The 55,644-nt window shown below is 63.3% G+C and carries 57 protein-coding genes (1 of these 57 only partly in view); 33 read left to right on the forward strand and 24 right to left on the reverse strand.

All coding sequences use genetic code 11. The features are described 5' to 3' along the window. Positions 1-115: 115 nt before the first annotated feature. Positions 116-1,744 (reverse strand): ABC transporter substrate-binding protein, encoded by a 1,629-nt coding sequence (locus NJ69_RS01220; RefSeq protein ID WP_029613620.1) that lies wholly within the window; start codon positions 1,742-1,744, stop codon positions 116-118. A 366-nt stretch (positions 1,745-2,110) separates the two neighbouring features. After that, on the reverse strand, positions 2,111-2,827 hold the full coding sequence (locus tag NJ69_RS01225; protein WP_039575557.1) for an SIMPL domain-containing protein: 717 nt from the start codon (positions 2,825-2,827) through the stop codon (positions 2,111-2,113). A gap of 215 nt (positions 2,828-3,042) precedes the next feature. On the opposite strand from NJ69_RS01225, the gene NJ69_RS01230 reads away from it, so the two are divergent. The 4 genes from NJ69_RS01230 (at position 3,043) to NJ69_RS01245 (ending at position 7,397) form a co-directional block, all read left to right on the forward strand. Then, the gene (locus tag NJ69_RS01230; RefSeq protein ID WP_039575560.1) at positions 3,043-4,302 is read left to right on the forward strand and encodes an ATP-binding protein; all 1,260 of its coding nucleotides are present in this window, start codon (positions 3,043-3,045) and stop codon (positions 4,300-4,302) included. Next, positions 4,299-4,859: a response regulator transcription factor gene (locus NJ69_RS01235; RefSeq protein ID WP_029613619.1), complete on the forward strand. Its 561-nt coding sequence runs from the start codon at positions 4,299-4,301 to the stop codon at positions 4,857-4,859. The genes NJ69_RS01230 and NJ69_RS01235 overlap by 4 nt, the downstream gene beginning before the upstream one ends. A gap of 182 nt (positions 4,860-5,041) precedes the next feature. Beyond that, the gene (locus NJ69_RS01240) at positions 5,042-5,983 is read left to right on the forward strand and encodes an AEC family transporter (RefSeq protein ID WP_039575563.1); all 942 of its coding nucleotides are present in this window, start codon (positions 5,042-5,044) and stop codon (positions 5,981-5,983) included. Between the two features lie 52 nt (positions 5,984-6,035). Beyond that, entirely contained in the window at positions 6,036-7,397 is a 1,362-nt protein-coding gene (locus NJ69_RS01245; protein ID WP_039575564.1) for an amino acid permease, read from the forward strand. An 18-nt stretch (positions 7,398-7,415) separates the two neighbouring features. Here the strand turns inward: NJ69_RS01245 and NJ69_RS01250 are convergent, their stop codons facing one another. The 5 genes from NJ69_RS01250 to gatC all read right to left on the reverse strand — a co-directional run bounded on the left by NJ69_RS01250 (position 7,416) and on the right by gatC (position 12,186). Then, positions 7,416-8,459, reverse strand: a complete 1,044-nt coding sequence (locus NJ69_RS01250) for a calcium/sodium antiporter (protein WP_039575567.1) — start codon at positions 8,457-8,459, stop codon at positions 7,416-7,418. A 60-nt stretch (positions 8,460-8,519) separates the two neighbouring features. After that, positions 8,520-8,897 (reverse strand): septal ring lytic transglycosylase RlpA family protein, encoded by a 378-nt coding sequence (locus NJ69_RS01255; RefSeq protein WP_039575570.1) that lies wholly within the window; start codon positions 8,895-8,897, stop codon positions 8,520-8,522. 77 nt (positions 8,898-8,974) lie between these two features. Next, positions 8,975-10,420, reverse strand: a complete 1,446-nt coding sequence (gene gatB, locus NJ69_RS01260) for an Asp-tRNA(Asn)/Glu-tRNA(Gln) amidotransferase subunit GatB (RefSeq protein WP_039575572.1) — start codon at positions 10,418-10,420, stop codon at positions 8,975-8,977. A gap of 11 nt (positions 10,421-10,431) precedes the next feature. Then, a complete protein-coding gene (gatA, locus tag NJ69_RS01265) occupies positions 10,432-11,883 on the reverse strand; it encodes an Asp-tRNA(Asn)/Glu-tRNA(Gln) amidotransferase subunit GatA (RefSeq protein WP_039575575.1) in 1,452 nt (483 codons plus the stop codon). A gap of 15 nt (positions 11,884-11,898) precedes the next feature. Then, entirely contained in the window at positions 11,899-12,186 is a 288-nt protein-coding gene (gene gatC, locus NJ69_RS01270) for an Asp-tRNA(Asn)/Glu-tRNA(Gln) amidotransferase subunit GatC (RefSeq protein ID WP_029613616.1), read from the reverse strand. A 201-nt stretch (positions 12,187-12,387) separates the two neighbouring features. Between gatC and mreB the strand changes: the two genes are divergently transcribed. From mreB to tldD, 8 genes are all read left to right on the forward strand, one after another. Continuing rightward, positions 12,388-13,425 (forward strand): rod shape-determining protein MreB, encoded by a 1,038-nt coding sequence (gene mreB / locus NJ69_RS01275; RefSeq protein WP_039575577.1) that lies wholly within the window; start codon positions 12,388-12,390, stop codon positions 13,423-13,425. Between the two features lie 223 nt (positions 13,426-13,648). Continuing rightward, a complete protein-coding gene (mreC, locus tag NJ69_RS01280) occupies positions 13,649-14,650 on the forward strand; it encodes a rod shape-determining protein MreC (protein ID WP_369811436.1) in 1,002 nt (333 codons plus the stop codon). Continuing rightward, a complete protein-coding gene (mreD, locus tag NJ69_RS01285) occupies positions 14,650-15,138 on the forward strand; it encodes a rod shape-determining protein MreD (RefSeq protein WP_039575581.1) in 489 nt (162 codons plus the stop codon). The genes mreC and mreD overlap by 1 nt, the downstream gene beginning before the upstream one ends. 29 nt (positions 15,139-15,167) lie before the next feature. Then, positions 15,168-15,758 carry a Maf family protein gene (locus NJ69_RS01290; RefSeq protein WP_039575584.1) on the forward strand — a complete coding sequence of 197 codons (591 nt, stop codon included), beginning with the start codon at positions 15,168-15,170 and terminating at the stop codon, positions 15,756-15,758. A 59-nt stretch (positions 15,759-15,817) separates the two neighbouring features. Then, on the forward strand, positions 15,818-17,275 hold the full coding sequence (gene rng / locus NJ69_RS01295) for a ribonuclease G (RefSeq protein WP_039575586.1): 1,458 nt from the start codon (positions 15,818-15,820) through the stop codon (positions 17,273-17,275). 79 nt (positions 17,276-17,354) lie between these two features. After that, positions 17,355-21,164, forward strand: coding sequence for a YhdP family protein (locus NJ69_RS01300; RefSeq protein WP_039575588.1), 3,810 nt, complete (start codon positions 17,355-17,357; stop codon positions 21,162-21,164). A 14-nt stretch (positions 21,165-21,178) separates the two neighbouring features. After that, complete coding sequence (locus NJ69_RS01305) at positions 21,179-22,030, forward strand: carbon-nitrogen hydrolase family protein (protein ID WP_039575591.1); 852 nt, start codon at positions 21,179-21,181, stop codon at positions 22,028-22,030. A 2-nt stretch (positions 22,031-22,032) separates the two neighbouring features. After that, a complete protein-coding gene (gene tldD / locus NJ69_RS01310) occupies positions 22,033-23,472 on the forward strand; it encodes a metalloprotease TldD (protein ID WP_029613611.1) in 1,440 nt (479 codons plus the stop codon). A gap of 113 nt (positions 23,473-23,585) precedes the next feature. On the opposite strand, the gene yjgA is transcribed toward tldD, so the two are convergent. After that, positions 23,586-24,107 carry a ribosome biogenesis factor YjgA gene (gene yjgA / locus NJ69_RS01315; protein ID WP_037027981.1) on the reverse strand — a complete coding sequence of 174 codons (522 nt, stop codon included), beginning with the start codon at positions 24,105-24,107 and terminating at the stop codon, positions 23,586-23,588. A gap of 109 nt (positions 24,108-24,216) precedes the next feature. Here yjgA and pmbA point away from each other — a divergent pair, with 109 nt between their 5' ends. The 6 genes from pmbA to NJ69_RS01345 all read left to right on the forward strand — a co-directional run bounded on the left by pmbA (position 24,217) and on the right by NJ69_RS01345 (position 29,468). Beyond that, positions 24,217-25,563, forward strand: coding sequence for a metalloprotease PmbA (pmbA, locus tag NJ69_RS01320; RefSeq protein ID WP_039575595.1), 1,347 nt, complete (start codon positions 24,217-24,219; stop codon positions 25,561-25,563). 127 nt (positions 25,564-25,690) lie between these two features. After that, positions 25,691-26,092, forward strand: a complete 402-nt coding sequence (locus NJ69_RS01325; RefSeq protein WP_080754701.1) for a FagA protein — start codon at positions 25,691-25,693, stop codon at positions 26,090-26,092. Beyond that, positions 26,085-27,461: a class II fumarate hydratase gene (locus tag NJ69_RS01330; protein ID WP_039575600.1), complete on the forward strand. Its 1,377-nt coding sequence runs from the start codon at positions 26,085-26,087 to the stop codon at positions 27,459-27,461. The genes NJ69_RS01325 and NJ69_RS01330 overlap by 8 nt, the downstream gene beginning before the upstream one ends. Positions 27,462-27,488: 27 nt before the next feature. Beyond that, positions 27,489-27,950, forward strand: a complete 462-nt coding sequence (locus NJ69_RS01335; protein ID WP_029613607.1) for a hypothetical protein — start codon at positions 27,489-27,491, stop codon at positions 27,948-27,950. A gap of 1 nt (position 27,951) precedes the next feature. Continuing rightward, complete coding sequence (locus NJ69_RS01340; protein ID WP_039575603.1) at positions 27,952-28,563, forward strand: superoxide dismutase; 612 nt, start codon at positions 27,952-27,954, stop codon at positions 28,561-28,563. 11 nt (positions 28,564-28,574) lie between these two features. Continuing rightward, the gene (locus NJ69_RS01345; RefSeq protein ID WP_039575606.1) at positions 28,575-29,468 is read left to right on the forward strand and encodes a ZIP family metal transporter; all 894 of its coding nucleotides are present in this window, start codon (positions 28,575-28,577) and stop codon (positions 29,466-29,468) included. A 24-nt stretch (positions 29,469-29,492) separates the two neighbouring features. Here the strand turns inward: NJ69_RS01345 and NJ69_RS01350 are convergent, their stop codons facing one another. The 10 genes from NJ69_RS01350 to NJ69_RS01395 form a co-directional block, all read right to left on the reverse strand. Continuing rightward, the gene (locus NJ69_RS01350; protein WP_029613605.1) at positions 29,493-29,765 is read right to left on the reverse strand and encodes an HPr family phosphocarrier protein; all 273 of its coding nucleotides are present in this window, start codon (positions 29,763-29,765) and stop codon (positions 29,493-29,495) included. Positions 29,766-29,783: 18 nt separating this feature from the next. Further along, positions 29,784-30,638, reverse strand: coding sequence for an RNase adapter RapZ (gene rapZ, locus NJ69_RS01355; protein ID WP_029613604.1), 855 nt, complete (start codon positions 30,636-30,638; stop codon positions 29,784-29,786). 2 nt (positions 30,639-30,640) lie between these two features. Further along, positions 30,641-31,105 (reverse strand): PTS IIA-like nitrogen regulatory protein PtsN, encoded by a 465-nt coding sequence (ptsN, locus tag NJ69_RS01360; protein ID WP_039575609.1) that lies wholly within the window; start codon positions 31,103-31,105, stop codon positions 30,641-30,643. Positions 31,106-31,117: 12 nt separating this feature from the next. Beyond that, on the reverse strand, positions 31,118-31,426 hold the full coding sequence (hpf, locus tag NJ69_RS01365; RefSeq protein ID WP_029613602.1) for a ribosome hibernation-promoting factor, HPF/YfiA family: 309 nt from the start codon (positions 31,424-31,426) through the stop codon (positions 31,118-31,120). Between the two features lie 79 nt (positions 31,427-31,505). Then, a complete protein-coding gene (locus tag NJ69_RS01370) occupies positions 31,506-32,999 on the reverse strand; it encodes an RNA polymerase factor sigma-54 (RefSeq protein WP_039575611.1) in 1,494 nt (497 codons plus the stop codon). Between the two features lie 174 nt (positions 33,000-33,173). Further along, complete coding sequence (lptB, locus tag NJ69_RS01375) at positions 33,174-33,899, reverse strand: LPS export ABC transporter ATP-binding protein (protein WP_029613601.1); 726 nt, start codon at positions 33,897-33,899, stop codon at positions 33,174-33,176. 3 nt (positions 33,900-33,902) lie between these two features. Then, on the reverse strand, positions 33,903-34,427 hold the full coding sequence (gene lptA, locus NJ69_RS01380; RefSeq protein ID WP_029613600.1) for a lipopolysaccharide transport periplasmic protein LptA: 525 nt from the start codon (positions 34,425-34,427) through the stop codon (positions 33,903-33,905). Next, positions 34,414-34,986, reverse strand: a complete 573-nt coding sequence (gene lptC, locus NJ69_RS01385) for an LPS export ABC transporter periplasmic protein LptC (protein WP_029613599.1) — start codon at positions 34,984-34,986, stop codon at positions 34,414-34,416. Before lptC ends, lptA begins: the two co-directional genes overlap by 14 nt. 8 nt (positions 34,987-34,994) lie before the next feature. Continuing rightward, entirely contained in the window at positions 34,995-35,519 is a 525-nt protein-coding gene (locus NJ69_RS01390) for a KdsC family phosphatase (RefSeq protein WP_039575613.1), read from the reverse strand. A 1-nt stretch (position 35,520) separates the two neighbouring features. Then, positions 35,521-36,495, reverse strand: a complete 975-nt coding sequence (locus NJ69_RS01395; RefSeq protein WP_039575615.1) for a KpsF/GutQ family sugar-phosphate isomerase — start codon at positions 36,493-36,495, stop codon at positions 35,521-35,523. Positions 36,496-36,740: 245 nt separating this feature from the next. Between NJ69_RS01395 and NJ69_RS01400 the strand changes: the two genes are divergently transcribed. The 13 genes from NJ69_RS01400 to NJ69_RS01460 all read left to right on the forward strand — a co-directional run bounded on the left by NJ69_RS01400 (position 36,741) and on the right by NJ69_RS01460 (position 46,860). After that, positions 36,741-37,550: an ATP-binding cassette domain-containing protein gene (locus tag NJ69_RS01400; RefSeq protein WP_029613597.1), complete on the forward strand. Its 810-nt coding sequence runs from the start codon at positions 36,741-36,743 to the stop codon at positions 37,548-37,550. Further along, positions 37,550-38,347 (forward strand): lipid asymmetry maintenance ABC transporter permease subunit MlaE, encoded by a 798-nt coding sequence (mlaE, locus tag NJ69_RS01405; protein ID WP_039575617.1) that lies wholly within the window; start codon positions 37,550-37,552, stop codon positions 38,345-38,347. Before NJ69_RS01400 ends, mlaE begins: the two co-directional genes overlap by 1 nt. Then, positions 38,347-38,832, forward strand: a complete 486-nt coding sequence (gene mlaD / locus NJ69_RS01410) for an outer membrane lipid asymmetry maintenance protein MlaD (RefSeq protein ID WP_039575620.1) — start codon at positions 38,347-38,349, stop codon at positions 38,830-38,832. The genes mlaE and mlaD overlap by 1 nt, the downstream gene beginning before the upstream one ends. 9 nt (positions 38,833-38,841) lie before the next feature. Then, positions 38,842-39,495 (forward strand): MlaC/ttg2D family ABC transporter substrate-binding protein, encoded by a 654-nt coding sequence (locus tag NJ69_RS01415; protein ID WP_039575623.1) that lies wholly within the window; start codon positions 38,842-38,844, stop codon positions 39,493-39,495. After that, positions 39,492-39,794: an STAS domain-containing protein gene (locus NJ69_RS01420; RefSeq protein WP_039575626.1), complete on the forward strand. Its 303-nt coding sequence runs from the start codon at positions 39,492-39,494 to the stop codon at positions 39,792-39,794. The genes NJ69_RS01415 and NJ69_RS01420 overlap by 4 nt, the downstream gene beginning before the upstream one ends. 119 nt (positions 39,795-39,913) lie before the next feature. Continuing rightward, positions 39,914-40,153 carry a BolA family protein gene (locus NJ69_RS01425; RefSeq protein ID WP_029613593.1) on the forward strand — a complete coding sequence of 80 codons (240 nt, stop codon included), beginning with the start codon at positions 39,914-39,916 and terminating at the stop codon, positions 40,151-40,153. Positions 40,154-40,178: 25 nt separating this feature from the next. Further along, positions 40,179-41,444 (forward strand): UDP-N-acetylglucosamine 1-carboxyvinyltransferase, encoded by a 1,266-nt coding sequence (murA, locus tag NJ69_RS01430; RefSeq protein WP_039575629.1) that lies wholly within the window; start codon positions 40,179-40,181, stop codon positions 41,442-41,444. Between the two features lie 102 nt (positions 41,445-41,546). Continuing rightward, on the forward strand, positions 41,547-42,182 hold the full coding sequence (hisG, locus tag NJ69_RS01435) for an ATP phosphoribosyltransferase (RefSeq protein ID WP_029613592.1): 636 nt from the start codon (positions 41,547-41,549) through the stop codon (positions 42,180-42,182). Between the two features lie 127 nt (positions 42,183-42,309). Then, on the forward strand, positions 42,310-43,632 hold the full coding sequence (gene hisD, locus NJ69_RS01440; protein WP_039575631.1) for a histidinol dehydrogenase: 1,323 nt from the start codon (positions 42,310-42,312) through the stop codon (positions 43,630-43,632). Between the two features lie 2 nt (positions 43,633-43,634). Continuing rightward, positions 43,635-44,684 carry a histidinol-phosphate transaminase gene (hisC, locus tag NJ69_RS01445; protein ID WP_029613590.1) on the forward strand — a complete coding sequence of 350 codons (1,050 nt, stop codon included), beginning with the start codon at positions 43,635-43,637 and terminating at the stop codon, positions 44,682-44,684. Further along, positions 44,681-45,961 carry a CynX/NimT family MFS transporter gene (locus tag NJ69_RS01450; protein ID WP_039575633.1) on the forward strand — a complete coding sequence of 427 codons (1,281 nt, stop codon included), beginning with the start codon at positions 44,681-44,683 and terminating at the stop codon, positions 45,959-45,961. The genes hisC and NJ69_RS01450 overlap by 4 nt, the downstream gene beginning before the upstream one ends. A 99-nt stretch (positions 45,962-46,060) precedes the next feature. Further along, positions 46,061-46,528, forward strand: coding sequence for a nuclear transport factor 2 family protein (locus NJ69_RS01455; protein WP_039575635.1), 468 nt, complete (start codon positions 46,061-46,063; stop codon positions 46,526-46,528). An 11-nt stretch (positions 46,529-46,539) separates the two neighbouring features. Then, a complete protein-coding gene (locus tag NJ69_RS01460; protein ID WP_039575638.1) occupies positions 46,540-46,860 on the forward strand; it encodes a GIY-YIG nuclease family protein in 321 nt (106 codons plus the stop codon). Here NJ69_RS01460 and yejK read toward each other — a convergent pair. Next, the gene (gene yejK / locus NJ69_RS01465) at positions 46,841-47,848 is read right to left on the reverse strand and encodes a nucleoid-associated protein YejK (RefSeq protein WP_039575640.1); all 1,008 of its coding nucleotides are present in this window, start codon (positions 47,846-47,848) and stop codon (positions 46,841-46,843) included. The two genes, NJ69_RS01460 and yejK, sit on opposite strands and share 20 nt — an antisense overlap. A gap of 390 nt (positions 47,849-48,238) precedes the next feature. Here yejK and NJ69_RS01470 point away from each other — a divergent pair, with 390 nt between their 5' ends. Further along, positions 48,239-48,520 carry an HU family DNA-binding protein gene (locus NJ69_RS01470; RefSeq protein ID WP_029613585.1) on the forward strand — a complete coding sequence of 94 codons (282 nt, stop codon included), beginning with the start codon at positions 48,239-48,241 and terminating at the stop codon, positions 48,518-48,520. A 50-nt stretch (positions 48,521-48,570) separates the two neighbouring features. Here the strand turns inward: NJ69_RS01470 and rlmF are convergent, their stop codons facing one another. The 5 genes from rlmF to NJ69_RS01495 form a co-directional block, all read right to left on the reverse strand. Then, entirely contained in the window at positions 48,571-49,524 is a 954-nt protein-coding gene (gene rlmF, locus NJ69_RS01475; protein ID WP_039575642.1) for a 23S rRNA (adenine(1618)-N(6))-methyltransferase RlmF, read from the reverse strand. 129 nt (positions 49,525-49,653) lie between these two features. Continuing rightward, complete coding sequence (locus tag NJ69_RS01480) at positions 49,654-52,500, reverse strand: valine--tRNA ligase (protein ID WP_039575645.1); 2,847 nt, start codon at positions 52,498-52,500, stop codon at positions 49,654-49,656. 145 nt (positions 52,501-52,645) lie between these two features. Continuing rightward, entirely contained in the window at positions 52,646-53,008 is a 363-nt protein-coding gene (locus tag NJ69_RS01485; RefSeq protein ID WP_039575648.1) for a hypothetical protein, read from the reverse strand. A gap of 5 nt (positions 53,009-53,013) precedes the next feature. Beyond that, positions 53,014-53,442, reverse strand: coding sequence for a DNA polymerase III subunit chi (locus NJ69_RS01490; protein WP_029613582.1), 429 nt, complete (start codon positions 53,440-53,442; stop codon positions 53,014-53,016). Positions 53,443-53,496: 54 nt separating this feature from the next. Continuing rightward, positions 53,497-54,990, reverse strand: coding sequence for a leucyl aminopeptidase (locus tag NJ69_RS01495; protein ID WP_039575650.1), 1,494 nt, complete (start codon positions 54,988-54,990; stop codon positions 53,497-53,499). A gap of 334 nt (positions 54,991-55,324) precedes the next feature. Between NJ69_RS01495 and lptF the strand changes: the two genes are divergently transcribed. Next, on the forward strand, positions 55,325-55,644 hold the start of the coding sequence (gene lptF / locus NJ69_RS01500; RefSeq protein ID WP_029613581.1) for an LPS export ABC transporter permease LptF. It continues 796 nt past the right edge of the window; 320 of the gene's 1,116 nt are visible here — the first part of the coding sequence; it begins with the start codon at positions 55,325-55,327; the stop codon falls past the right edge of the window.

The following is a 55,644-nucleotide window of genomic DNA, read 5'->3' on the forward strand; positions in this document are numbered from 1 at the left end:
AATCACGGGTGTGGTATCGCTGACGGTGCGGTGTGGCTTCAGGCAGATGGCCGGGCGTGGCCGTCGCACTGCCTGGAATACGCCAGCCCTCTGCGCACAGAGGGCTGGCGCTGCCTCACTTCTCCACGCTCACCCCATAGAAGGCGTTCAGGGCGAATGGACTGATCTTGAAGTCCTGCACCTTGATGCTCATGGGTTGATAGACGGTGGAGTGGGCGATGGGCGTGTAGGGCACCTGTTCCTTGAGGATGTGCTGCGCCTGCTTGTACAGCTCGGTGCGCTTGGCCTGGTCGGAGGTGGCCTTGGCTTGCTTGATGAGGTCGTCGTAGGGCTTGTAGCACCACTTGGAGAAGTTGTTGCCTTCCAGGGCGTCGCAGCCGAACAGGGTGCCGAGCCAGTTGTCCGGGTCACCGTTGTCGCCGCTCCAGCCGATCAGCATGGCGCCGTTTTCGCCGCCCTTGGAGCGCTTGATGTACTCGCCCCACTCGTAGGTGACGATCTTGGCCTTGATGCCGATCTTGGCCCAGTCCGATTGCAGCATCTCGGCCATCAGCTTGGCATTGGGGTTGTAGGGGCGTTGCACCGGCATGGCCCAGAGCGTGATTTCGGTGCCTTCCTTGACGCCGGCTTCCTTGAGCAGTTGCCGAGCCTTTTCCGGGTCGTAGGGGGCGTCCTTGATGGTGGTGTCGTAGGACCATTGCGTCGGCGGCATGGCATTGACCGCCAGCTGCCCGGCGCCCTGATACACCGACTCGATGATCTGCGCCTTGTTCACCGCCATGTCCAGGGCCTGGCGAACCTTGAGCTGGGCCATGGGATTGGGCTCGTTGCTGCCCTTGATCTTGTCCATCACGTTGTAGGCGATGTAACCGAGGTTGAAGCCGGCCTGCTCAGGCATCTTCAGGTTCTTGTCGGCCTTGAGCGGCTGGATGTCGGCTGGGCGCGGGAACAGGGTGACCTGGCACTCGTTCTTCTTGAGCTTCTGCATGCGCACCGAGGCGTCGGTGGTGATGGCGAAGATCAGGTTGTCGACCTTCACGTCCTCGGGCTTCCAGTAGTCCTTGTTGCCCTTGTAGCGGATCTGCGCGTCTTTCTGGTACTTGCTGAACACGAACGGCCCGGTGCCGATCGGCTTTTGGTTGATGTCGGGCGCTTTGCCTTGCTTGAGCAACTGCTCGGCGTACTCGGCGGACTGGATCGAGGCGAAGCTCATGGCCAGGTTCTGGATGAAGGCGGCGTCCACTGTGTTCAGGGTGAAGCGCACGGTATGGTCGTCGAGCTTCTCCAGCTTGGCGATGTTCTTGTCCATGCCCATGTCGGTGAAGTACGGGAACTCGGTGGGGTACGCCTTGCGGAACGGCATGTCCTTGTCGAGCATGCGGTTGAAGGTGAACAGCACGTCGTCGGCGTTGAATTCACGGCTGGGCTTGAAGTAGTCGGTGGTGTGGAACTTGACCCCTTCGCGCAGGTGGAAGGTGTAGGTCTTGCCGTCTTCGGAAACGTCCCAAGTGGTAGCCAGGCCTGGAATGACGGCGGTGCCGCCACGCTCGAACTGGGTCAGGCGGTTGAACAGCGGTTCGGCCGAGGCGTCGAAGTCGGTTCCGGTGGTGTACTGGCCGGGGTCGAAACCGGCGGGACTGCCCTCGGAGCAGAACACCAGGTTGGATGCGGCGAGCGCGGTGGGCGCTGCACCAGCCAGCAGGCCTGCGCCTACCAGAAACGGAATGACTGCGTGTTTGAGCATGGTGGCCTCATTGTTGTCATTTTTTGAGTTGAGGCGGCCTCGTGAGCCGACCTGCGGATACTTATGCAGGGGCTATACCCATTGCAACACTCAACAGGATGGCCGGTCCCGGAAAGGTGGCACGGGCGTACATGGATGTCGCATTGTTGTAACTTTTGCCGTGGTTGAACGTTTGCGCAACAAAAAAACCGGCATTTTGCGACATGTTTCGGCGGGAATGGGGATGTAGGATGCGCGCTCTACGTGCGTAGGGGCATTCGGATGGGTAGTGATGGGGCGGGGTAAGAGCAGGTTGATGTTGGCTGTGGGCGTCAAACGATCGGGGCCGCAATGCGGCCCCGAGGTTGCGTTGAGTGCACGCCCAGGTCAGGGCATTTGCACTTCGATCAGGCCATCGGCATTCATGCTGACTTCGCTGGTGCCCGCCTCGACGTCAGGCGAAGGGGCGGCCTCGTCGGCGGCCATGGCCTTCATTGCCATCGGCGCGCTGCGCAGGTAGGGGCGCGGGTAGCCACTGCTGTTGAGGTTGAGGTTGACCACCTTGTAGCCGCTGCCGCCGAGCGCTTCGGTGGCCAACTGGGCGCGGGCCTTGAAGGCGTTGACCGCCTCCTTGAGCAGTTCGTCTTCGCTGGCCTTACGCGTGGCCGGGGCGATGGAGAAGTCCATGCCACCCATTTTCAGGGTTTGCAGCAGATCGCCGGTGAGCTTGGACAGGGCCGGGAAGTCCGCGCTTTCCAGGCGCAACTCGGCGCGTTCGCGCCAGCCGGTGATCTTCTGACCTTTGTTGTCGTAGATCGGGTAGCTGTTGCGGCTGCCCTGGCTGATCTTCACCTCTTTGACGTCGCGCGCCTGCTGCACGGCCTTGTTCATGGTTTCGGTGATCTGCTTGGCGAGCTTGCCCGGATCGTTGTCCTGCGCTTCGCTGTAGAGGGTGACGACCATTAGGTCGCGGGCCACTTCCTTGCTGACTTCGGCGCGCAGCGAGACCTGGTTGTAACGCGGCTCGTCGGCGGCGAAGGCCGGCAGGCTGGCGAACAGGCCACAGGACAGGGCGAACGCGGCGCTGCAACGGGAAATCTGCATGTATCACTCCTTGGATGGAAGGCGCGGGGAACAGTCGCGTCCCGCATGGCCGTTCAGACTGAAAAAGCGGGCAGTGGGTTCAACGATGCCATCACGACTTTGTGACAGAGTATGGCACGCGCGAAACCTGTGGCGGTTTGCCGCATGGCTGCAGGCCAGTGCCTGGCTTCGGTATACTCCAGCCGATTGTCCTGGAGCACTCATCAGGAGAGCTCATGCTCGCCCCCGCACATCCGATGTCCGCCACGCGTCAGAACCTCTGGCGCCTGACCATCATCCGTATTCTGGTTCTGGCTGCCCAGGCAGGTTCCGTGGGCGTCGCCTACTGGACCGAGCTGCTGCCGCTGCCGTGGTTTTCACTGGCCGCCACCCTGGCCTTGTCGTCCCTGCTGTGTGCCTTCACCGCCCTGCGCCTGCGCCTGACCTTACCGGTGACCGAGCTCGAGTATGCCCTGCAATTGGCCTGCGACCTGCTCATCCACAGTGCCCTGCTGTACTACTCCGGTGGCTCGACCAACCCCTTCGTGTCCTATTACCTGGTGCCGTTGGCGATCGCGGCGGTGACCCTGCCGTGGATCTATTCGCTGCTGCTGTCGGGCATCGCGCTGGTCGCCTACAGCCTGCTGCTGGTGCAGTTCTATCCACTGGAAACGCTGCCGCTGGCGCGCGACACCATGCAGGTCTACGGCATGTGGCTGAGCATTGCCCTGGCGGCTGCGGTGATCACCTTCTTTGCCGCGCGCATGGCCGAGGAGTTGCGTCGACAGGAGCAATTGCGTGCCGAGCGCCGCGAAGACAGCCTGCGCGACGAGCAGTTGCTGGCCGTGGCCACCCAGGCGGCCGGCGCTGCCCATGAATTGGGTACGCCGCTGGCGACCATGAGCGTGCTGATCAACGAGATGCGCCAGGACCACAGCGATGCGCAGTTGCAGGAAGACCTCGCGGTGCTCCAGGACCAGGTCAAGCTGTGCAAGCAGACCCTGCAGCAATTGGTGCGCGCCGCCGAAGCCAATCGGCGCATGAACGTGCCCGAGCAGGAGGTGACGGCCTGGCTCGACGAGGCGCTCAACCGCTGGCACCTGATGCGTCCTGAGGCCAGCTACCGCTTCCAGCGCCTGCGCGACGGTCAGGTGCCTTCGCTGACGCCGCCTCCGGACTTGACCCAGGCGCTGCTCAACCTGTTGAACAACGCCGCCGATGCCTGCCCGGACGATCTGGAAGTGCGCCTGGACTGGGACGCCCAGGACATCCTGATCAGCATTCGCGACCATGGCCCCGGCGTGCCGGTGGCCATTGCCGAGGCGATTGGCAAACCCTTCTTTACCACCAAGGGCAAAGGCTTCGGCCTGGGCCTGTTCCTGAGCAAGGCCAGCGTGACCCGCGCGGGGGGCTCGGTGAAACTCTACAGTCATGAAGAGGGCGGCACCCTGACCGAGCTGCGCCTGCCCCATGGCACGCGAGGAGATGAACGATGAGCGACGAGAACCAGATCGAAAGCGAAGAGCTGCCGCACCTGCTGCTGGTGGATGACGACGCCACTTTCACCCGCGTCATGGCGCGCGCCATGAGCCGCCGCGGCTTTCGCGTGAGCACCGCGTCCAGTGCCGAGGCCGGGTTGGAACTGGCCCTGCAGGACCTGCCCGACTACGCCACGCTGGACCTGAAAATGGACGGCGATTCGGGCCTGGTGCTGCTGCCCAAGTTGCTGGAGCTGGACCCGGAAATGCGCGTGCTGATCCTGACCGGTTATTCCAGCATCGCCACGGCGGTAGAGGCGATCAAGCGCGGTGCCTGCAATTACCTGTGCAAGCCGGCCGACGCCGACGACGTGTTGGCGGCGCTGCTGTCCGAGCATGCCGACCTGGACACCTTGGTGCCGGAAAACCCGATGTCGGTTGATCGCCTGCAGTGGGAGCACATCCAGCGCGTGCTGGCCGAGCACGAGGGCAACATCTCGGCGACGGCGCGGGCGCTGGGCATGCACCGACGCACCTTGCAGCGCAAGTTGCAGAAGCGCCCTGTGCGCCGCTGAGGCTGCCTTCTGGCCCGATGGGTGCAGCCCGCCAGGACTGCGCCAACCGGGCCCATTCTGCGCAGGTCAGATCTGCCAATCTGACAGAAGTTTCTTTCCTACAGCCCCGCGATCCCCGCAAATACCGGCCGTTGGCGTATCATCAGCGCCCTAAACGGCAAACCCCTTCCAGGATCGTGGCAATGCTCGCCCTTCTCATTCAGACGCTGAACATCACGGCACCGGTCTTCGCCATGCTGTTCCTGGGCGTGCTGCTCAGACGCATCCACCTGATCGACGACAACTTCATCAAAGTCGCCTCATCGCTGGTGTTCAATGCCTGCATGCCGGCGCTGTTGTTCCTGGGCATCTATCACGCCGACCTGTCTTCGGCGGTCAAGCCCGGCGTCATCCTCTACTTCATCGTCGCCACCTTGCTCGGCTTCGGCCTGTCCTGGGGACTGGCGATCTGGCGCAGCCCGCCTGCGGATCGTGGCATCTATACCCAGGGCGCCTTTCGCGGTAACAACGGGGTGATCGGCCTGGCGCTGGCCGCCAGCCTGTATGGCGACTACGGTATCTCCCTCGGCGCGGTGCTGGCCGGGCTGGTGATCCTGATGTACAACTCGCTGTCGACCGTGGTGCTGGCGGTGTACAGCCCGAGCCTCAAGTCCGATCCGTGGAGCCTGTGCAAGAGCATCTTCAGCAACCCGTTGATCCTCAGCGTGCTGCTGGCCACGCCCATGGCCTACGCTCAGGTGCCGCTGCCGAACTGGCTGCTCACCTCCGGCGACTACCTGGCGCAGATGACCCTGCCACTGGCGCTGATCTGCATCGGCGGCACCTTGTCGCTGGCGGCGCTGCGCGACAGCGGCAAGCTGGCGGTGGATGCCAGCCTGGTGAAGATGGTCTGGCTGCCGCTGTTCGGTACGCTCGGTGCCTGGCTCTGCGGATTCCGCGGGGCTGAGTTGGGCATCCTGTTCCTCTACATTGGCAGCCCGACCGCTGCGGCCAGCTACGTCATGGCCCGTGCGGCCGGCGGCAACCATGAACTGGCCGCCTCGATCATCGTCATCACCACGTTGATGGCGGCGATCACCACCAATATCGGCATCTTCATCCTGCAGTGGGGCGGATGGATCTAGCCGTCGGCACCCTAGCCTCAATCACAAGAACTTCGCCATCAAAGGACACTTCATGCAAGACCAGAGCACGCCCGAGGGGTTGCAACGCGGGCTGAAGAACCGCCATATCCAGCTGATCGCGTTGGGCGGTGCCATCGGTACCGGCCTGTTCCTGGGTATCGCCCAGACCATCCAGTTGGCTGGCCCTTCGGTGCTGCTGGGTTATGCGATCGCCGGGCTGATGGCCTTCCTGATCATGCGCCAGCTCGGCGAAATGGTGGTCGAGGAGCCGGTGGCCGGTAGCTTCAGCCACTTCGCCCATCGCTACTGGAGCGAGTTCGCAGGTTTCGTCTCCGGATGGAACTACTGGGTGGTCTACGTGCTGGTCGGCATGGCCGAACTGACGGCGGTGGGCATCTACGTGCAGTACTGGTGGCCCACGTTTCCGACCTGGGCCACGGCGGCGATCTTCTTCGTGGTGATCAACGCCATCAACCTGACCCAGGTGAAGGTCTATGGCGAGATGGAGTTCTGGTTCGCGCTGGTCAAGGTCGTGGCCATCGTCAGCATGATCGGCTTCGGTGCCTGGTTGCTGAGTACCGGGCATGGCGGCCCGGATGCCAGCGTGGCCAACCTGTGGCAGTACGGCGGATTTTTCCCCAACGGCATCACCGGATTGGTGATGGCGCTGGCGGTGATCATGTTTTCCTTCGGCGGCCTGGAGCTGGTCGGCATCACCGCTGCCGAAGCGGACGACCCGCGGCGCAGCATTCCCAAGGCGACCAATCAGGTGGTCTACCGCATCCTGATCTTCTACATCGGTGCCCTGGCCGTGCTGCTGGCGCTGTACCCGTGGCAGAAGGTGGTGCAGGGCGGTAGCCCGTTCGTGATGATCTTCCACGCGCTGGACAGCGATGTGGTGGCGACCGTGCTCAACGTCGTGGTGCTCACCGCGGCGCTGTCGGTGTACAACAGCTGCGTCTACGCCAACAGCCGCATGCTGTTCGGCCTGGCCAGCCAAGGCGACGCGCCGCGTCAACTGCTCACCGTCAATCGACGCGGCGTGCCGCTGGTGGCGCTGGGCGTTTCGGCGCTGGCCACTGGCCTGTGCGTGGTCATCAACTACGTGATGCCGGGCGAAGCGTTCGGCTTGCTGATGGCCCTGGCGGTGTCGGCGCTGGTGATCAACTGGGCAAGCATCAGCATCACCCACCTGAAGTTCCGCAAGGCCAAGCAGGCGGCGGGCATCGTGCCGTTCTATCGCAGCCTGGGACACCCGTTGACCAACTACCTGTGCCTGGCCTTCATCGTGTTGATCCTGGTGGTGATGTACCTGACGCCGCCGGTGCGCATTTCGGTGCTGCTGATTCCCTTGTGGATCGCCGCGCTTTGGGTAGCGTTTCGCTTGAAGAAGCGCCGTCAGACCGGCGCCTGATCCTGCCGAGCGGGCTGCTCAGTGCTGTCGGCGCCAGGCGCGAACGGTGGTGTAGAGCAGCACGGCACCGAGCACCGGCAGCACATACAGCAGCATCAGTCGTTCCAGACGTTCGGCCAGCGGCAGGCCAGTGGTGAAGGCCACCACGTGCAGGCCGTAGGCCAGGTACAGCGCCAGGAACACCAGGCCCTCGGCGCGGGTGATGCGATAACCGGAATAGAACACCGGCAGGCTCAGCGCCGCGACGCCGAGCATGACTGGCAAGTCGAAGTCCAGGGCATTGGGCGAGATCGACAGCGGCTCGGGCGTGATCAGCGCCGTCAGGCCCAACACGCCCAGCAGGTTGAACAGATTGCTGCCGATCACGGTGCCCACCGCGATCTCGCGCTCCCCGCGCAAGGCGGCGATCAACGCCGCCGCCAGTTCCGGCAATGAGGTGCAGACCGCGACCACGGTCAAGCCGATGACGCGCTCCGACAGTCCCAGGTCGGTGGCGACCTCGACTGCCGCCTGCAACAACAGATGCCCGCCCAGGCTCAGCAATACCAGCCCACCGATCACCTGCAACAGCGCCAAGCTCCAGAAGCGTGCGGCGCTGCGATGGGCTGTGTCCGGGGCCGGATAGGTGCGCGCGTAGTGGCGTGACTGATGCCACAGCATGCCCAGGTAGCCGAGCAATCCCAACAGCAGCAACAGGCCTTCGAAACGGCCCAGCTCTGCGTTGGCGGCCAGCAGGTAGACCAGCGCACTGGCGGCGATCATCAGCGGAATGTCCAGGCGCACCAGTTGCCGCGAAACGCGCAGCGGGATGATCAGTGCGGCCAGACCGAGGATCACCAGGACATTGAAGATGTTGCTGCCGATCACGCTGCCGATTGCCACGTCAGGCGCGCCCTGGTAGGCGGCTTGCAGGCTGACGGTCAGTTGTGGCGCGGTGCTGCCGAAGGCGACCAGGCTCAGGCCGATGATCAGTGGCCTGACGTGCAGGCGCACCGCCAGGCGCAAGGCGGCGCGTACCAGCAGCTCGGCGCCGAGCACCAGCAGCACGAGGCCCAGGCCCAATTGCAGGAGGCTGAAGGTGGGAAGGGTGGCTAGGTCGAAAATGGTACAGCTCCCGTCAGGTCAGTCGCTCAATCCTTGTACCCGCACGCGCGCCGTTCCGCTACGCAGCATGCCGATTTTTTCAGCGGCAGCCCGGGATAGGTCGATGAGCCGGCCGCGGGTGTGCGGGCCGCGATCATTGATACGCACCACAACGCTGCGTTGGTTGGACAGATTGGTCACCAGCACCCGGCTGCCGAACGCCAGGGAGCGATGGGCGGCGGTCAGGCCATGCTGGTTGAAGGGTTCGCCGCTGGCGGTGCGGTTGCCGTGGTGGCGTGCACCGTAGTACGAGGCCGTGCCGGTTTCGTCATAGCCGCGCGGATCGATGGCGTGGTTGGCGCAGCCGCCGAGGACGGCGAGCACAGCGAGGGGCAGAAAACGGATGAACGAACGCATGGGTAGATCGGGTGCTCCGGTACTGGCAGGTCAGGCGCAGAACCTGCAGGAGCGGCGCGAAGCCGCTCCTGCGAAGGTCACCCTTCGAGCTTGGCCTTGAGCAGTTGGTTCACCTGCCCCGGGTTGGCCTTGCCCTTGGAGGCCTTCATGGCCTGGCCGACGAAGAAGCCGAACATCTTGCCGCGCTTGGCCTCATCGGCGGCGCGGTACTGCTCGACCTGTTCGGCGTTGGCGGCCAGCACGTCTTCGAGCATCTTGTCGATGGCACCGGTGTCGGTGACCTGTTTCAGGCCTTTGCTTTCGATGATGCCGTCGGCATCGCCTTCACCTGCAGCCATGGCCTCGAACACGGTCTTGGCGATCTTGCCGCTGATGGTGTTGTCGCGAATGCGCAGCAGCATGCCGCCGAGCTGTTCGGCGCTGACCGGCGACTGGTCGATCTCGACCCCCAGCTTGTTCAGCAGGCTGCCCAGCTCGACCATCACCCAGTTGGCCGCCAGCTTGGCGTCACCGCCGATCTTGGCCACCTGCTCGAAGTAGTCGGCCTGTTCGCGGCTGCTGGCCAGCACGTTGGCGTCGTACGGCGACAGGCCGTACTGGTTCTGGAAGCGCTCGACCTTTTGCGTCGGCAGCTCCGGCAGCGAGGCGCGAACGGTGTCGAGGAAGCTCGGCTCGATGACCACTGGCAGCAGGTCCGGATCGGGGAAGTAACGGTAGTCGTTGGCTTCCTCCTTGCTGCGCATGGAGCGCGTCTCGTCCTTGTTCGGGTCGTACAGGCGGGTTTCCTGGACTACCTTGCCGCCGTCCTCGATCAGGTCGATCTGGCGCTGGATCTCGCTGTTGATCGCCCGTTCGATGAAGCGGAAGGAGTTGACGTTCTTGATCTCGCAGCGAGTGCCGAACTCGGCCTGGCCTTTCGGGCGAATCGACACGTTGCAGTCGCAGCGCAGCGAACCTTCGGCCATGTTGCCGTCGCAGATGCCCAGGTAGCGCACCAGCGCATGGATGGCCTTGACGTAGGCCACCGCCTCCTTGGCGCTGCGCATGTCCGGCTCGGAGACGATCTCCAGCAGCGGCGTGCCGGCGCGGTTGAGGTCGATGCCGGTGGCGCCGTTGAAGTCTTCGTGCAGGCTCTTGCCCGCATCCTCTTCAAGGTGAGCGCGGGTGACGCCAATGCGCTTGAGCGTGCCGTCTTCCAGGGCGATGTCCAGATGGCCCTTGCCGACGATCGGCAGCTCCATCTGGCTGATCTGGTAGCCCTTGGGCAGGTCGGGGTAGAAGTAGTTCTTGCGCGCGAACACGTTGCGCGGTCCGATCTGGGCATCGATGGCCAGGCCGAACATGCACGCCATGCGCACTGCCTCCTGGTTCAGCACCGGCAGCACACCCGGCATGCCGAGGTCGACCAGGCTGGCCTGGGTGTTCGGCTCGGAGCCGAAGGTGGTGGCGCTGCCGGAGAAAATCTTCGACTGGGTGGCGAGCTGGGTATGAATCTCCAGCCCGATCACAACTTCCCATTGCATGTGTGAATTCCTCAGAAGCCGTTGGGGGCGCGGGTGTGCCAGTCGGTGACTTGCTGGTAGCGGTGCGCGACGTTGAGCAGGCGGCCTTCCTGGAAATACGGGGCCAGCAGTTGCACGCCTACCGGCAGGCCATCGACGAAGCCGGCCGGCATCGACAGGCCCGGCAGGCCCGCCAGGTTGGCGGTGATGGTGTAGACGTCCTCGAGGTAAGCGGCGACCGGATCGCTGCTCTTGGCCCCGAGTTTCCAGGCCAGGTTCGGCGTGGTCGGGCCGAGGATCACGTCGACCTGCTCGAAGGCCGTCATGAAGTCGTTCTTGATCAGGCGGCGGATTTGCTGGGCCTTGACGTAGTAGGCATCGTAATAGCCAGCCGACAGGGCGTAGGTGCCGACCATGATCCGGCGCTGCACTTCAGGGCCGAAACCCTCGCCGCGCGAGCGCTTGTACAGGTCGGTGAGGTCTTTGGGGTTTTCGCAGCGATGGCCGAAGCGTACGCCGTCGAAGCGCGACAGGTTGGAGGAGGCTTCGGCCGGGGCGATCACGTAGTAGGCCGGGATGGCATGCTGCATGTTCGGCAGGCTGATTTCCTTGACCACCGCGCCGAGCTTTTCCAGCGCCTTGACGCTGTTGTGCACCAATTCGCCGATGCGCGGGTCGAGACCGGCACCGAAGTACTCCTTCGGCAGGCCGATGCGCAGGCCCTCGAGCGGGGCGTTCAGGTTGGCGCTGTAGTCGGGTACCGGCTCGTCGACGCTGGTGGAGTCGTTCGGGTCGAAGCCGGCCATGGCTTGCAGCAACAGCGCGCAGTCTTCGGCGGTGCGGGCCATCGGGCCGCCCTGGTCGAGGCTCGAGGCGTAGGCGATCATGCCCCAGCGCGAAACCCGGCCATAGGTAGGCTTGAGACCGGTGAGACTGGTCAGGGCCGCCGGTTGGCGGATCGAACCGCCGGTGTCGGTGCCGGTGGCAGCGGGCAGCAGGCGTGCGGCCACCGCGGCGGCCGAACCACCGGAAGAACCGCCAGGCACGTGTTCGAGATTCCACGGGTTTTTCACCGCGCCGTAGTGGCTGGACTCGTTGGCCGAGCCCATGGCGAATTCGTCCATGTTGGTCTTGCCGAGGCTGACCATGCCGGCCTGGGCCAGGCGTGCGACCACGGTGGCGTCATAGGGCGCGGTGAAGCTGTCGAGCATCTTCGAGCCACAGCTGGTGCGCACGCCCTGGGTGCAGAACAGGTCCTTGTGGGCGATGGGCGCGCCCAGCAGCGCACCGGTCTCGCCCTGGGCGCGCCGTTGGTCGGCGGCGCGGGCCTGTTGCAGGGCTTGTTCTTCGGTGATGCTGATGAAGCTGTTGAGCTGGGGGTCGAGCTGCTGGATGCGCGCCAGCAGCGTGCGGGTCAGCTCTTCGGAGGAAAACGACTTGTCGGCGAGGGCGCGGGCGATCTCGGCCAGAGTGAGTTGATGCATGGCAGGTTCTATCCCTTACTCGATGACTTTCGGAACCAGGTACAGACCGTTCTCGGTCGAGGGTGCCACCGCTTGGTAGCGATCACGCTGGTTGCTTTCGGTCACCTGGTCGGGACGCAGGCGCTGGGTGGCTTCGAGCGGGTGAGCCAGCGGCTCGATGCCGGTGGTGTCGACGGCTTGCATCTGGTCGACCAGCCCGAGAATACTGTTCAGGGCATCGGTAATGCGTGGCAGTTCGCCTTCATTGAGACCCAGGCGGGCCAGATGGGCGATCTTTTCCACGTCACAGCGTTCAAGCGCCATGGGGATCTCCAGGAAAAACAGAAACAGAATGCTTCCGTATTGAGGAACATGCCGGGATTCTGGCGGTCATACGGCCGCGATCATCGGCTGGCGTGCTCGGAAAACTGCCAATTTACCATATTGGCTCCTTGCCCAAAATCCCTGCCATTGTTAGAGTTTGCCGCACTTTTTTACCCACGCTTTCCCCAGGGTCACTTTCCCATGTTCAAGAAACTGCGTGGCATGTTTTCCAGCGATCTGTCCATCGACCTGGGTACTGCCAACACCCTTATTTACGTGCGTGAGCGCGGTATTGTCCTGAATGAGCCCTCGGTCGTTGCCATCCGTACCCACGGCAACCAGAAAAGCGTCGTGGCCGTCGGCACCGAAGCCAAGCGCATGCTCGGCCGTACACCTGGCAACATTGCCGCCATTCGTCCGATGAAGGACGGCGTGATCGCCGACTTCAGCGTCTGCGAGAAGATGCTGCAGTACTTCATCAACAAGGTTCACGAAAACAGCTTCCTGCAGCCCAGCCCTCGTGTGCTGATCTGCGTCCCGTGCAAATCGACCCAGGTCGAACGCCGCGCCATCCGTGAATCGGCGCTGGGCGCCGGTGCCCGCGAAGTGTTCCTGATCGAAGAACCCATGGCCGCCGCCATCGGTGCCGGCTTGCCGGTCGAGGAAGCGCGCGGTTCGATGGTCGTGGATATCGGCGGTGGTACCACCGAGATCGCGTTGATCTCGCTCAACGGTGTGGTCTACGCCGAGTCCGTTCGCGTCGGCGGCGACCGCTTCGACGAAGCCATCGTCACCTACGTACGTCGCAACTACGGCAGCCTGATCGGCGAATCCACCGCCGAGCGCATCAAGCAGGAAATCGGCACCGCCTACCCAGGTGGCGAAATTCGCGAAGTCGATGTGCGCGGCCGTAACCTGGCCGAAGGCGTGCCGCGTGCCTTCACCCTGAATTCCAACGAAGTGCTCGAAGCGCTGCAGGAGTCCCTGGCGACCATCGTCCAGGCGGTCAAGAGCGCCTTGGAACAGTCGCCGCCGGAACTGGCCTCGGACATCGCCGAGCGCGGTCTGGTGCTGACCGGTGGTGGTGCCCTGCTGCGCGACCTCGACAAGCTGCTGGCCCAGGAAACCGGTCTGCCGGTGATCGTCGCCGAAGACCCGCTGACCTGCGTCGCGCGCGGCGGTGGTCGTGCGCTGGAGATGATGGACAAGCACGCCATGGACCTGCTCTCCAGCGAGTGAGTCGCGTGCCGTTCGCTGTTCGCTGAAATCCCCCGGTTTACAGGTGGCACACACAGTGCTACCTGTATGCGCTGGGCTGGCGTCCGTTGGGCGTCGTTTCCGTCAACCCGCAGGCAGGTGGTTGCATTGACCCTGTGCAATGACCGCCTGAATCGTCGTCCACGAGGAACGGCCCATTAAACCGCTTTTCTCCAAGGGCCCTTCGCTGGGCGTTCGTCTGCTCGTGCTGGTGGTGATGTCGGTCGCGCTGATGGTGGTCGACTCGCGCTTCGACGTGCTCAAACCGGTGCGCAGCCAGATGGGGCTGGTGCTGATGGAGTCCTATTGGGTCACCGATTTGCCGCAGCGTCTGTGGCAAGGCGTGGCCGGGCAGTTCGGCAGCCGCACCGAACTGATCGCCGAGAACGAGAAACTCAAGACCGAAGCGCTGCTGTTGCAGGGGCGTTTGCAGAAATTGGCCGCGCTGACCGAGCAGAACGTGCGCCTGCGCGAACTGCTCAATTCTTCCGCGCTGGTCAACGAGAAGGTCGAGGTGGCGGAGTTGATCGGCGTCGACCCCAATCCGTTTACCCATCGCATCCTGATCAACAAGGGCGAGCGCGACGGCGTGTTCCTCGGTCAGCCGGTGCTCGATGCGCGCGGCCTGATGGGCCAGGTGGTCGAGCTGATGCCTTACACCTCGCGGGTGCTGCTGCTCACCGATACCACCCACAGCATCCCTGTCCAGGTCAATCGCAATGGCCTGCGCGCCATCGCCAGCGGCACGGGCAATCCGGAGCGTCTGGAACTGCGCCACGTGGCTGACACCGCCGACATCAAGGAAGGCGATCTGCTGGTGAGCTCCGGCATGGGGCAACGTTTCCCGGCCGGTTATCCGGTGGCCACGGTCAACGAAGTGATCCACGACTCCGGGCAGCCCTTCGCCATCGTTCGTGCCATCCCCACCGCCGCGCTCAACCGCAGTCGCTATATGCTGCTGGTGTTCAGCGACCGACGCACGCCTGAGCAACGCGCCACCGATGCGGCCATCGCGCAGGAGGAGGCCGATCGCCAGGGTGCCAAGGACGCTCATCCGGGCGCGGCGACGGGCCAAGCGCCGGCCTCGACCGGCGACGCGCAGGGCCATGCTCCAGCCGCGTCTGGTTCCTCGGCGCCGGCGCACGGCTCGTCCACCTCTCATCCGGCCGCCACGCCAGCAGCGCCGGCCCAGCCGCGGAGTGAATGATGGTCAGTACCCGTAGCAGAAATGGCTGGGCGATCTGGTTGACCTTCGTCATCGGCTTGTTGCTCAGCGTGACGCCGATGCCGCAATTCATGGAAGTATTCCGTCCCATGTGGCTCGCTTTGCTGCTGGCGTTCTGGACACTGGCGGTGCCGAGCAAGGTCGGCATGACCACCGCGTTCGTCCTGGGGCTGGCCGAAGACGTGCTGTACGGCACCCTGTTGGGGCAGAACGCGCTGATTCTCACATTGATCACGTTCCTGGTGCTGTCCTTGCAGCAGCGCCTGCGCATGTTCCCCATGTGGCAGCAAAGCCTGGTGATCCTGGTGGTGTTCGGCATCGCCCAGTTGATCCAGCTGTGGCTCAGCGCCCTGACCGGTAACCGCCTGCCGACCCTGGCGCTGGTCTGGTCGGCGGTGATCAGTGCCTTGCTCTGGCCCTGGATCAGCTTCGCCCTGCGTGGCCTGCGCCGACGCCTGCACATCCACTGACGCGTCGCCACTGACAGGGAGATGTCCACATGACCCAACTGTACCTGGCCTCCGGCTCGCCGCGTCGGCGCGAGCTGCTGGCCCAGATCGGCGTGCCGTTCACGCGGGTCCACGCACCCATCGATGAAACGCCGTTGCCCGCCGAAGCGCCACAGGCCTATGTCGAGCGTCTGGCACGGGCCAAGGCCGCAGCCGGTTTCGCCACGCTGACGGCGCCCGGCGTGGTGCTCGGTGCCGACACCGCCGTGGTGCTCGACGGCGTGATCCTCGGCAAGCCGGACGATCGCGAGCATGCGCTGGCCATGCTCGGCGATCTGTCCGGACGTGAGCACCAGGTGCTCACGTCCGTGGCGCTCACCGATGGCCAACGCTCGCTGAGCCTGTGCGTGGCCACCCAAGTGCGTTTTCGCGCCATCTCCTTCGACGAAGCCTGGCGCTACTGGGCCAGCGGCGAGCCTGTGGACAAGGCCGGTGGTTATGCCATCCAAGGCCTTGGCGCGGTATTCGTCAGCGCCATCGCCGGCAGCTACTCGGCTGTGGTCGGCCTGCCCCTGAGCGAAACCGCCGAGCTGCTCGAGCAGTTCGCCATCCCTTGCTGGCAGCACGAGGAAATCGCTTAACGCTGGCCAGACGTGCGCCCGCCATCCATGATTACCGAAGACCTTTGACGAGAGCTGCCATGAGCGAAGAGATCCTGATCAACATCACCCCGATGGAATCACGCGTGGCAGTGGTGGAAAACGGCGTATTGCAGGAAGTGCATGTCGAGCGCACCCAGCGCCGCGGTATCGTCGGCAATATCTACAAGGGCAAGGTGGTGCGGGTGTTGCCGGGTATGCAGGCGGCTTTCGTCGACATCGGTCTGGAGCGCGCAGCCTTCATCCATGCTTCGGAAATCTCCCAACGCGAAGGCTCGGCGGTCGAGACCATCACCGCCTTGGTGCACGAGGGCCAGGCCCTGGTGGTGCAGGTGACCAAGGATCCGATCGGCACCAAGGGCGCGCGCCTGACCACCCAGTTGTCGATTCCCTCGCGTTACCTGGTGTACATGCCGCGCAGCAGCCATGTCGGCATCTCGCTGAAGATCGAAGACGAAGCCGAGCGTGACCGCCTCAAACAGGTGGTCAGCGACTCCATGACCCAGGAAAACCTCAAGGACGCCGGCGGTTTCATCCTGCGCACCGCCGCGGAAGGCGCGCGGGCCGAGGATATCCTGCAGGACATCCGTTATCTGCGCCGCCTCTGGGAGCAGATCGCCAGCCAGATCCAGACCTGCGGCGCGCCCACCGTCATCTACGAAGACCTGGGCCTGGCACTGCGCACCTTGCGAGACCTGGTCCACCCGAAGATCGAGAAGATCCGTATCGATTCTCGGGAAACCTTCCAGAAAACCACACAGTTCGTCGGCGAGCTGATGCCCGAGATCGCCGACCGCCTCGAGCACTATCCGGGCGAGCGGCCGATTTTCGACCTCTACGGTGTCGAAGACGAGATCCAGCGCGCGCTGGAGCGCAAGGTGCCGCTGAAGTCCGGTGGTTATCTGGTGGTCGACCCGGCCGAGGCCATGACCACCATCGACGTCAACACAGGCGCCTTCGTCGGCCATCGCAACCTCGAAGAGACGATCTTCAAGACCAATCTGGAAGCGGCCACGGCCATTGCCCGACAACTGCGCCTGCGCAATATCGGCGGCATCATCATCATCGACTTCATCGACATGGAAGATGAGGAACACCGCCGCCAGGTGCTGCGCACGCTGGAGAAGCAACTCGAGCGCGATCACGCCAAGACCAACATCATCGGCATCACCGAGCTGGGCCTGGTGCAGATGACCCGCAAGCGCACCCGCGAGAGCCTCGAGCAGGTGCTCTGCGAGCCCTGCCAGGCGTGCCAGGGGCGCGGCAAGCTGAAAACCCCGGAAACCATTTGCTACGAGATCTTTCGCGAGATTCTGCGCGAGGCCCGCGCCTACCAGGCCGAGGGCTATCGGGTGCTGGCCAATCAGAAGGTGGTCGATCGGCTGCTGGATGAGGAGTCGGGTAACGTCGCCGAACTGGAAGCGTTCATCGGGCGAACCATTCGCTTCCAGGTCGAGTCCATGTATTCCCAGGAACAATATGATGTGGTGCTGCTCTGACTCGCGCTGAATACCTCCGTGCTGTGGCGAAATCTGCGGGTGCGGCCATAGTTGATGGACGACTCGGAGGGCCTTGGCCATGGGACGTTTGAACCGCGTCTTGGGCGCGATGACCCGGTGGGGCCTTGGCCTCTGCGCACTGCTGGTCGTGTTACTCGCGCTGTATGTGAGTCTCGGCCGACAATTGGCGCCGCTGGTGGCCGAATACCGTAACGAGCTGCAGGACAAGGCCGAGCAGGCGCTGGGCATGCCCGTGCATATCGGCGTCCTGGAGGGACGCTGGAGCGGCCTGGCACCGGTGCTGCGGGTCAGCGATCTGCAATTGGGTGAGGGGGCGTCGGCGCTGCGCCTGGACGAGGTCAAGCTGGTACCCGACTTGTGGGCCAGCCTCAAGGCCCACGAAGTGCGTCTGGCGCACATTCAGCTTGGCGGCCTGCAAGTGATCCTGCGCGAGAATCCACAGGGCGAGTGGCGCTTGGAAGGGCTGCCGAAAAAGGATGACGAGCCATTCGATGCCGCCCAGGTGCTGCAGCGCCTGCGTCAATTGGGACGGGTCGATGTGTTCGACAGTCAGGTTACCCTCCAGCCGTTTGGACGCGACCCTCTCACCCTGACCTATGTCAGCCTCGGTCTGCAGGCCAGTCCCGCGCGGCAGTCCCTGGAACTGCAGGCAACCCTACCGGACGGCCAGCCTCTGGCGCTCAACCTGCGCAGTCGCGCCAAACCCGAGGCCTGGCGCGAAGGCGACTACCAAGCCTATCTGAGCCTGCCGCAGAGCGACTGGGCGCGCTGGCTGCCGCCCAGTGTGCTGGGCCAATGGCGGGCCAAGACCCTGCGTGCAGGGGGCGAGTTCTGGGTCGACTGGCGCGAAGGGCGCTTGCAGCGCGGCGTCGTTCGGCTCAACGCACCGACAGTGCGAGGTGCCTACGCGGACCGCAAGATGATCACCCTGGACAATCTGGCCCTGTCGGCCTGGGTTCGCCAAGGGCGTGAAGGGTACGAGGCGGTGGTCGATTCCCTGGCGGCGAACATCGGCGACACTCGCTGGGAAAGCCACCTGCAGGCGCAGCAAGCACCCGCTACGGATGACTCAGGCGACACTTGGCACGTTCAGGCCGACCGCCTCGACCTGACGCCGATCACCCCGTTGATCGACGCACTGGCGCCACTGCCCGACAAACTGATGACCGTAGTCGATGCGCTGAAGGTTACCGGTGCCCTGCGCAACGTGCGACTCGACATCCGCCCCCAGGCCGAAGGCGACCAACGCCTGGCGTTCGCCGCCAACCTCGACAACGTCGGCTTCGACGCCTACCACGGCGCTCCGGCGGCCGGCAATGTCAGCGGCAGCATCAGCGGCGACCTAGGCCAGGGCGAGCTGCGCCTGGACAGCGATGCCTTCATGCTTCACCTCTACCCGATCTTCGCCAAGCCCTGGCACTACCAGAAAGCCAATGCTCGCCTGACCTGGGCGCTGGACGACGATGGGTTCACCCTGATCGCGCCCTACATCAAAGTGCTCGGCGATGAAGGCAAGATCGCCGCCGACTTCCTCATTCGCTTCCGTTTCCACGAGCAACAGGCCGACTACATGGACCTGCGCGTCGGTCTGACCGACGGCGACGGGCGCTACACGGCCAAGTACCTGCCGCAGGTGCTCAGCCCGGCGCTGGACCAGTGGTTGCGCAGCGCCATCGTCAAGGGCGCGGTCGATGAGGGTTATTTCCAGTACCAGGGTTCGTTGAACCACGATGCGCCGGACCATTCGCGCAGCATCAGCCTGTTCTTCGACGTCCACGACGCCACCCTCGATTTCCAGCCCGGCTGGCCGCAGGTGCGGCAGGTGGACGGCAAGGTGCGCATTCAGGACAGCGGCGTGCATATCCAGGCCAACCAGGGCCTGTTGCTCGATACCAAAGTCAGCGACGTGCGCGTCGATATTCCTCACGTCGAGGGAGACCAGCACAGCCACCTGTATCTGGACGGCAAGTTCGACGGCAGCCTGGGCGACGGTCTGAAGATCCTCAAGCAGGCGCCCATCGGCACTGGCGAGATCTTCGCCGGCTGGGAGGGCGAGGGGCCGCTGCGGGGCAAGGTCAAGCTGGACATTCCCTTGGAGCACGGCATGCAGCCCAAGGTGAACGTCGATTTCGCCACCCATGATGCGCGACTGAAAGTGGAGCCGCCTGCGCTTGAGTTGAGCCGCCTCAAGGGCGACTTCAACTTCGATCTGGACAAGGGTTTGAGCGGTAAAGACATCAGCCTGCAGGCCTTCGGTAAACCGGTTTCGGCGCAGATTTTCGCCGAAGGGCAGGGCGGCCAGATCCAGACCCGTATCCAGGCCAGCGGTCAGGTGGCACTCAAGGCGTTGACCGAGTGGCTGCAGTTCAAGCAGCCAGTGCCGGCTTCGGGCGATCTGCCCTACCAACTGCAACTCAGTCTTGGCAGTCGTGACAACCGTCTGGACATCAACTCGTCGCTCAAGGGGCTGATCATCGACTTGCCGCCGCCGTTCGGCAAGGCCATGACCACCGTGCGTGAGAGCAGCTTTGGCATGACTCTGCAAGGCGCCGAGCGACGCTTCGATGCGCGGTATGCCGACCTGGCGCAGTTGGCCTATGCCGCCACCTTGGACAAGCCCGATCAGGGCCGCGGCGAGTTGGTGCTCGGCGGTGGCTCGGCCAACGTACCCGGTGCTCAAGGCCTGCGAGTGCGGGGCCGGCTGGAGACGCTGGACCTGGAGCCCTGGCAGCAGCAGATGGGCAAATATGCAGGGCAGGACCCTGGCGGCAGCGCGCGCCAGACCTTGCAGAGCGTCGACTTGAGCATCGGCCGGCTGAGCGCTTTCGGCACCGAACTCAATCAGGCCGTGGTGCGCCTGGCGCGGGTGGCCAGCGCCTGGGACCTGCGGCTGGACAGCCGCGAAGTGATGGGCAACGCCCGCTTGCCTGACGCCAAGGCAGCGCCGATGGTGGTCACACTGCAGACCCTGCGTCTGCCCCCGGCCGATCCGCAGCAGGAAGCGGCCGACGATGCGCCGGACCCGCTGGCCTCCTTCGATCCACGCAAGGCGCCCATGCTCGACCTGAGCATCGACAAGCTCTACCGCGGCGACGATCTGTTCGGCAGCGCGGCGGTCAAGCTACGCCCAACGGCACGCGGCGTTTCGGTGAATGACATCAACCTCGATCTGAAGGGCCTGCGTGTCGATGGCAGCGCTGGCTGGGAGGGCACGCCCGACAGCAGCGCCAGCTGGTACAAAGGCCGCGTGCAGGGCGCGAATCTCGGTGATGTGCTCAAGGCCTGGGGCTTTGCGCCGACCGTCACCAGCCGCAGCTTTCGCATGGACGTCGACGGTCGCTGGCCAGGCTCGCCAGCCTGGGTCAGTCTCAAGCGCTTCTCGGGAAGCCTCGATGCTGCACTGCGCACCGGGCAGTTCGTCGAGGTCGAGGGCGGTGCCCAAGCCCTTCGCGTATTCGGCCTGTTGAATTTCAACTCGATCGGTCGCCGTCTGCGCCTGGACTTCACCGACCTGTTCGGTCAGGGCCTGGCCTATGATCGGGTCAAGGGCTTGCTGGTGGCCAGCGAAGGCGTCTATGTGACCCGCAAGCCGATCGCGGTGACCGGGCCTTCGAGCAATTTCGAACTCGACGGTACGCTCGATCTGGTCCGTGACCGCATCGACGCCAATCTGCAGGTGACCCTGCCGGTTACCAACAACCTGCCACTGGCTGCGTTGATCGTCGGTGCTCCGGCGGTGGGTGGGGCATTGTTCCTGGTCGATCGTCTGATCGGCGACCGCGTTGCGCGCTTCGCCAGCGTGCATTATCGGGTTCAAGGTCCGGTCAAAGAGCCTAAGATCACATTTGTGAAACCCTTCGACAAATAGCTTCGGGAGCGGTCATGAAGTCAGCGGTGATCCAGATGGTCAGTCAGGATGATGTCCTGGCCAACCTGCAGCGGGCGCACTCGCTGCTGGAGCAGGCTGCCGCCGACGGCGCTCGCTTGGCTGTGTTGCCGGAAAACTTCGCGGCCATGGGTCGGCACGATGCCGCCGCCATCGGCCGTGCCGAGGCCCTGGGCCAGGGGCCGATACTGCCCTGGTTGAAACGTGCCGCCCGCGACCTCAAGTTATGGGTAGTGGCGGGCACGTTGCCGCTGCCACCGGTCGGTTCGCCCGAGGCCAAGGCCCACGCCTGTTCGTTGCTGGTCGACGAGCAGGGTGAAATCGTTGCCCGCTACGACAAGCTGCATCTGTTCGATGTGGATGTGGCTGACAATCGCGGACGCTACCGGGAGTCAGACGACTATGCGCCGGGTGCGCGCGTGGTGGTGGCCGATACCCCGGTCGGCAAACTGGGCCTGTCGGTGTGTTACGACCTGCGCTTTCCCGAGCTCTACAGCGCCCTGCGCGAGGCAGGAGCGGAGCTGATCAGCGCACCTGCGGCGTTCACCGCCGTGACCGGTGCGGCGCACTGGGAAGTGCTGATCCGTGCGAGGGCCATCGAAACCCAGTGCTACGTGCTGGCAGCCGCCCAGGGCGGGACTCATCCCGGAGGGCGCCAGACCCATGGTCAAGCGGCGATCGTCGACCCCTGGGGGCGGATCGTGGCCGAACAGGCGCGCGGCGAAGGTGTGCTGCTCGCTGCGCGCGATATCGACGAACAAGCGTCCATTCGGGCGCGCATGCCGGTGACTTCGCACCGGCGCTTTTTCACGCAGGACGCCTTGCGGCCTGCGTTCACCGTGGAGTGACTATGAGCCAGATGTTATCGACCGTCAGCGATCAGCTCCTGGCACCGGGCGGACTGACCCTCGACAGCCTGCAAGCTGTGTTGGGTGAGTTGGCCGGGCCCGGCATCGACGCGGCCGACCTGTATTTCCAGGGACAGATCTCGGAAACCTGGGCGCTGGAAGACGGCATCGTCAAGGAAGGCAGTTTCAACCTCGACCAAGGCGTGGGTGTGCGTGCGCTGTCCGGCGAGAAGACAGGCTTCGCCTATAGCAATGCGATCAACCTTGAAGCGCTGACCTCGGCCGCCCGTGCCGCCCGGTCGATCTCGCGCGCCGGCCAGAACGGCAAGGTTCAGGCGTTCCGCAGCCAGGACGTGGCCGCGTTGTATGCGCCGGACAACCCACTTGACGTGCTGAGCCGCGCCGACAAAGTCGAGTTGCTCAAGCGCGTCGATGCCGCCACCCGTGCCCTCGATCCGCGTATCCAGCAGGTCAGCGTCAGCATGGCGGGCGTCTGGGAGCGTATTTTGGTGGCGGCGGCCGATGGCAGTCTGGCGGCGGATGTGCGGCCCTTGGTGCGCTTCAACGTCAGCGTCATCGTCGAGCACAACGGTCGCCGCGAGCGCGGTGGTCACGGCGGGGGCGGGCGCACCGACTACCGCTACTTCACCGAGGCGCGCGTGATGGACTATGCGCGCGAGGCGTTGCGTCAGGCGCTGGTCAATCTCGATGCCCGACCGGCGCCGGCTGGCTCACTGCCGGTGGTGCTCGGTCCAGGCTGGTCAGGTGTGCTGCTGCACGAGGCGGTTGGGCACGGTCTTGAGGGCGACTTCAACCGCAAGGGCAGTTCGGCCTACAGCGGTCGCATCGGCGAAGCCGTGGCGTCGAAGTTGTGCACCATCGTCGACGATGGCACGCTCAAGGATCGTCGCGGCTCGCTGAGCGTCGACGACGAAGGCACGCCCACCGAGTGCACCACGCTGATCGAGAACGGCATCCTCAAAGGCTACATGCAGGACAAGCTCAACGCTCGCCTCATGGGCATGGCGGTGACCGGCAACGGCCGACGCGAATCCTATGCGCACCTGCCCATGCCGCGCATGACCAATACCTACATGCGCGCTGGCCAGAGCGATCCGCAGGAGATCATCGCCTCGGTCAAGAAGGGCATCTACTGCGCCAACCTGGGTGGCGGACAGGTGGACATCACCAGTGGCAAGTTCGTGTTTTCCACCAGCGAGGCCTACCTGATCGAAGACGGCAAGATCACCGCACCGGTCAAGGGCGCGACGCTGATCGGCAATGGTCCGGAGGCGATGAGCCGGGTGTCGATGGTCGGCAACGACCTGGCACTGGACAGTGGCGTGGGCACCTGCGGCAAGGACGGGCAGTCGGTGCCGGTGGGCGTAGGCCAGCCGACCCTCAAGCTCGATGCGATTACCGTAGGTGGGACCGGGGCTTGACGTATTCTGGGCGCGGTGCAGGCGCGGCGCCGTGTCGCGACCTGGGCGATGCGCTGCCGGCCGGCAGCGGTTTCGTCCGCGTTCGCCGGGCCAGCCCGCTCCTGCGCGTGCGCTCAGCGCAGGCCGCGTTGCAGTTCGTCGAGGTCGCGAATGTACTTGAATACCTTGCGCGCTGCGGCGGGCGGCTTGTTCCGTGCTTTTTCGTGCTGAGCATGGCGAATCAGCGAGCGCAGGTGCTGGCGATCGGTTTCGGGGAATTCGCTGACGAAACGCTCAAGGTCTTCGTCGTTGCCGTCGATCAGCCGGTCGCGCCAGCGTTCCAGGCCATGGAAGCGTTCGTTGTACTGGCGTGTGGAGCTGTCGATCTGTTCCAGCAGCGCCTGGATGGCGTCCACATCCTGCACGCGCATCAGCTTGCCGACGAACGACATGTGGCGTTTGCGAGCGCCGTGGGCAGTGTGCCGGGAGGCTTCCTCCAGGGCCTTGCGCAGCTCGTCGGTGAGCGGCAGGCGCGCGAGGGTGTCGGGCTTGAGCGTGGTGAGGCGCTCGCCGAGTTCGACCAGTGCATGCAGCTCGCGCTTGATCTGGGTCTTGCTTTTTTCGCCGTCGAAGGCGTCGTCGTATGAATCAACCATGGTGGCAGTCCGCAGGAAATCGCCGCCATGATAACCAGTCGGGGGCCGCTTTGTCCGGCCCGGTCGCACAACGACCCTCGCCGAACGCAGAATTTGAGTGGAGAACACCATGAGTGCAGTCCAGAGCATAGGCCCCAAGGACCTGCCGGCGTTGCAGGAGCAGGTCGAAGCGATCGTCGCCGAAGCACGACGCCAGGGCGCCAGCGCCTGCGAGGTGGCGGTTTCGCTGGAGCAGGGTCTGTCGACCAGTGTGCGCCAGCGCGAAGTGGAAACGGTCGAATTCAACCGCGACCAGGGCTTCGGCATTACCCTCTATGTCGGTCAGCGCAAGGGCTCGGCGAGCACCTCGGCCAGCGGCGCCGAGGCCATCCGCGAGACCGTGGCCGCTGCCCTGGCGATCGCCAAGCACACGTCCGAAGACGAGTGCTCGGGCCTTGCCGATGCGGCCTTGATGGCACGTGAGCTACCTGATCTGGACCTCTACCACGATTGGAATATCGAGCCGGAACGGGCCATCGAGCTGGCCCTGGAGTGCGAGGCGGCGGCCTTCGATGCCGACCCGCGTATCCTCAACGCCGATGGCACCACCCTCAATACCCACCAGGGTGTGCGCGTGTACGGCAATAGCCATGGCTTCGTGGGTGGCTACGCCTCGACCCGGCACAGCCTGAGTTGCGTGATGATCGCCGAGGGCGATGGGCAGATGCAGCGTGATTACTGGTACGACGTCAGCCGCCAAGGCCCACTGCTCGACGATCCACGAAACATTGGTCGGCGTGCGGCACAGCGGGCCGCCAGCCGACTGGGCGCGCGTCCGGTGCCTACCTGCGAAGTGCCCGTGCTGTTCGCCGCAGAGCTGGCCGGTGGACTGTTCGGCAGCTTTCTTTCGGCTATCTCCGGCGGCAGTTTGTATCGGAAGTCGTCCTTCCTCGAGGGCACGCTCGGTCAGCAATTGTTCCCCACCTGGCTGACGCTGGACGAGCGCCCGCATATTCCACGGGCGCTGGGCAGCGCCGCGTTCGATGGCGACGGGCTGGCGACCTATGCCAAACCGTTCGTCGATAAAGGTGAGCTGGTGTCGTACATCCTCGGCACCTACTCCGGTCGCAAGCTGAAACTGCCGAGCACCGCCAATGCCGGGGGCGTGCACAACCTGTTCGTGACCCATGGTTCGGAAGACCAGGCTGCGTTGATCCGACGCATGGGCCGTGGTCTGCTGGTGACCGAACTGATGGGGCACGGGCTGAACATGGTCACCGGTGACTATTCCCGCGGCGCGGCGGGTTACTGGGTGGAGAACGGCGAAATTCAGTTCCCTGTGCAGGAGGTGACCATCGCCGGAAACATGAAGGACATGTTCCGGCAAATTGTTGCCATCGGTGGCGATCTTGAGACCAGAAGCAACATTCACACGGGTTCCGTGCTGATCGAGCGTATGACCGTCGCGGGCAGTTGACTGTCTGAAGTGAAGCGATGATGTACAAAACCCGGACGAAGCGCCGGGTTTTTTATGTCCGCTTTCGAGCTTGAAGTGATTCTATTTATCAATTAATAATGAATATCATTACACGGCAACTCCGGCGATGATGTTCATGAAAACCGTTCTCCACGAACTGCCCTACCTGGAAAACTGGCGCTGGCTGAGCCGGCGTATTCGTTGCGCGCTCGATCCCGACGAGCCGCGTTTGGTCGAACACTACCTCGCCGAGGGACGCTACCTGGTGTGCTGCACCGAGACCTCGGCCTGGACCGTGGCCCTGACTTCCCTGCGCCTTCTGCTCGATACCGCTTGCGACCGCATGCTGCCGTGGCACTGGCGCTGCCACTGCCTGGACCAGGCGTGGCGTCCGTTGCTCGACCTGCGCAATCTCGATCGCCGCGACGGCAACCAGCGTTGGCAGCCCTATGCCCTGCAGTTGGCCAATTGTGTGCTGCTGCCTTCGATTTCTCCCGATGAACTGATGCAAGGATTCGATGATGAGTGATACCCGTATCGAGCGTGACAGCATGGGCGAGTTGCAGGTCCCGACCCAGGCCCTGTATGGCGCGCAGACCCAGCGTGCGGTCGATAACTTTCCGGTCAGCGGCCAGCGCATGCCGCTGCAGTTCATCCGTGCCTTGCTGCTGGCCAAGGCGGCGGCTGCGAAGGCCAACATCGAACTGGGCCAATTGAGCGCGCAGCAGGGCGAGGCGATCGTCCGTGCGGTGGAGCAACTGTTGGGTGAAGACTTCATCCAGCACTTCCCGGTCGACGTTTTCCAGACCGGGTCCGGCACCAGTTCCAACATGAATGCCAACGAGGTGATCGCTACGCTCGCCAGTCGCGTGCTGGGCGATCAGGTCAATGCAAACGACCATGTCAACTGCGGGCAGAGCAGCAATGACATCATCCCCACCACGATCCATGTCAGTGCGGCCTTGGCCCTGCATGAGCAACTGCTGCCGGCGTTGACGCATCTGGTGCAAGTGCTCGAGAAAAAATCGCTGGAGGTGCATCGCTTCGTCAAGACTGGCCGCACTCACCTGATGGACGCCATGCCGGTGCGCATGAGTCAGGTGCTCGACGGCTGGGCCGCGCAGATCAAGGGCGCACAGGCGCACCTGCACGCCAGCCTGCCCGCGCTGCAAGCGTTGGCTCAGGGCGGCACCGCCGTCGGCACCGGAATCAACGCCCATCCACAGTTCGCAGCCGGTTTTGCCCGTGAATTGAGCGCGTTGTCCGGCATCCCGTTCACGCCAGGCGAAAACCTCTTCGCGCTGATCGGCTCTCAGGACACGGCCGTTGCGCTGTCCGGGCAGCTCAAGACCACCGCCGTGGCGCTGATGAAGATCGCCAACGATCTGCGCTGGATGAACTCTGGCCCTCTGGCCGGGCTTGGCGAGATCGAACTGGAAGGCCTGCAACCGGGCTCCTCGATCATGCCCGGTAAGGTCAATCCGGTGATTCCCGAGGCCACCGCCATGGTCGCCGCGCAGGTGATAGGCAATGACGCCACCATCGCCATCGCGGGTCAGTCGGGCAACTTCGAGCTCAACGTGATGCTGCCGGTGATCGCCCGCAACTTGCTCGAGAGCATCGAACTGATGGCCAACGTCAGTCGATTGCTGGCGGACAAAGCCATCGCCAGCTTCAAGGTCAACGAGCCCAAGCTCAAGGAGGCCCTGTCGCGCAACCCGATCCTGGTCACCGCCTTGAACCCGATCATCGGCTATCTGAAGGCGGCCGACATCGCCAAGACTGCCTACAAGCAGGGACGACCGATCGTCGATGTGGCTCTGGAGCACACCGATCTGTCACGCGATCAACTGGAGGCCTTGCTGGATCCGGAGAAGCTCACTGCGGGCGGTATCTGACTCGCGTTCTTCATCAGGAGACACGTCATGCAACACTGGAAACGCACCACGGACATCGCCAATCGGCTGTTCGCACAGGGCGAGCTGATAGACGCCCGAGAGCACTACCTGCAAGCGCTGGCCCTGGCGCAGGTGCTGTTCGAGCGCTGGCATGACGTCGATCAGGCGGTGGCGGCATTCGTCATCGCTCATCACAACCTGGCCGACCTGCACGTACGTCTGAATCAACCCCATGAAAGCGCCGACTACCTGTGTGCGGCGCATCAGCGCTTGCTCCAGGCCAGTCAGGAGCAGCGCCTGCCCGCAGCGTTGCGAGAGGCCGCGCTGCGGCACAGTGGGCGCACTTACACCGAGCTGCTGAATTTCATCGGCGAATACGGCCAATACCCCCGCACCGAGCGCCTGCTCCACCGCCAAGCTGCCGAAGCGAGCGAGCTGACGGCTCGACCAGACACCTTCTCCCGTCCATCTGCCTACGGAATCCACTGATATGCCCCACACCTTGCCTGCCTTGCCCTACGCCTACGATGCCCTGGAGCCGCACATCGACGCCCAGACCATGGAGATCCACCACAGCAAGCACCATCAGACCTACATCAACAATCTCAATGCCGCCCTTGAAGGCACAGAGTGGGCCGAATGGCCGGTGGAGCGTCTGGTTGGGGCGGTCAAGCAACTGCCCGAAAAGCTGCAAGGGGCGGTGATCAACCAGGGCGGGGGGCATGCCAACCACAGCCTGTTCTGGACCGTGATGTCGCCGCAGGGCGGCGGTCAGCCATCAGGGCAGGTGGCGCAGGCTATCGAGCGCGAACTGGGTGGTTTCGATACCTTCAAGGAGGCGTTCACCAAGGCCGCGTTGACGCGCTTCGGCAGCGGCTGGGCCTGGCTCAGCGTCACGCCGGACAAGCGTCTGGTGGTGGAAAGCAGCGGCAATCAGGACAGCCCGCTGATGCACGGCAATACGCCGATCCTGGGGCTGGATGTGTGGGAGCATGCCTATTACCTGAAGTACCAGAACCGCCGACCGGAGTACATTGGCGCCTTCTATAACGTCATCGACTGGGCGGACGTGGAACGTCGTTATCTCGAAGCCCTCAAGTGAGTCGATCCGCGATGCGCACTGACGTGATGTCTGTCGGGAGTGTGCGCCTGTTCCGCATGGCGCTTGGGACCTTGCTGCTCTTGGCCGGCACTGCGCTGCTGGTGGCACGAGGCATCGCCTGGTTGGAACTGGAGCCACGGATGTTGCGTGCGCTACAGGGCGGTGCCTTGTGCGCCTTGGGCACGGCATTGGGCGCGGTGCCGGTCCTGGTGATCCGCAAGATGCCGGTGGCCATCGCTGATACGTTGCTGGGTTTCGGTGCCGGGGTGATGCTGGCTGCAACCGCGTTTTCGCTGATCATGCCTGGCCTGGAAGCCGCGCGGGCCATCGGTTTCGATCCCTGGGGCGCCGGGGCGCTGGTCAGTGCCGGCTTGCTTGCCGGGGCCCTGTGCCTGTTCCTGATCGACCTGCGTATCGCTCGGGTTTCGCCCGAGTCCCTGGCAGGGCAGGGGCCTGAGCCAGTGATCGCGGCGCGGGTCTGGTTGTTCGTGGCCGCCATCGTCGCCCACAACATTCCTGAAGGCATGGCGATAGGTGTCTCCGCTGGAGGAGGCATGCCCGATGCCGACAGCCTGGCGATGGGCATCGCTTTGCAGGATGTGCCGGAGGGACTGGTCATTGCGCTGGTCTTGGCGGGGGCTGGCATGCACCGGCTCAAGGCATTCTTGATCGGTGCGGCGTCAGGGCTGGTGGAGCCGGTGGCGGCGCTGATCTGCGCCTGGCTGGTCAATGTCGCACAGTTGCTGCTGCCGCTTGGGCTGGCCTGTGCGGCAGGGGCGATGTTACTGGTAGTGACTCAGGAAATCATTCCGGAGTCGCGCAGCAATGGTCATCACCGATTGGCCAGCCTGGGCCTGTGTATCGGCTTCTGCCTGATGATGGTGATGGATACGGCGATGTCCTGAGCCTGGTTTGCGCCAGGCTTGGGTTCATTCGCCCTCGTCGAAATAGTTGTTGATCAGCGCCACCAAGGCTTGCAGGGCTTCTTCGTCCTGCTCTCCCTCGGTGTGCAGGTGCACCGGGGTGCCCTTGCCGGCTGCCAGCATCATCACTGCCATGATGCTTTTTCCGTCCACCAACTTGTCTGGGGCGCGCCCGACACGTACCTGACAGGGAAACTTCCCGGCCACGCCGACGAACTTGGCTGCCGCGCGGGCATGCAGGCCCAGCTTGTTGATGATGGTGATTTCGCGGGCCGGCATTGTCGGGTGGATCCTGTATTAGAGGTCGCGATGGCGAACCTGGACGTTTTTCAGGGTGCGCTGTAGCAATTGCCCCAGCCGCTCGGTGATATACACCGAACGATGATGTCCGCCGGTGCAGCCGATGGCGATGGTCACGTAGGCGCGGTTGCTGGCCGCAAAACGCGGTAGCCATTTGAGCAGGTAGCTGGAGATGTCTTGGTACATCTCCTCGACATCTGGCTGGGCCGCCAGGTAATCGATGACCGGCTGCTCGAGCCCAGAATGCTCACGCAATTCGGGCTTCCAGTACGGATTGGGCAGGCAGCGTACGTCGAACACCAGGTCCGCGTCCACTGGCATGCCACGTTTGAAACCGAAGGATTCGACGAGGAATGCAGTGCCGGGTTCGGGCTGGTTGAGTAGGCGCAGCTTGATCGAATCACGCAGTTGATAAAGGTTCAGACTGGTAGTGTCGATCTTGAGGTCGGCGAGGTCGGCGATCGGCCCGAGCAGTTCGGTCTCGACGCGAATCGCTTCGGCGAGTGAACGATTGGCGTTGGTCAGGGGGTGGCGCCGGCGGGTCTCCGAGAAGCGCTTGAGCAGCGTATCTTCGTCGGCATCGAGGTAGACCACGTCGCACTGGATATGTCGCGCGCGGGCATCCTCGAGTAACTCGGGGAAACGGGACAGATGGCTGGGCAGGTTTCGCGCGTCGATTGAGACGGCGACTTTGGGCTGCGACAGCTCGGTGTTGATCAGTGCGCTTTCGGCCAGTTGTGGCAGCAACCCGGCGGGCAGGTTGTCGATGCAGTAGTAACCGTTGTCTTCCAACACATCGAGCGCGGTGCTCTTGCCGGAGCCGGATCGGCCGCTGACGATGATCAGGCGCATGTTCAGAGCTCGTTCTGGACGTTCAAGACGACCTGATAAAGCGCTTCGTTGCTGTCGGCGGCACGCAGACGGTCACGAACATCTTTGCGGTCGAGCATGCTGGCGATCTGGCGCAGCAATTCGAGATGCGCGTCAGTGGCGGCTTCTGGTACCAGTAGCACGAAGAGCAGGTCGACCGGCGCTCCGTCGATCGCGTCATAGTCGATGGGCGCATCCAAATGCAGCAATGCGCTTACGGGAGCGCTGCAACCTTTCAGGCGGCAGTGGGGAATGGCAATGCCGTTGCCGAACCCAGTGGAACCCAGCTTCTCGCGGGCAAGAAGCTTCTCGAAGACGTCCTGCATCTTCAGCTCGGGTACTTGCTGGGCAATCAGGTTGGCGACCTTTTCCAGGGCGCTCTTCTTACTGCCGCCCGGCACGTTCACCAAGGAACGGCCGGGGGTCAGGATGGATTCAAGTCGGGTCATGGATGAGGGGTATCAGCGTGCGGCTGCACCTTGCAGCAGGCTTTGCTGTTTTTCCTTGTGTTTTTTCAATTGGCGGTCGAGCTTGTCGGCCAGGGCGTCGATGGCTGCATACATGTCTTCGTGTTCTGCGTTGGCAACCACTTCACCGCCCGGGATCTGCAGGGTGGCTTCGACCTTCTGCTGCAGCTTCTCGACTTTCAGGATGACCTGCACGTTGGTGATCTTGTCGAAGTGACCCTCCACCCGGGCAAGTTTATCGAGTACATAGTCGCGCAGGGGCTCGGTGACTTCTACATGGTGTCCACTGATGTTGACTTGCATACAGCTTCTCCTTTTGTTGCCGTGCATGTAAGAGGCAGGTGTTGCACCTGCCACTGAAACGCCGTGGCACATCCGGGCTTTACATCAGTCGCTTGCGTTCGCTGGAAGGTGCAATGCCGAGCGACTCGCGGTACTTGGCGACCGTGCGACGGGCTACCTGGATGCCTTGTGCCTCCAGTAAACCAGCGATCTTGCTGTCACTCAATGGCTTTTTCTGATTTTCCGCAGCAACCAGTTTCTTGATGATCGCGCGGATTGCCGTGGACGAGCATTCGCCGCCTTCGGCAGTGCTGACGTGGCTGGAGAAAAAGTATTTCAACTCATAGATGCCGCGCGGCGTATGCATGTACTTCTGCGTAGTGACCCGCGAAATGGTCGACTCATGCATACCGACCGCTTCGGCGATATCGTGCAGTACCAGCGGCTTCATGGCCTCGTCGCCATAGTCGAGGAAACCGCGCTGGTGCTCGACGATCTGCGTGGCCACCTTCATCAGCGTCTCGTTGCGACTCTGCAGGCTCTTGATGAACCACCGAGCCTCTTGTAACTGGTTGCGCATGAAGGTGTTGTCGGCACTGGTATCCGCGCGGCGCACGAAGCCGGCGTACTGCGGGTTCACCCGCAACCGCGGCACCGCTTCCTGATTCAGCTCGACCAGCCAGCGATCGCTGTCCTTGCGTACGATGACGTCGGGAACGACATACTCCGGCTCGCTGGACTCGATCTGCGAGCCTGGACGTGGATTGAGGCTCTGTACCAGCTCGATGACCTGGCGCAACTCGTCTTCCTTGAGCTTCATGCGGCGCATCAGTTGGCTGTAGTCGCGGCTGCCGAGCAGGTCGATGTAGTCGCTGACCAAGCGCTGCGCTTCGGCCATCCACGGCGTGCCGGCGGGCAGTTGGCGCAGTTGCAGCAGCAAGCATTCGCCGAGTGTGCGGGCACCGATGCCGGCAGGTTCGAACTGCTGGATGCGGTGCAGAACCGCTTCGACTTCATCCAGCTCGATGTCGAGCTCAGGATCGAAACCGGCGCAGATCTCCTCGAGGCTGTCTTCGAGATAGCCCTGGGCGTTGATGCTGTCGATCAGGGTGACGGCGATCAGTCGGTCGGTATCCGACATCGGGGCCAGGTTGAGTTGCCACAGCAGGTGGCTTTGCAAGCTCTCGCCTACGGACGTGCGGGTCGTGAAGTCCCATTCGTCGTCATCGTTGCTCGGCAGGCTGCTGGCGCTGGTCTGGTAGATATCTTCCCAGGCCGTGTCTACTGGCAGTTCGTTGGGGATGCGTTCACTCCACTCGCCTTCGTCGGTGGACTCGGCATTGCCACTGCTTTCCTGAAAGCTGCTGTCCTGGGCTTCGGCGACCGGTTTGCTCTCGCCGTTTTCGGCCATCGGGTCGCTGTTGTCGAAGTCGTCGCCTTCTTCCTGGCGTTCGAGCATCGGATTGGATTCCAGCGCTTCCTGGATTTCCTGCTGGAGGTCCAGGGTGGAAAGCTGGAGCAGACGAATGGCCTGTTGCAACTGAGGGGTCATCGTCAGTTGCTGGCCCATTTTTAGGACGAGCGATGGTTTCATGGCTGGGGCTTAATACCTTGTTCGCCGGCGCGCATGCGCCATCCACTACAGGGCGCCGGAGCGCCAAATCTTAAGCAAGTTATATGCCTGAAATTGTAGCGTTTGCCTAGAGCGCTGTAACACTTAAGCCCGTTTCAACAGGTTTTAACAGCGCTCCAGGCCGTTGCCTGGCTGTCAGAGGCGGAACTCATGACCCAGGTAAACTTCCTTGACCAACTGGTTGGCCAGGATGGTCTCGGCGTCGCCCTCAGCGATCAGTTGACCGTCGTTGACGATGTAGGCGGTCTCGCAGATGTCGAGCGTTTCACGCACGTTGTGATCGGTGATCAGGACGCCAATGCCTTTGGCCTTGAGGTGGTGGATGATCTGCTTGATGTCACCCACTGAAATCGGGTCGACGCCGGCAAAGGGTTCGTCCAGCAGGATGAACTTCGGCGAAGTGGCCAGGGCGCGGGCAATCTCGACCCGGCGTCGTTCGCCGCCGGACAGGCTCATGCCCAGGTTGTCGCGAATGTGGCTGATGTGGAATTCCTGCAGCAGGCTTTCCAGCTCCTTGCGACGACCGTCGCGGTCGATGTCCTTGCGGGTCTCGAGGATGGCCATGATGTTGTCGGCCACCGACAGCTTGCGGAAGATCGAGGCTTCCTGCGGCAGGTAGCCGATGCCTGCCTGCGCACGACCATGCATGGGCTGGTGGCTGACATCAAGGCTGTCGATGAGCACGCGGCCCTGGTCGGCCTGCACCAGGCCCACGATCATGTAGAAGCAGGTGGTCTTGCCGGCGCCGTTGGGGCCGAGCAGGCCGACGATCTGGCCACTGTCGATGGACAGGCTGACATCGCGTACGACCTGGCGGCCCTTGTAGCTCTTGGCCAGGTGCTGAGCTTTGAGGGTTGCCATCTGTTATTCGGCCTTTTTCTTCGGTTGGATGACCATGTCGATGCGCTGACGAGGTTGGGTCACCTTGCCACCACGACCGGCGGTTGCCACCTGGGTCTTGGTGTTGTAGACGATTTTCTCGCCTTCGGTGGTGTTGCCTTCGTTCTCGACCTTGGCGCGGTCGGTGAGGATGACCATGTCCTTCTGCGCCTGGTACTGGATGGTCACTGCCCAGCCTTTCATCTTGTCGGGCTTGGCGGCCGATTGCTGTTGCTCGAAGTAGGCCAGGTTACCCACCGAAGTCACCACGTCGATATCGCCGGAGGGCGCACGGGTCATGGTCACGGTGTTGCCTTTGATCACCATCGAGCCCTGGGTGATGATGACATCGCCGGTGTAGGTGGCCACGCCCTGCTTGTCGTCCAGGTGCGCGTTGTCAGCCTGGATGCGGATCGGCTGATCACGGTCGTTCGGCAGGGCCAAGGCGCTCGCGCTTCCCAGTGCTGCGCTCAGGCTGAGCAAAAGGGGGAGGGTTTTAACGAGCCTCATACTGTCCTCTTACGTTGGACAGCAGGTCCATCCTGCCGTCTTCCAAGTACGCTTTCATTCCTACGCCCGTGGTCGTGCCACCGGCGCCGTCGATTCTAACGGCTTGATCGGTCTGCGCATATTGCTTCTGCGGGAACACCGTCATGCGGCTGCTGGTAATCAGGGTGTCACGCTGCTTCTCGTCGGTGCGGGCAATACGTACGTTGTCGATCAGTTCAACTTCGCTGCCGTCCGGATTGACCTCGGCGCGCACGCTCTGGACATGCCAGGGGTAAGCGGTGCCGCGGAAAATATGCATGTCTGGCGTGGTCACCAGCGTGATTTCGCTGGCTTTGAGGTGTTCGACCTTGTCGGCGGTCATTTCGTACTGCAGCTTGCCATCAGGCAAGAACTGGACGCTGTGTGCATTGATCGCATAGTAGTCGATGGCGCTCTCGTCGACCTGGGCCGCAGGCTCGTCGAGGAAGCTCTCCGGACTGATGTTCCAGTAGCCGACTGCGACCAGGACGGCGGCGATGGCCGTCAACAGCAGGGCATTGCGAATTTTCTTGCTGAACATGGCGTGGCCTACAGGTAATGTGCGTTGGCAGCGTCCAGGGTGCCCTGGGCCTGCATGATCAGTTCACAGAACTCGCGGGCGGCGCCTTCGCCGCCGCGGGCCTGGGTGACGCCGTGGGCATGATCGCGCACGAAGGCTGCGGCGTTGGCCACGGCGATCCCCAGGCCAACCCGGCGAATCACCGGCAGGTCGGGAAGGTCGTCGCCCAGGTACGCCACTTGGTCGTGGCGCAGGCCCAGTTCGGCGAGCAGGCCATCGAGCACCACCAGTTTGTCCTCGCGCCCCTGGAACAGGTGCGGTATGCCGAGATTGCGGGCGCGACGCTCGACCACCGGAGTTTTGCGTCCACTGATGATAGCGGTGGTGACGCCAGAAGCCATGAGCATCTTGATGCCGTGGCCATCCAGGGTGTTGAAGGTCTTGAACTCGCTACCGTCTTCCAGGAAATACAGGCGGCCGTCGGTCAGCACGCCATCGACATCGAAAACGGCCAGTTTGACGGCTTTGGCCCGTTGCATCAGGTCTTGGTTCATTTCACATCACTCCGGCACGCAGCAGGTCGTGCATGTTCAGCGCGCCGGTCGGGCGATCCTGCTCGTCGACCACCACCAGCGCGCTGATCTTGTGGTCTTCCATGATCTTGAGGGCCTCGGCGGCGAGCATTTCGGCGCGGGCGGTCTTGCCATGGACAGTCATCACTTCGTCGATCAGCGTGCGATGCACGTCGATGTTGCGATCCAGGCTGCGGCGCAGGTCACCGTCGGTGAAGACGCCGGCCAGCCGGCCGTCGGGCTCCATGACCACCGTCATGCCCAGGCCCTTGCGCGACATTTCCAGCAGCGCGTCCTTGAGCAGGGTGCCCCGTTGTACCTGCGGCAATTCGTCACCGGCATGCATGACGTGCTCGACCTTGAGCAGCAAGCGACGTCCCAGTGCCCCCCCCGGATGGGAGAAGGCGAAATCCTCGGCGGTGAAGCCGCGGGCCTCGAGCAAGGCAATGGCCAGCGCGTCGCCCAGCACCAGGGCCGCGGTGGTTGACGACGTCGGAGCCAGGTTCAACGGGCAGGCTTCCTGGGCGACGCTGGCGTCCAGATTCACTTCGGCGGCCTGGGCCAGCGGCGAGTCTATCTTGCCAGTCAGGCTGATCAGGCAGATGCCCAGACGCTTGATCAACGGCAGCAAGGTCACGATTTCGGCAGTACTGCCGGAATTGGACAGGGCCAAGATGATGTCGTCGCGGGTGATCATGCCCATGTCGCCGTGGCTGGCCTCGGCCGGGTGCACGAAGAACGAGGGTGTCCCGGTACTGGCCAGCGTGGCGGCGATCTTGTTGCCGATATGGCCGGACTTGCCCATGCCGACCACCACGACGCGCCCCTTGCTGCCCAGAATCAGCTCGCAAGCCTTGACGAAATTGTCGTCGATACGCGCTCGCAGGCCTTGTACGGCCTCGAGTTCCAGGCTCAGGGTACGCTGGGCGGAATGGATCAGCTCGCTGGATTGGCTCATGTCGAAAAAGCAATGCCTGATGAAAAGGCGCCGATTATAGCGACAATGTGAGAAACCCTCACCTTCGAGTTGTCGTAGAGACACGCGCCGGTTGCTGTATGGCGCCTGAACGACCCTGGGAAAGTACCTTGGGGAGCCTTGTACGCAGTGCTATAGTTCGCCGCTGTTTGGCCCGCCGGGACGCACGTGTCTTCCTCATGAGGAGCGGCGTCCATGTTGACGAGGCCACCTAGCAAGGAGTCTAGATGAGTTCGGATAGCGCCTACGCGGTCGAGTTGAAGGGTGTGACCTTCAAACGCGGTTCGCGCAGCATTTTCAACAACGTCGACATCCGTATCCCCCATGGCAAGGTCACCGGCATCATGGGGCCTTCCGGGTGCGGCAAGACCACGCTGCTGCGCCTGATGGGCGCGCAGTTGCGTCCTTCCAGCGGCGAGGTCTGGGTCGCCGGTCAGAACCTGCCTGCGCTGTCGCGCAGCGATCTGTTCGATGCCCGCAAGCAGATGGGCGTATTGTTCCAGAGCGGTGCGTTGTTCACCGATCTGGACGTCTTCGAGAACGTGGCATTCCCCCTGCGGGTACACACCGAACTGCCCGACGAGATGATCCGCGACATCGTGCTGATGAAGCTGCAGGCCGTGGGCCTGCGCGGCGCCATCGACCTGATGCCCGACGAGCTTTCCGGCGGCATGAAGCGCCGTGTCGCGCTGGCCCGTGCCATTGCGCTCGATCCGCAGATACTGATGTACGACGAACCTTTCGTCGGTCAGGACCCCATCGCCATGGGCGTCCTGGTACGACTGATCCGCCTGCTCAACGATGCCTTGGGTATCACCAGTATCGTGGTGTCCCACGACTTGGCCGAGACGGCGAGCATCGCCGACTATCTCTATGTCGTGGGTGACGGTCAGGTGCTGGGGCAGGGCACGCCCGACGAACTGATGGGCTCGGACAACCCGCGCATTCGTCAATTCATGAAGGGCGATCCGGACGGGCCGGTACCCTTTCATTTTCCCGCGCCAGACTACCGCGCCGATCTGCTGGGAGCGCGTTGATGCGCAGAAAATCCTTACTCGAACGCATTCGCCTGTTCGGTCGCGCGGCTATCGACGTGCTGGCCGTGCTTGGGCGTTCCTGCCTGTTCCTCTTCCATGCTCTGGCCGGGCGTGGCGGTATCGGCGGCGGCTTTCAACTGCTCACCCGGCAGTTGTACTCGGTCGGTGTGCTGTCGTTGGCGATCATCGTCGTTTCCGGCATGTTCATCGGCATGGTGCTGGCTCTGCAGGGCTACAGCATTCTCACCAAGTACGGCTCGGAACAGGCCGTGGGCCAGATGGTCGCGCTTACGCTGCTGCGTGAACTGGGTCCGGTCGTCACCGCGTTGCTGTTCGCCGGCCGTGCAGGCTCCGCGCTCACTGCCGAAATCGGCAACATGAAGTCGACCGAGCAGCTCTCCAGCCTGGAGATGATCGGCGTCGATCCGCTCAAGTACATCGTGGCGCCGCGTCTGTGGGCCGGCTTCATCTCGTTGCCGCTGCTGGCCCTGATTTTCAGTGTGGTCGGTATCTGGGGTGGCTCCTGGGTGGCCGTCGACTGGCTGGGCGTCTACGAAGGCTCGTTCTGGGCCAACATGCAGAACAGCGTGTCGTTCAGCGACGACGTGATCAACGGGCTGATCAAGAGCCTGGTGTTCGCCTTCGTCGTCACCTGGATTGCCGTATTCCAAGGGTATGACTGCGAACCCACCTCAGAAGGGATCAGCCGTGCCACCACCAGGACCGTGGTCTATGCCTCGCTGGCCGTCCTGGGTCTGGACTTTATTCTGACCGCCTTGATGTTTGGAGATTTCTGATGCAAAACCGCACCCTGGAAATCGGTGTCGGCCTGTTCCTCCTGGCCGGGATCCTGGCGCTGTTGCTGCTGGCCCTGCGCGTCAGCGGGCTGTCGGCCAGCCCGAGCACCGACACCTATAAAGTTTATGCCTACTTCGACAATATCGCCGGTTTGACTGTCAGAGCGAAGGTGACCATGGCCGGTGTGACCATTGGCAAGGTCACCGCCATCGATCTGGATCGCGACTCCTTCACCGGTCGGGTCACGCTGCAGTTGGACAAGTCGGTCAATAACCTGCCGACCGATTCCACGGCGTCGATCCTGACCGCTGGGTTGCTCGGCGAGAAATACATCGGTATCAGCGTGGGCGGCGAGGAAGCTGTGCTCAAAGAGGGCAGCACGATTCACGACACCCAGTCGGCCCTGGTGCTTGAAGATCTGATTGGCAAGTTCCTGCTCAACTCCGTTGGCAAGGAACCCAAAGAAGCCCAACCAGCTAATTGAGGAATTTCCATGATTTCGATCCTGCGACGTGGTCTGCTGGTGTTGCTGGCGACTCTCCCTTTGATGGCCCTGGCGGCTCCCGGGCAGTCCCCGCGCGATGTGGTGCAAAGCACCACGAATGAGCTGCTGTCCGACCTAAAGGCCAACAAGGCACAGTACCGATCCAACCCCACGGCGTTTTATGAGGCGCTCAACCGCATCCTTGGCCCTGTGGTCGATGCCGACGGCATCTCCAGAAGCATCATGACGGTCAAGTACTCGCGCAGGGCATCGCCTGAGCAAATGCAGCGCTTCCAGGATAACTTCCGTCGCAGCCTGTTCCAGTTCTACGGCAATGCGCTGCTCGATTACGACAATCAGGGCATTACCGTCGATCCGGGCAGTGCCGTTAAAGATAATCGCGCAACGGTCGGCATGAAGGTTTCCGGCAACAACGGGGCTATCTATCCGGTGTCCTACACCTTGGAAAACCTGGGTGGCGAGTGGAAGGTGCGTAACGTCATCGTCAACGGTATCAATATCGGCAAACTGTTCCGTGACCAGTTCGCCGATGCCATGAATCGCAACCGCAACGACTTGGACAAGACCATCGACGGCTGGGCTGGCGAAGTGGCCAAGGCCAAGGAAACTGCCGACAACTCGCCCGAGAAGGCGGTCAAATGAGCGAGTCCGGGGTAAGCATGGCCGAGCCGGGCGTGCTGAGCCTGGCCGGCGTGCTGGACTATCGCAGCGGGCCCGTCTTGCGCAAACAGGGCAAGGCGCTGATCGCCGCCAGCCGTGAGCCGCGGCTGGTGCTCGATTGCGCGGCGGTGAGCAAATCCAGTAGCGTGGGGCTGTCTTTGCTGTTGGCGTTCATCCGTGATGGGCAAGGCCTCGGCAAGGCATGCGAAGTCCGGAACATGCCCGCTGATATGCGGGAAATCGCCGAGGTCTATGGTCTCGACGAGGTATTGGCGGGCTGATAGCCCGCCTCGCCGAAAACGCCCCTCGGTCAGCGCGTCCAGCTATTGGGCTTCGCAGGCGAGGGGCTTTTTTGTATGATGGCCGACCCGCGCGCACTGGGCGCCGATTGAGGTTGAGCATGCAGGCCGTAGAAGTTAAGAGCTTCCTTGAAGAAAAACTGCCGGGAACCCGGGTCGAAGTTGAGGGCGAAGGCTGCAACTTCCAGTTGAACGTGATCAGCGACGAGCTGGCCGGCCAGAGCCCGGTCAAGCGCCAGCAGGCGATCTATGCTCACCTGAATCCGTGGATCGCCGACGGCAGCATCCATGCGGTAACCATGAAATTTTTCAGCAGCGCAGCCTGGGCTGAGCGCACCTGAGCCAACAGTTGGCGGCGAGATTGAAATGGACAAACTGATTATCACGGGTGGCGCACGTCTCGACGGCGAAATCCGCATTTCCGGGGCCAAGAACGCGGCACTGCCGATTCTTTCGGCGACACTGCTGGCCGATGGCCCGGTTACCGTCGGCAACCTGCCGCACCTGCACGACATCACCACCATGATCGAGCTGTTCGGGCGCATGGGCATCGAGCCTGTGATCGACGAAAAGCTGGCCGTGGAAATCGACCCGCGCACCATCAAGACCCTGGTCGCGCCGTATGAGCTGGTCAAGACCATGCGCGCCTCGATCCTGGTGCTCGGCCCGATGGTCGCTCGCTTCGGTGAGGCTGAAGTGGCCCTGCCAGGCGGTTGCGCCATTGGTTCGCGTCCGGTCGACCTGCACATCCGTGGCCTGGAAGCCATGGGCGCGAAGATCGAGGTCGAAGGCGGCTACATCAAGGCCAAGGCGCCTGAAGGCGGCCTGCGCGGTGCGCACTTCTTCTTCGATACCGTCAGTGTGACCGGTACCGAGAACATCATGATGGCCGCTGCGCTGGCCAAGGGTCGCAGCGTGCTGCAGAACGCTGCACGCGAGCCTGAGGTGGTCGACCTGGCCAACTTCCTGATCGCCATGGGCGCCAAGATCCAGGGCGCGGGCACCGACACCATCACCATCGATGGCGTCGAGCGCCTGCACTCGGCCACGTACCGGGTGATGCCCGACCGTATCGAGACCGGCACCTACCTGGTCGCCGCCGCCGTCACCGGTGGTCGGGTCAAGGTCAAGGACACCGATCCGACCATCCTCGAAGCGGTCCTGGAGAAACTCAAGGAAGCCGGCGCCGAGATCACCACCGGCGAAGACTGGATCGAGCTGAACATGCACGGCAAGCGGCCCAAGGCCGTCAACCTGCGCACCGCCCCGTACCCGGCGTTCCCCACCGACATGCAGGCGCAGTTCATTTCCCTGAACGCCATCGCCGAAGGCACCGGTGCCGTGATCGAGACCATTTTCGAGAACCGCTTCATGCACGTGTACGAGATGCACCGCATGGGCGCGCAGATTCAGGTCGAAGGCAACACCGCCATCGTCACCGGCGTCACTGCGCTCAAGGGTGCTCCGGTCATGGCCACCGACCTGCGCGCTTCGGCCAGCCTGGTGCTGTCTGCGCTGGTGGCTGAAGGCGATACCTTGATCGATCGCATCTACCACATCGACCGTGGCTACGAGTGCATCGAAGAAAAACTGCAGATGCTGGGCGCGAAGATCCGTCGCGTACCGGGTTAATCCGGCCTCTGCCTGTGATCGGCACAAGGACGTGCCAGCCGAATCGAACGCGGTCGGGTCCAGGACCCGGCCGGCCGTAGCTGCTTAAGGACCGACGTTGCAATGTTGACCATCGCGCTTTCCAAGGGCCGTATTCTCGACGATACCCTGCCGTTGCTGGCCGAGGCCGGTATCGTGCCGACCGAGAATCCGGACAAGAGCCGCAAGCTGATCATCCCAACCACGCAGGACGACGTGCGCCTGCTGATCGTGCGCGCCACCGATGTGCCGACCTATGTCGAGCACGGCGCTGCCGACCTGGGCGTGGCTGGCAAGGACGTGCTGATGGAATACGGCGGCCAGGGGCTCTACGAGCCGCTGGACCTGCAGATCGCCCAATGCAAGCTGATGACCGCCGGTGTGGTGGGTGCGCCGGAGCCCAAGGGGCGTCTGCGCGTAGCCACCAAGTTCGTCAATGTCGCCAAGCGTTACTACGCCGAGCAGGGCCGTCAGGTCGACATCATCAAGCTGTACGGCTCCATGGAACTGGCACCGCTGATCAACCTCGCCGACAAGATCATCGACGTGGTGGACACCGGCAACACCTTGCGCGCCAACGGTCTCGAACCCCAGGAACTGATCGCCACGATCAGCTCGCGACTGGTGGTGAACAAGGCCTCCATGAAGATGCAGCACGCCCGCATCCAGACCCTCATCGACACCTTGCGCAAGGCTGTCGAGTCGCGACACCGCGGTTGACCTCTGCGCGCGACCTTCGCTGTCGCGCCCGTCGATCCGCGTCATTGCCACTTTTCTCGGGTGCCCGCGCGGATCGACTGGTAGCCTAGGGCGCCTGAGCATTCGCCACTAAAACGAGGCCCTCGTCATGACGCTGTCCACTGCAATCGCCCGTCTCAACGCTGCCGATCCGGATTTCGCACGCCATCTGGATCATCTGCTGAGCTGGGAGAGCGTGTCCGACGACGCGGTCAATCAGCGGGTGCTCGACATCATCAAGGCCGTGCGTGAGCGAGGCGACGCCGCGCTGGTGGAGTTCACCCAGCGCTTCGATGGCGTTCAGGCCAGCAGCATCGATGACCTGATCCTCGACCGCGAGCGCCTGGAACTGGCGCTCACGCGCATCACTCCAGCGCAGCGCGAGGCGTTGGAAACCGCTGCCAATCGGGTACGCAGCTACCACGAGCGGCAGAAACAGGACTCCTGGCAGTACACCGAGGCCGATGGCACGGTGCTGGGCCAGAAAGTCACTCCGCTGGACCGCGCCGGGCTGTACGTGCCGGGCGGCAAGGCGTCCTACCCTTCGTCGGTACTGATGAACGCCATTCCCGCCAAGGTTGCCGGGGTTGGCGAAGTGGTCATGGTGGTGCCGACGCCACGGGGCGAGCTGAACGAACTGGTGCTGGCCGCGGCCTGCATCGCCGGGGTCGATCGGGTGTTCACCGTTGGCGGTGCACAGGCAGTCGCAGCGTTGGCCTACGGCACCGAAAGCGTCCCGCAGGTGGACAAGATCGTCGGCCCGGGCAACATCTACGTGGCCACTGCCAAGCGCCATGTGTTCGGTCAGGTCGGCATCGACATGATCGCCGGCCCCTCGGAGATCCTCGTGGTCTGCGATGGTCACACCGATCCGGACTGGATCGCCATGGACCTGTTCTCCCAGGCCGAGCACGACGAAGATGCCCAGGCGATCCTGGTCAGCCCGGATGCCGATTTCCTCGACCGCGTCGCCGCCAGTATCGAAAAGCTGCTGCCGACCATGGAGCGCGCCGACATCATCGAGAAATCGATCAATGGTCGTGGTGCGCTGATCCAGGTGCGCGACATGCAGCAGGCCATCGAGGTGGCCAATCGCATCGCGCCCGAACACCTGGAGCTGTCGGTGGCCGACCCGCAGGCCTGGCTGGGGCAGATCCGCCATGCCGGAGCGATCTTCATGGGACGTCACACCAGCGAAGCGCTGGGCGACTACTGCGCTGGCCCCAATCACGTGTTGCCTACCTCCGGCACGGCGCGATTCTCCTCACCGCTGGGCGTCTACGACTTCCAGAAGCGCTCCTCGATCATTTTCTGCTCCGAGCAGGGTGCCTCGCAGTTGGGGCATACCGCATCCGTACTGGCCCGTGGCGAGTCGTTGACCGCCCACGCGCGCAGCGCCGAATTCCGTATTCTCGACAACAAGGGGAACTGAACATGAGTCGATTCTGGAGCCCCTTCGTCAAGGATCTGGTGCCCTATGTCCCAGGCGAGCAACCCAAGCTCGCTCGGTTGGTGAAGCTCAACACCAACGAAAACCCCTACGGCCCATCACCCAAGGCCTTGCAGGCCATGCGCGAGCAGTTGAACGATGACCTGCGCCTGTACCCGGACCCCAACGGTGATCGGCTCAAGCAGGCAGTCGCTGAGTACTATGGCGTCAGCGCGCAGCAGGTGTTCGTCGGCAATGGCTCGGACGAGGTGCTGGCACACATCTTCCACGGACTGTTCCAGCACCCGGGGCCGCTGCTGTTCCCGGACATCAGCTACAGCTTCTATCCGGTGTACTGCGGTCTGTACGGCATTGCGTACCAAGCCGTGGCGCTGGACGAGGCGTTCCAGATCCGCATCGAGGACTATCAGCGCCCCAATGCCGGCATCATCTTCCCCAATCCCAACGCGCCCACGGGTTGTCTGCTGCCATTGCAGGCCATCGAGCAACTGCTGCAGGCCAATCGTGACTCGGTGGTGGTGGTGGACGAAGCCTATATCGACTTCGGCGGCGAGACGGCGATCAGCCTGGTCGCGCGCTACGACAACCTGCTGGTGACCCAGACCTTGTCCAAGTCGCGTTCGCTGGCTGGGCTGCGGGTCGGTCTGGCCGTCGGGCATCCCGATCTGATCGAAGCCTTGGAGCGGATCAAGAACAGCTTCAACTCCTACCCGCTGGACCGCATGGCCATTGCCGGCGCGGCTGCAGCGTTCGAGGACGAGGCCTATTTCGCACAGACGTGCCAAAAGGTCATCGACAGCCGCGAGGCACTGGTCGAGCAACTGACCGCGCGCGGCTTCGAGGTGCTGCCCTCGGCGGCCAACTTCATCTTCGCTCGCCATCGGCAACAGGACGCTGCACAACTGGCGGCGCGTCTACGTGAACACGGGGTGATCGTGCGTCACTTCAAGCAGACCCGCATCGACCAGTTCCTGCGCATCACCATCGGCACGCCGGAGATGAACCAGGCGCTGCTCGACGCGTTGCCCGCTTGAAGCGGGTTAACGGGGCCGAGCCCGAACAGCACGAAGCCGACGAGTGGCTGATCGATGCCGAGGCCGATGACGAGCAGGTCCAGCAGCAGCCGGTGACGCTGCAGCGCCCCTGGCTGCTGTTGCTGGGCCTGGTGCTGGTCGCTCTGAACCTGCGCCCGGCGCTGTCGAGCATGGCGCCGGTGCTGGGGCAGGTGTCCGATGGCCTGGGCTTGAGCGCTTCGGCGGCAGGTCTGCTGACTACCCTGCCAGTCTTGTGCCTGGGGCTTTTCGCGCCGTTGGCACCCGTGCTGGCGCGGCGCCTGGGAAGCGAACGGGTAATTCTCGGCATTCTGCTGATGCTGGCCCTGGGTATCGTGGTGCGCAGTGCGTTGGGTGTCGCTGGAGTCTTCATCGGCAGCCTCATCGCCGGTGCCAGTATCGGCATCATCGGCGTGTTGCTGCCAGGCATCGTCAAACGGGATTTCCCCGCCCATGCCGGCACGCTGACTGGGGTCTACACCATGGCCTTGTGCCTGGGCGCGGCCATGGCGGCGGGCAGTACCGTGCCGCTCAGTCATGTCTTCGACGACCGTTGGGCGCTGGGCCTGGGCTTCTGGGCCGTGCCTGCGCTGCTGGCGATGCTGGTGTGGATGCCGCAGGCTCGCCAGGGGCACGGCGCCCATAAGGTCGCCTATCGGGTACGGGGCCTCTGGCGCGATCCGCTGGCCTGGCAGGTGACCTTGTACATGGGCCTGCAGTCGTCGCTGGCCTACATCGTGTTCGGCTGGTTGCCCTCCATCCTCATCGGCCGTGGCCTGAGCCCGACCGAAGCTGGGCTGGTGCTGTCCGGATCGGTGCTGGTGCAACTGATCAGCTCGCTCAGCGCCCCGTGGCTGGCGACCCGAGGCAAGGATCAGCGGCTGGCGATCGTGCTGGTCATGCTGATTACCCTGTGCGGGTTGTTCGGCTGTCTGTACGCCCCGGTTTCCGGACTCTGGGGCTGGGCCGTCTTGTTAGGGCTGGGGCAGGGCGGCACCTTTGCCTTGGCCTTGACCCTGATCGTATTGCGTTCGAAGGACGCCCACGTCGCCGCCAACCTGTCGAGCATGGCTCAAGGCGTGGGCTATACCCTGGCATCGATGGGGCCGTTCGCCGTTGGCCTGGTGCACGACCTGACCGGCGGCTGGGCTGCGGTGGGCTGGATCTTCGGCGTGCTGGGCCTGGGCGCCATCGTCTTCGGGCTGGGTGCCGGGCGGGCCCTGCACGTGCAGGTGGTCAGCGAGCGTGTGCAGCGCTGAACGCCCGCTCATTGGCTTGTTCACCGCAATGATGGGCATGGCGCCCGCAGGTTGCGCGGATTATCGTGCAGCCTTCAATCCCTTTCTCGGATCTGCCCCATGAGCGACGCCAACAGCGCCTTGATCACCCGTTTCTACCAGGCCTTCCAGCGCCTGGACGCCGAGGCCATGGTGGCCTGCTACAGCGACGACATCGTCTTCAGCGATCCGGCCTTCGGTACCCTGAGGGGCAAGGATGCAGGCGATATGTGGCGAATGTTGATCAGCCGCGCCAAGGATTTCTCCCTGACCTTCGACCATGTGCGCGCCGACACGCGCGGCGGTAGCGCGCATTGGGTCGCCACCTATGTGTTTGGCCAGACCGGCCGTACGGTGGTCAACGATATCCAGGCCTGCTTCGTGATTCGCGACGGCTTGATCTGCCAGCATGACGACAGCTTCGATGTGTGGCGCTGGTCGCGTCAGGCACTGGGTACGCCAGGCCTGCTGTTGGGCTGGAGTCCGATGCTGCGCAACAATGTGCGTCAGCAGGCGTTGAATGGCCTGCGCGCGTTCCAGGCGCGCTGAGGCGTAGCGTCGTGGAAGGTGAGTCGATAGCCGAGGCGCCAGGCAAGCCTTGGTTCGTCTATCTGGTCCGGGCGGCCAATGGCTCGCTGTACTGCGGTATCAGCGACGATCCCCAGCGGCGCTTTCTCAAGCACCGCAGCGGGCAGGGCGCGCGCTATTTCAAGACCAGCCCTGCGCAGGCGCTCGTGTATGTGGAGCAGTGGCCCGACAGGCGCCAGGCGCTGCAACAGGAGCGGCTGGTGAAGAAGCTGCGCAAGTGCGCCAAGGAGGCCCTGGTGGCCTCCTATGTCAGTGAGCAGGTCGCAACCGAACTCAGTCCTTGCGACGTTTGAGCTGATCGACCAACTGCGTGGGCAGGCCCTTGATCACCAGGGTGCCGGCCGCTTCGTCATACTCGATCTTCGAGCCCAGCAGGTGCGCTTCGAAGCTGATCGACAAGCCCTCGGCCCGGCCGGTGAAGCGACGGAACTGGTTGAGGGTGCGCTTATCCGCTGGGATTTCCGGCGATAGCCCGTAATCCTTGTTGCGGATATGGTCGAAGAACGCCTTGGGGCGGTCCTCGTCGATCAGGCTCGACAGTTCTTCCAGGGTGATCGGCTCGCCCTGCTTGCTTTGACTGGTGGCGTAGTCGACCAGGGTCTGGGTCTTTTCCCGCGCCGCTTCTTCAGGCAGATCCTCGCTCTCGACGAAGTCGCTGAAGGCCTTGAGCAAGGTACGGGTTTCGCCAGGGCCGTCGACGCCTTCCTGGCAGCCGATGAAATCACGGAAGTAGTCCGAAACCTTCTTGCCGTTCTTGCCCTTGATGAAGGAAATGTACTGGCGTGAGTGCGTGTTGTTGTTCCATTCGGACAGATTTATGCGCGCCGCCAGATGCAGTTGCCCCAGGTCCAGGTGACGCGATGGCGTGACGTCCAGTTCGGCGTTCACTGCCACGCCTTCGCTATGGTGCAGCAAGGCGATGACCAGGTACTCGGTCATGCCTTGCTGGTAATGGGCGAACAGCACATGACCACCCGTGGACAGGTTGGACTCCTCCATCAGCTTCTGCAGGTGCTCGACCGCCACACGGCTGAAGGTGGCGAAGTCTTTTTCCTGCTCCTGGTACTGCTTGAGCCAGCCGCTGAGCGGATAGGCGCCGGACTCGCCATGGAAGAAGCCCCAGGCTTTGCCCTGTTTGGCGTTGTAGCTGTCGTTGAGGTCAGCCAGAAGATTTTCGATGGCATCCGATGCAGCCAGTTCGGTGTCTCGTGCATGGAGCACGGCGGGGCTGCCATCGGGCTTCTTGTCGATCAGGTGAACGATGCAATGACGGATTGGCATGGAATTCTCTGAAAAAAGGGGCGGTGGAACGCCGCGCTGCAAAGTCTCGCAGTTTACCGCAGGGCGGGGGCGATGCAGTGGTCAGATCGTGGCAGATACACGGTGTTGTATGTTTTTTGATCAAAAGTCGGTTTTTTCGGCAAAACCCCCGAAAAACCTGAATAAAAACAGTGTCGGCAGCGGATATTTCCGCAGGCCTGTGTTAGTTTTGCGCCGTCTTGCGCCCCTTGGGGTGGCGCATTGCTGGCAGCTCGCTTGCCTCGTGTCGAACCAAACGTCGATTTGCGCATCTACATTCGCGATTGGCGAGGCTAGCCGGGACTTCCGTGCAGGCCCGATAACGATGAAGCACGCTGCATACCTCTGATTTGATAGGGAAGGAACACCACCATGGCATTGACCAAAGACCAACTGATTGCCGACATCGCCGAAGCCATCGATGCGCCGAAGACCACCGCGCGCAACGCCCTGGAGCAACTGGGCCAGATCGTTGCCGACCAACTGGAAAACGGCGCTGAAATCACTCTGCCGGGCATCGGCAAGCTGAAAGTCTCCGAGCGTCCTGCCCGTACCGGCCGTAACCCTTCGACTGGCGCTGCCATCGAAATCGCGGCCAAGAAAGTCGTCAAGTTCGTACCTGCAAAAGTGCTGACCGACGCCGTCAACAAGTAATTGTCGATGCTTCGTTGAAACCGCGCCCGGCTTGTCCGGGCGCGGTTTTTTCATGCCCGCGTTTTGTCTCGACCGCTGGACCAGGCAGCCCGGGCGCTGTCGTCGTGGAAGCTCCAGGCGACCATGCGGCTTTGCTTCTGCCCTTGGCCCATCGCGACCACGCGTTGGTCACTGACGCCCGCTTGCTTCAGTGCTGCTTCGATCCCGGGCAGGTTGCCGACTTTGGACACCAGACTGGTGAACCACAGCACTTGGCTGGCGTACTGCACGCTTTCGCTGATCAACTGGCTGACGAAGCGAATCTCGCCCCCTTCGCACCACAGCTCATTGTTCTGCCCACCGAAGTTGAGCACCGGCAACCGGCGCTTGGGGTCCTGCTTGCCGAGGTTCTTCCATTTGCGCTGGCTGCCGCGCGTGGCTTCTTCGCGCGAGGCGTGGAAGGGCGGATTGCACAGGGTCAGGTCGAAGCGTTCGCTGGCCTGCAGCAGGCCGCTGAGGATACGGGTGCGCTCAGGTTGCAGGCGCAGCGTGACGGCCTTGCTCAGGCCATTGGCCTGGACGATGGTCTTGGCCGAGGCCAGTGCCACCTGATCGATGTCCGAGCCCAGGAATGACCAGCGGTAGTCACTGTGCCCGATCAGTGGGTAGATGCAGTTGGCGCCGACGCCGATGTCCAGTGCGCGCACTTTCGGGCCGCGTGGAATCTGTCCGCGACTGTCTTCGGCGAGCAGATCGGCCAGCACATGAATGTAATCGGCGCGGCCTGGGATGGGCGGGCAGAGGTAATCGGCGGGAATGTCCCAGTGCTGGATGCCGTATTGGGCCTTGAGTAACGCGCGGTTGAACACGCGCACGGCTTCGGGATTGGCGAAGTCGATGCTGGGTTTGCCATGGGGATTGGTGAGGGTGAAGCGGGCCAGATCGGGGTGTGCCTCGATCAGCCGGGGAAAGTCGTAGCGGCCCTGATGGCGGTTGCGTGGGTGCAGGGTAGGTTTGTCGATCATGGTCGCATCCGGTGTTGCGAACCTTTCGCGGCCCTGTCGCGGCGAGGCCGCTCCGGCAAGCGCCTAGTGGCGTGCAGGAGCGGCCTCGTGCCGCGACAGGGCCGCCAAGCGGCCCCAACGGTGTGTTGATTACAGCGCAGCGATCCGCGCGTGTTGCTCGGTGAAGTTGGCCAGTGCCTGTTCGGACTCAGCCAGCTTGGCGCGCTCCTTCTCGATCACCGCCGGCGGTGCCTTGTCGACGAAGGCGGCGTTGGACAGCTTGCCGCCGACCCGCTGGACTTCGCCCTGCAGGCGCTGGATTTCCTTGTTCAGGCGGGCCAGCTCGGCATCCTTGTCGATCAGGCCAGCCATGGGCACCAGCACCTGCAGATCGCCTACCAGGGCAGTGGCCGACAGCGGCGCTTCGTCCTGCTCGGTGAGCACGGTGAAGGACTCGACCTTGGCCAGCTTCTTGAGCAGGGCTTCGTTGTCCTGCAGGCGACGCTGGTCGTCGGCGTTGGCGTTCTTCAGGAACAGCGGCAGCGGCTTGCCTGGGCCAATGTTCATTTCGGCGCGAATGTTGCGCAGGCCCACCATCAATTCTTTGAGCCACTCGATATCGCCCTCTGCGGCCGTATCGATGCGGCTTTCGTTGGCCACAGGCCACGACTGCAGCATGATGGTCTTGCCCTGAACACCGGCCAGCGGCGCGATGCGCTGCCAGATTTCTTCGGTGATGAAGGGCATGAACGGATGGGCCAGGCGCAGCACCACTTCCAGCACGCGCACCAGCGTGCGACGCGTGCCGCGAGCACGCTCGATTGGCGCGTTCTCGTCCCACAGCACCGGCTTGGACAGCTCCAGGTACCAGTCGCAGTACTGGTTCCAGACGAACTCGTAGAGCGCCTGGCTGGCCAGGTCGAAACGGAACTGCTCGAGCTGGCGGGTCACCTCGGCTTCGGTGCGTTGCAACTGCGAGATGATCCAGCGATCGGCCAGCGACAGCTCACAGGCTTCGCCGTTCTGGCCGCAATCTTCGCCCTTGTCCAGCACGTAGCGGGCGGCGTTCCAGATCTTGTTGCAGAAGTTGCGATAGCCTTCGACACGGCCCATGTCGAACTTGATGTCGCGACCGGTGGAGGCCAGCGAGCAGAAGGTGAAGCGCAGGGCGTCGGTGCCGTAGCTGGCGATGCCCTCGGGGAATTCAGCCTTGGTCTGCTTGGCGATCTTCTCGGCCAGCTTGGGCTGCATCATGCCGCTGGTGCGTTTCTCCAGCAGCGCCTCGAGGGTGATGCCGTCGACGATATCCAGCGGGTCGAGCACGTTGCCCTTGGACTTGGACATTTTCTGTCCCTGACCGTCACGCACCAAGCCGTGCACGTACACGGTCTTGAACGGCACCTGGGGGGTGCCGTCTTCGTTCTTGATCAGGTGCATGGTCAGCATGATCATCCGGGCGACCCAGAAGAAGATGATGTCGAAGCCTGTGACCAGCACGTCGGTGGAGTGGAATTTCTTCAGGAACTCGGTCTGTTCCGGCCAGCCCAGGGTGGAGAAGGTCCACAGCCCCGAGCTGAACCAGGTGTCCAGGACATCGTCGTCCTGGCGCAGGGTCACGTCGGCCCCCAGGTTGTGCTTGCTGCGCACTTCCTGTTCGTTGCGCCCGACATATACCTGGCCAGCCTCGTCATACCAGGCTGGGATGCGGTGGCCCCACCACAGCTGACGGCTGATGCACCAGTCCTGGATGTCGCGCATCCAGGAGAAGTACATGTTCTCGTACTGCTTGGGCACGAACTGGATCCGGCCATCCTCCACGGCAGCGATGGCAGGCTCGGCCAGGGGCTTGGTGGAGACGTACCACTGGTCGGTCAGCCAAGGTTCGATGATGGTGCCGGAGCGGTCGCCCTTGGGCACCTTCAAGGCGTGGTCGTCGACACTCACCAGCAGGCCCTGGGCATCCAGATCAGCCACCATCTGCTTGCGCGCGACGAAACGGTCGAGCCCGGCGTACTGGGCCGGCAGGGACGTATCGACGCCCTCGTTGACGCTGCCATCGAGGTTGAAGGCCTGCACGGCGGCGAGCACGCTGGCGTTCTTGTCGAAGATGTTCAGCAGCGGCAGGTCGTGGCGCTTGCCGACTTCGTAGTCGTTGAAATCGTGGGCTGGGGTGATCTTCACGCAGCCGGTGCCGAATTCAGGGTCGCAGTAATCGTCAGCGATGATCGGGATGCGGCGACCGACCAGCGGCAGCTCGACGAATTGGCCGATCAGGGCCTGGTAGCGCTCATCGTTCGGGTTGACCGCAACGGCGACGTCGCCCAGCAAGGTTTCCGGACGGGTGGTGGCCACCACCAGGTGGTCCTTGCCTTCGGCCGTGGTGGCGCCATCGGCCAGCGGGTAGCGCAGGTTCCACAGATGGCCCTTTTCGTCGTGGCTTTCCACTTCGAGGTCGGAAATGGCGGTGTGCAGCTTCGTGTCCCAGTTGACCAGGCGCTTGCCGCGGTAGATCAGACCGTCTTCATGCAGGCGCACGAACGCTTCTTTCACTGCTTCGGACAGGCCGTCGTCCATGGTGAAGCGCTCACGGCTCCAATCGACCGACGAACCCAGGCGACGAATCTGACGGCTGATGTTGCCGCCGGACTGGTCTTTCCACTCCCAGACTTTTTCCAGGAACTGCTCGCGGCCCAAGTCGTGACGATTCTGGCCTTTGGCTTCGAGTTGGCGTTCGACGAGCATCTGCGTCGCGATGCCGGCATGGTCGGTGCCCGGCTGCCACAGGGTGTCGCGGCCCTGCATGCGGCGGAAGCGAATCAGGGCGTCCATGATCGCGTTGTTGAAGCCGTGGCCCATGTGCAGGCTGCCGGTGACGTTCGGCGGCGGGATCATGATGGTGTAGGACTCGCCTGCACCTTGCGGAGCGAAATAGTTTTCCGACTCCCAGGTGTTGTACCAGGAAGTTTCGATGGCGTGCGGCTGGTAGGTCTTATCCATGCGCGGCGGGACCCTTAGGCATTAATTCGGGAAAGCCGGGAAGTATAACCAAGCTGCGAGCTGCAAGCGACAAGCTGCAAGGAGGGCGCGCGTCAGGCCCATCGAAGCTGGACCACGATGAGCGCAACGCGCAGCGCGCGGCGGCTTACTCCGAACGCTTGATCAGGCGTTCCATGCGCGCCTCGAGGCGACGCTTGATTTCGGCTTCGATGTGCGGGGTGTAGTCGTTGATCACGTCTTGCATGATCGATTGCGCGGCGGCGCGCAACTCGGCGTCCAGGTGCAACAGGGTGTCCTGGCGGCGGGTCTGCGAGTCTTCGGCTGGCGCCGGTGCCGGTTCGGCGCTTGGCGCAGCGACTGGCGAAGATGCGTCCAACTGCAGGGGCATCTGCTCGACGGTTTCGGTGAGCAGTGGCGGCTGCAGGTCGGCGTCGCCCAACAGTTGGCGAATCGACTCGAGGTCGTCGAGCAGGTGGGCGGATGGGTTCTGGGAAGTGGGTTTGTCCATCGTCGTCAAAGTCGCTGTAAGCGGTGATCTTGCAGAGCATAGCCCTGTTCACGGTAGAAACGGAATCGGTCTCGGGCCGACTGGCGGATGGCTGCGTCCTCGACGACGATTTCCGCCACCCGCTCGAACTGGCCGACGAAGGCCGGCACACTGGCGCCGAGGTTGATCAACAGGTCGCGATGTTCGCCCGCACTGGCGTCGATGCCCAAGGCCACCTGGGCTTCAGGGTGCTGCTCGGCCAGGTCGTGGGGGACGAACGCCTCGCCCTTGAAGCGCCACAGGCGTTCGTCCAGATCCACGCGCTGCGCCTCGTCCTGGCAATGCAGGTAGACCCGATGGCCCAGGCGCCAAGCCTTCTCGCACAGCTTGCAGGCGAAGTCCAGGCGCGCCGACAGCGAGTCGGTGGGCAGAATGTAGAAGTCGACTTTGCTCATGGTCGGTCAGGTCGTCAGCGACGAGGCGACGGCAACGCCATCGCCTCGCTGCCATCAAACGCCCGCGCGATCCAGCAAGTACTGGGTCAGCAGGGGCACCGGACGCCCGGTGGCGCCTTTGTCCTTGCCGCCGCTGGTCCAGGCGGTGCCGGCGATGTCCAGGTGCGCCCAGCTGTAGTTCTTGGCGAAGCGCGACAGGAAGCAGCCGGCGGTGATGCTGCCCGCCTTCGGGCCGCCGATGTTGGCGATGTCGGCGAACGGGCTGTCCAGTTGCTCCTGGTATTCCTCGAACAGCGGCAGTTGCCAGGCGCGGTCGTCGGCGCGCTTGCCGGCGTCGAGCAGTTGGCCGACCAGATCGTCGTTGTTACCCATCAGGCCGGAGGTGTGGCTGCCCAGGGCGACGATGCAGGCACCGGTGAGGGTGGCGATATCGATCACGGCCTGCGGCTTGAAGCGCTCGGCGTAGGTCAGGGTATCGCACAGCACCAGACGGCCTTCGGCATCGGTGTTGAGGATTTCCACGGTCTGCCCGCTCATGGTGGTGACGATGTCGCCAGGTCGAGTCGCGCCGCCACTGGGCATGTTCTCGGCGCAGGCCAGCAGGCACACCAGGTTGATCGGCAGTTGCAGTTCGAGCACCGCGCGCAGAGTGCCGAACACGCTGGCCGCACCACCCATGTCGTATTTCATTTCATCCATGCCGGCGCCCGGCTTGAGGCTGATGCCGCCGGTGTCGAAGGTGATGCCCTTGCCGACCAGCACGAACGGCTTGTCGGCCTTCTTGCCGCCCTGGTACTGCATGACGATCAGTCGTGGCGGCTGATCGCTGCCCTGGCCGACGGCGTAGAACGCGCCCATGCCCAGGTCCTTGATCTTCTTCTCGTCGAGCACTTCGACCTTCAGGCCCTTGTGCGCCTTGCCCAGATCCTTGGCCTGCTCGGCGAGGAAGCTGGGGTGACAGATGTTCGGTGGCAGGTTGCCCAGGTCGCGGGTCAGCGCCATGCCGCTGGCGATGGCGGTGGCGTGCTTGACCGCGCGCTCGACCTCGGACAGGCCGGCCTTGTCGGCCAGCAGGGTGACCTTCTTCAGGGCGCGCGGCTCGGCTTTCTGGCTCTTGAAACGGTCGAACACGTAGGTGCCGTCGAGCAGGGTTTCTGCCAGCAGGCGGTATTTGCCGTAGTGACCGTCACGATTGGTCACGGCGATGTCGTCCAAGGCCAGCACGGCGTCGGTGCCGGCCAGGTTGCGCAGAGCCCCGGCGACGCTGGCGACCAGCTTGCGCCAGGTGCGGTCGCCCAAAGCCTCTTCCTTGCCGCAGCCGACCAGCAGTACGCGCTCGGCCTTGAGACCCGGCAGGTTGTGCAGCAACAGGGTCTGACCCGGCTTGCCGACCAGATCGCCGCGCTTGAGGATGGCTGCCAGGGCGCCTTCTGTCGCCAGGTCGATGGCCTTGGCGACGGCGCCAAGCTGACGGCCTTCACCGACCGGAACGACCAGAGTGGCGGTTTTCACGGATGCTGCGGCTACGGTCTTTACAACCAGTTGCATGTGAGGGTCCCCGAATGATCTGTAGAGTGGCGACGGCCGCGCAAGCGACGCGCCCGGCCTGGCGGCGCTGTCGCGGGCCAGTGGAAAAGCTGCCAGTTTGAGCCTGCCGGCGCCTCGCTGACAACCCCGGAGCCCGCTTTTGCAGGGGGGCATCCGGCTTTCGCCAGTCAGGACATTCGCTGTGATGCGCCGCCAAGTGACAGGCGCCCCCAATCACAGGATAATGCGCGCACTTTTGAATGGAGGTTCGCTGCTGGCGAACCGGCGCGGGTCCTGACTGTCCTTTCAGTCAGTGTCCTGGCAATCCGCCCCTGACAACCCAGGAGTGTCTGGTTTGATCGTCTTTCGTTATCTGTCCCGCGAGGTCCTGGTCACCTTGAGCGCCGTCAGCGCCGTGCTGTTGGTGATCATCATGAGCGGGCGCTTCATCAAGTACCTGGCCCAGGCGGCCCAGGGTGCACTCGATCCGGGTGTGCTGTTCCTGATCATGGGCTTCCGCCTGCCGGGCTTTCTGCAGCTGATCCTGCCGCTTGGGTTGTTCCTCGGCATCCTGCTGGCCTATGGCCGGCTCTACCTGGAAAGCGAGATGACCGTGCTTTCGGCCACCGGCATGAGCCAGCAGCGCCTGTTGGCGCTGACCATGGCGCCGGCTGC

This window comes from Pseudomonas parafulva, from assembly GCF_000800255.1.
Taxonomy (GTDB): Bacteria; Pseudomonadota; Gammaproteobacteria; order Pseudomonadales; family Pseudomonadaceae; genus Aquipseudomonas; species Aquipseudomonas boreofloridensis.

Bases quoted from the DNA above. Each gene is read 5' to 3' on its own strand.
- NJ69_RS01220 (WP_029613620.1), bottom strand. From the start codon at position 1,744: ATGCTCAAACACGCAGTCATTCCGTTTCTGGTAGGCGCAGGCCTGCTG.
- NJ69_RS01225 (WP_039575557.1), bottom strand. From the start codon at position 2,827: ATGCAGATTTCCCGTTGCAGCGCCGCGTTCGCCCTGTCCTGTGGCCTG.
- NJ69_RS01230 (WP_039575560.1), top strand. From the start codon at position 3,043: ATGCTCGCCCCCGCACATCCGATGTCCGCCACGCGTCAGAACCTCTGG.
- NJ69_RS01235 (WP_029613619.1), top strand. From the start codon at position 4,299: ATGAGCGACGAGAACCAGATCGAAAGCGAAGAGCTGCCGCACCTGCTG.
- NJ69_RS01240 (WP_039575563.1), top strand. From the start codon at position 5,042: ATGCTCGCCCTTCTCATTCAGACGCTGAACATCACGGCACCGGTCTTC.
- NJ69_RS01245 (WP_039575564.1), top strand. From the start codon at position 6,036: ATGCAAGACCAGAGCACGCCCGAGGGGTTGCAACGCGGGCTGAAGAAC.
- NJ69_RS01255 (WP_039575570.1), bottom strand. From the start codon at position 8,897: ATGCGTTCGTTCATCCGTTTTCTGCCCCTCGCTGTGCTCGCCGTCCTC.
- gatB (WP_039575572.1), bottom strand. From the start codon at position 10,420: ATGCAATGGGAAGTTGTGATCGGGCTGGAGATTCATACCCAGCTCGCC.
- gatA (WP_039575575.1), bottom strand. From the start codon at position 11,883: ATGCATCAACTCACTCTGGCCGAGATCGCCCGCGCCCTCGCCGACAAG.
- gatC (WP_029613616.1), bottom strand. From the start codon at position 12,186: ATGGCGCTTGAACGCTGTGACGTGGAAAAGATCGCCCATCTGGCCCGC.
- mreB (WP_039575577.1), top strand. From the start codon at position 12,388: ATGTTCAAGAAACTGCGTGGCATGTTTTCCAGCGATCTGTCCATCGAC.
- mreD (WP_039575581.1), top strand. From the start codon at position 14,650: ATGGTCAGTACCCGTAGCAGAAATGGCTGGGCGATCTGGTTGACCTTC.
- NJ69_RS01290 (WP_039575584.1), top strand. From the start codon at position 15,168: ATGACCCAACTGTACCTGGCCTCCGGCTCGCCGCGTCGGCGCGAGCTG.
- rng (WP_039575586.1), top strand. From the start codon at position 15,818: ATGAGCGAAGAGATCCTGATCAACATCACCCCGATGGAATCACGCGTG.
- NJ69_RS01300 (WP_039575588.1), top strand. From the start codon at position 17,355: ATGGGACGTTTGAACCGCGTCTTGGGCGCGATGACCCGGTGGGGCCTT.
- NJ69_RS01305 (WP_039575591.1), top strand. From the start codon at position 21,179: ATGAAGTCAGCGGTGATCCAGATGGTCAGTCAGGATGATGTCCTGGCC.
- tldD (WP_029613611.1), top strand. From the start codon at position 22,033: ATGAGCCAGATGTTATCGACCGTCAGCGATCAGCTCCTGGCACCGGGC.
- yjgA (WP_037027981.1), bottom strand. From the start codon at position 24,107: ATGGTTGATTCATACGACGACGCCTTCGACGGCGAAAAAAGCAAGACC.
- pmbA (WP_039575595.1), top strand. From the start codon at position 24,217: ATGAGTGCAGTCCAGAGCATAGGCCCCAAGGACCTGCCGGCGTTGCAG.
- NJ69_RS01325 (WP_080754701.1), top strand. From the start codon at position 25,691: ATGATGTTCATGAAAACCGTTCTCCACGAACTGCCCTACCTGGAAAAC.
- NJ69_RS01330 (WP_039575600.1), top strand. From the start codon at position 26,085: ATGAGTGATACCCGTATCGAGCGTGACAGCATGGGCGAGTTGCAGGTC.
- NJ69_RS01335 (WP_029613607.1), top strand. From the start codon at position 27,489: ATGCAACACTGGAAACGCACCACGGACATCGCCAATCGGCTGTTCGCA.
- NJ69_RS01340 (WP_039575603.1), top strand. From the start codon at position 27,952: ATGCCCCACACCTTGCCTGCCTTGCCCTACGCCTACGATGCCCTGGAG.
- NJ69_RS01345 (WP_039575606.1), top strand. From the start codon at position 28,575: ATGCGCACTGACGTGATGTCTGTCGGGAGTGTGCGCCTGTTCCGCATG.
- NJ69_RS01350 (WP_029613605.1), bottom strand. From the start codon at position 29,765: ATGCCGGCCCGCGAAATCACCATCATCAACAAGCTGGGCCTGCATGCC.
- rapZ (WP_029613604.1), bottom strand. From the start codon at position 30,638: ATGCGCCTGATCATCGTCAGCGGCCGATCCGGCTCCGGCAAGAGCACC.
- ptsN (WP_039575609.1), bottom strand. From the start codon at position 31,105: ATGACCCGACTTGAATCCATCCTGACCCCCGGCCGTTCCTTGGTGAAC.
- hpf (WP_029613602.1), bottom strand. From the start codon at position 31,426: ATGCAAGTCAACATCAGTGGACACCATGTAGAAGTCACCGAGCCCCTG.
- NJ69_RS01370 (WP_039575611.1), bottom strand. From the start codon at position 32,999: ATGAAACCATCGCTCGTCCTAAAAATGGGCCAGCAACTGACGATGACC.
- lptB (WP_029613601.1), bottom strand. From the start codon at position 33,899: ATGGCAACCCTCAAAGCTCAGCACCTGGCCAAGAGCTACAAGGGCCGC.
- lptA (WP_029613600.1), bottom strand. From the start codon at position 34,427: ATGAGGCTCGTTAAAACCCTCCCCCTTTTGCTCAGCCTGAGCGCAGCA.
- lptC (WP_029613599.1), bottom strand. From the start codon at position 34,986: ATGTTCAGCAAGAAAATTCGCAATGCCCTGCTGTTGACGGCCATCGCC.
- NJ69_RS01390 (WP_039575613.1), bottom strand. From the start codon at position 35,519: ATGAACCAAGACCTGATGCAACGGGCCAAAGCCGTCAAACTGGCCGTT.
- NJ69_RS01395 (WP_039575615.1), bottom strand. From the start codon at position 36,495: ATGAGCCAATCCAGCGAGCTGATCCATTCCGCCCAGCGTACCCTGAGC.
- NJ69_RS01400 (WP_029613597.1), top strand. From the start codon at position 36,741: ATGAGTTCGGATAGCGCCTACGCGGTCGAGTTGAAGGGTGTGACCTTC.
- mlaE (WP_039575617.1), top strand. From the start codon at position 37,550: ATGCGCAGAAAATCCTTACTCGAACGCATTCGCCTGTTCGGTCGCGCG.
- mlaD (WP_039575620.1), top strand. From the start codon at position 38,347: ATGCAAAACCGCACCCTGGAAATCGGTGTCGGCCTGTTCCTCCTGGCC.
- NJ69_RS01415 (WP_039575623.1), top strand. From the start codon at position 38,842: ATGATTTCGATCCTGCGACGTGGTCTGCTGGTGTTGCTGGCGACTCTC.
- NJ69_RS01420 (WP_039575626.1), top strand. From the start codon at position 39,492: ATGAGCGAGTCCGGGGTAAGCATGGCCGAGCCGGGCGTGCTGAGCCTG.
- NJ69_RS01425 (WP_029613593.1), top strand. From the start codon at position 39,914: ATGCAGGCCGTAGAAGTTAAGAGCTTCCTTGAAGAAAAACTGCCGGGA.
- murA (WP_039575629.1), top strand. From the start codon at position 40,179: ATGGACAAACTGATTATCACGGGTGGCGCACGTCTCGACGGCGAAATC.
- hisG (WP_029613592.1), top strand. From the start codon at position 41,547: ATGTTGACCATCGCGCTTTCCAAGGGCCGTATTCTCGACGATACCCTG.
- hisD (WP_039575631.1), top strand. From the start codon at position 42,310: ATGACGCTGTCCACTGCAATCGCCCGTCTCAACGCTGCCGATCCGGAT.
- hisC (WP_029613590.1), top strand. From the start codon at position 43,635: ATGAGTCGATTCTGGAGCCCCTTCGTCAAGGATCTGGTGCCCTATGTC.
- NJ69_RS01455 (WP_039575635.1), top strand. From the start codon at position 46,061: ATGAGCGACGCCAACAGCGCCTTGATCACCCGTTTCTACCAGGCCTTC.
- yejK (WP_039575640.1), bottom strand. From the start codon at position 47,848: ATGCCAATCCGTCATTGCATCGTTCACCTGATCGACAAGAAGCCCGAT.
- NJ69_RS01470 (WP_029613585.1), top strand. From the start codon at position 48,239: ATGGCATTGACCAAAGACCAACTGATTGCCGACATCGCCGAAGCCATC.
- rlmF (WP_039575642.1), bottom strand. From the start codon at position 49,524: ATGATCGACAAACCTACCCTGCACCCACGCAACCGCCATCAGGGCCGC.
- NJ69_RS01480 (WP_039575645.1), bottom strand. From the start codon at position 52,500: ATGGATAAGACCTACCAGCCGCACGCCATCGAAACTTCCTGGTACAAC.
- NJ69_RS01485 (WP_039575648.1), bottom strand. From the start codon at position 53,008: ATGGACAAACCCACTTCCCAGAACCCATCCGCCCACCTGCTCGACGAC.
- NJ69_RS01490 (WP_029613582.1), bottom strand. From the start codon at position 53,442: ATGAGCAAAGTCGACTTCTACATTCTGCCCACCGACTCGCTGTCGGCG.
- NJ69_RS01495 (WP_039575650.1), bottom strand. From the start codon at position 54,990: ATGCAACTGGTTGTAAAGACCGTAGCCGCAGCATCCGTGAAAACCGCC.